At 45.4% G+C, this 57671-nt stretch carries 50 protein-coding genes and 6 tRNA genes (1 of these 56 cut by a window edge); 19 read left to right on the forward strand and 37 right to left on the reverse strand.

The features are described from left to right. Positions 1-75 precede the first annotated feature (75 nt). The 12 genes from VRK_RS11910 to kdgR form a co-directional block, all read right to left on the reverse strand. Positions 76-152, reverse strand: a tRNA-Arg gene (locus tag VRK_RS11910). 41 nt (positions 153-193) lie between these two features. Continuing rightward, positions 194-270 (reverse strand) — tRNA-Arg (locus VRK_RS11915). Between the two features lie 59 nt (positions 271-329). Continuing rightward, positions 330-422, reverse strand: a tRNA-Ser gene (locus VRK_RS11920). 17 nt (positions 423-439) lie between these two features. Further along, positions 440-516, reverse strand: a tRNA-Arg gene (locus VRK_RS11925). Positions 517-543: 27 nt separating this feature from the next. Further along, a tRNA-Ser gene (locus VRK_RS11930) sits at positions 544-636 on the reverse strand. Positions 637-916: 280 nt separating this feature from the next. Then, positions 917-1117, reverse strand: a complete 201-nt coding sequence (csrA, locus tag VRK_RS11935) for a carbon storage regulator CsrA (RefSeq protein WP_059121574.1) — start codon at positions 1115-1117, stop codon at positions 917-919. An 88-nt stretch (positions 1118-1205) separates the two neighbouring features. Continuing rightward, positions 1206-2393, reverse strand: a complete 1188-nt coding sequence (locus tag VRK_RS11940; RefSeq protein ID WP_059121575.1) for an aspartate kinase — start codon at positions 2391-2393, stop codon at positions 1206-1208. Positions 2394-2625: 232 nt separating this feature from the next. Next, the gene (gene alaS / locus VRK_RS11945; protein WP_059121576.1) at positions 2626-5208 is read right to left on the reverse strand and encodes an alanine--tRNA ligase; all 2583 of its coding nucleotides are present in this window, start codon (positions 5206-5208) and stop codon (positions 2626-2628) included. A gap of 184 nt (positions 5209-5392) precedes the next feature. After that, positions 5393-5857: a recombination regulator RecX gene (gene recX / locus VRK_RS11950; RefSeq protein WP_059121577.1), complete on the reverse strand. Its 465-nt coding sequence runs from the start codon at positions 5855-5857 to the stop codon at positions 5393-5395. A gap of 85 nt (positions 5858-5942) precedes the next feature. After that, positions 5943-6992, reverse strand: coding sequence for a recombinase RecA (gene recA, locus VRK_RS11955; RefSeq protein ID WP_059121578.1), 1050 nt, complete (start codon positions 6990-6992; stop codon positions 5943-5945). 228 nt (positions 6993-7220) lie between these two features. Then, positions 7221-7724 carry a nicotinamide-nucleotide amidase gene (gene pncC / locus VRK_RS11960; protein ID WP_059121579.1) on the reverse strand — a complete coding sequence of 168 codons (504 nt, stop codon included), beginning with the start codon at positions 7722-7724 and terminating at the stop codon, positions 7221-7223. Positions 7725-7910: 186 nt separating this feature from the next. Further along, positions 7911-8693 carry a DNA-binding transcriptional regulator KdgR gene (kdgR, locus tag VRK_RS11965; RefSeq protein WP_059121580.1) on the reverse strand — a complete coding sequence of 261 codons (783 nt, stop codon included), beginning with the start codon at positions 8691-8693 and terminating at the stop codon, positions 7911-7913. Between the two features lie 257 nt (positions 8694-8950). Between kdgR and kduD the strand changes: the two genes are divergently transcribed. The 5 genes from kduD to VRK_RS11990 all read left to right on the forward strand — a co-directional run bounded on the left by kduD (position 8951) and on the right by VRK_RS11990 (position 12683). Continuing rightward, entirely contained in the window at positions 8951-9712 is a 762-nt protein-coding gene (gene kduD / locus VRK_RS11970; RefSeq protein WP_059121581.1) for a 2-dehydro-3-deoxy-D-gluconate 5-dehydrogenase KduD, read from the forward strand. Between the two features lie 91 nt (positions 9713-9803). Then, positions 9804-10130, forward strand: coding sequence for a cupin domain-containing protein (locus tag VRK_RS11975; protein ID WP_059121582.1), 327 nt, complete (start codon positions 9804-9806; stop codon positions 10128-10130). A 36-nt stretch (positions 10131-10166) separates the two neighbouring features. Next, a complete protein-coding gene (locus VRK_RS11980; protein WP_038183105.1) occupies positions 10167-10808 on the forward strand; it encodes an RpiB/LacA/LacB family sugar-phosphate isomerase in 642 nt (213 codons plus the stop codon). Between the two features lie 250 nt (positions 10809-11058). After that, entirely contained in the window at positions 11059-12015 is a 957-nt protein-coding gene (locus VRK_RS11985; RefSeq protein ID WP_157371904.1) for a 2-dehydro-3-deoxygluconokinase, read from the forward strand. 44 nt (positions 12016-12059) lie between these two features. Further along, complete coding sequence (locus VRK_RS11990; protein WP_059121583.1) at positions 12060-12683, forward strand: bifunctional 4-hydroxy-2-oxoglutarate aldolase/2-dehydro-3-deoxy-phosphogluconate aldolase; 624 nt, start codon at positions 12060-12062, stop codon at positions 12681-12683. A gap of 156 nt (positions 12684-12839) precedes the next feature. On the opposite strand, the gene VRK_RS11995 is transcribed toward VRK_RS11990, so the two are convergent. The 6 genes from VRK_RS11995 to VRK_RS12020 form a co-directional block, all read right to left on the reverse strand. Further along, positions 12840-14267, reverse strand: coding sequence for an EmmdR/YeeO family multidrug/toxin efflux MATE transporter (locus VRK_RS11995; protein ID WP_082671373.1), 1428 nt, complete (start codon positions 14265-14267; stop codon positions 12840-12842). Beyond that, positions 14268-15938 carry a pectate lyase gene (locus VRK_RS12000; protein WP_059121584.1) on the reverse strand — a complete coding sequence of 557 codons (1671 nt, stop codon included), beginning with the start codon at positions 15936-15938 and terminating at the stop codon, positions 14268-14270. It lies immediately after the preceding gene. Positions 15939-16046: 108 nt separating this feature from the next. Further along, positions 16047-17327 carry an ABC transporter substrate-binding protein gene (locus VRK_RS12005; RefSeq protein ID WP_059121585.1) on the reverse strand — a complete coding sequence of 427 codons (1281 nt, stop codon included), beginning with the start codon at positions 17325-17327 and terminating at the stop codon, positions 16047-16049. Positions 17328-17365: 38 nt separating this feature from the next. Continuing rightward, the gene (locus VRK_RS12010) at positions 17366-18511 is read right to left on the reverse strand and encodes an ABC transporter ATP-binding protein (protein WP_059121586.1); all 1146 of its coding nucleotides are present in this window, start codon (positions 18509-18511) and stop codon (positions 17366-17368) included. Between the two features lie 19 nt (positions 18512-18530). Then, complete coding sequence (locus VRK_RS12015; RefSeq protein WP_197413097.1) at positions 18531-19451, reverse strand: carbohydrate ABC transporter permease; 921 nt, start codon at positions 19449-19451, stop codon at positions 18531-18533. 2 nt (positions 19452-19453) lie between these two features. Continuing rightward, positions 19454-20338, reverse strand: a complete 885-nt coding sequence (locus tag VRK_RS12020; protein ID WP_059121587.1) for a carbohydrate ABC transporter permease — start codon at positions 20336-20338, stop codon at positions 19454-19456. A 598-nt stretch (positions 20339-20936) separates the two neighbouring features. Here VRK_RS12020 and VRK_RS12025 point away from each other — a divergent pair. From VRK_RS12025 to mutS, 5 genes are all read left to right on the forward strand, one after another. Beyond that, on the forward strand, positions 20937-21650 hold the full coding sequence (locus VRK_RS12025) for an oligogalacturonate-specific porin KdgM family protein (protein ID WP_059121588.1): 714 nt from the start codon (positions 20937-20939) through the stop codon (positions 21648-21650). Positions 21651-21958: 308 nt separating this feature from the next. Then, the gene (locus tag VRK_RS12030; protein WP_059121589.1) at positions 21959-24187 is read left to right on the forward strand and encodes a right-handed parallel beta-helix repeat-containing protein; all 2229 of its coding nucleotides are present in this window, start codon (positions 21959-21961) and stop codon (positions 24185-24187) included. A gap of 362 nt (positions 24188-24549) precedes the next feature. After that, on the forward strand, positions 24550-26319 hold the full coding sequence (locus VRK_RS12035; RefSeq protein WP_059121590.1) for a sodium:solute symporter family protein: 1770 nt from the start codon (positions 24550-24552) through the stop codon (positions 26317-26319). 83 nt (positions 26320-26402) lie between these two features. Then, entirely contained in the window at positions 26403-27566 is a 1164-nt protein-coding gene (locus VRK_RS12040) for an oligogalacturonate lyase family protein (protein WP_059121591.1), read from the forward strand. Between the two features lie 260 nt (positions 27567-27826). Continuing rightward, on the forward strand, positions 27827-30418 hold the full coding sequence (gene mutS / locus VRK_RS12045; RefSeq protein WP_059121592.1) for a DNA mismatch repair protein MutS: 2592 nt from the start codon (positions 27827-27829) through the stop codon (positions 30416-30418). 58 nt (positions 30419-30476) lie between these two features. Here the strand turns inward: mutS and VRK_RS12050 are convergent, their stop codons facing one another. Continuing rightward, positions 30477-32039 (reverse strand): HD domain-containing phosphohydrolase, encoded by a 1563-nt coding sequence (locus VRK_RS12050; protein ID WP_059121593.1) that lies wholly within the window; start codon positions 32037-32039, stop codon positions 30477-30479. A gap of 179 nt (positions 32040-32218) precedes the next feature. Between VRK_RS12050 and VRK_RS12055 the strand changes: the two genes are divergently transcribed. Next, on the forward strand, positions 32219-34276 hold the full coding sequence (locus VRK_RS12055) for a sensor histidine kinase (RefSeq protein ID WP_059121594.1): 2058 nt from the start codon (positions 32219-32221) through the stop codon (positions 34274-34276). Positions 34277-34402: 126 nt separating this feature from the next. Here the strand turns inward: VRK_RS12055 and hpxO are convergent, their stop codons facing one another. Then, the gene (gene hpxO, locus VRK_RS12060) at positions 34403-35557 is read right to left on the reverse strand and encodes an FAD-dependent urate hydroxylase HpxO (protein WP_059121595.1); all 1155 of its coding nucleotides are present in this window, start codon (positions 35555-35557) and stop codon (positions 34403-34405) included. A 484-nt stretch (positions 35558-36041) separates the two neighbouring features. On the opposite strand from hpxO, the gene VRK_RS12065 reads away from it, so the two are divergent. Then, a complete protein-coding gene (locus VRK_RS12065) occupies positions 36042-37088 on the forward strand; it encodes a pectate lyase (RefSeq protein WP_059121596.1) in 1047 nt (348 codons plus the stop codon). 84 nt (positions 37089-37172) lie between these two features. Here the strand turns inward: VRK_RS12065 and rpoS are convergent, their stop codons facing one another. The 11 genes from rpoS to folB form a co-directional block, all read right to left on the reverse strand. After that, positions 37173-38159, reverse strand: coding sequence for an RNA polymerase sigma factor RpoS (gene rpoS, locus VRK_RS12070; protein ID WP_059121597.1), 987 nt, complete (start codon positions 38157-38159; stop codon positions 37173-37175). Positions 38160-38240: 81 nt separating this feature from the next. Continuing rightward, a complete protein-coding gene (locus VRK_RS12075; RefSeq protein WP_059121598.1) occupies positions 38241-39149 on the reverse strand; it encodes a peptidoglycan DD-metalloendopeptidase family protein in 909 nt (302 codons plus the stop codon). A 2-nt stretch (positions 39150-39151) separates the two neighbouring features. Then, a complete protein-coding gene (locus VRK_RS12080) occupies positions 39152-39778 on the reverse strand; it encodes a protein-L-isoaspartate(D-aspartate) O-methyltransferase (RefSeq protein WP_059121599.1) in 627 nt (208 codons plus the stop codon). 5 nt (positions 39779-39783) lie between these two features. Next, positions 39784-40524: a 5'/3'-nucleotidase SurE gene (gene surE, locus VRK_RS21295; RefSeq protein ID WP_059121600.1), complete on the reverse strand. Its 741-nt coding sequence runs from the start codon at positions 40522-40524 to the stop codon at positions 39784-39786. A gap of 3 nt (positions 40525-40527) precedes the next feature. Beyond that, the gene (truD, locus tag VRK_RS21300; protein ID WP_059121601.1) at positions 40528-41574 is read right to left on the reverse strand and encodes a tRNA pseudouridine(13) synthase TruD; all 1047 of its coding nucleotides are present in this window, start codon (positions 41572-41574) and stop codon (positions 40528-40530) included. A 79-nt stretch (positions 41575-41653) separates the two neighbouring features. Next, positions 41654-42127, reverse strand: a complete 474-nt coding sequence (ispF, locus tag VRK_RS12095) for a 2-C-methyl-D-erythritol 2,4-cyclodiphosphate synthase (protein ID WP_059121602.1) — start codon at positions 42125-42127, stop codon at positions 41654-41656. Between the two features lie 40 nt (positions 42128-42167). After that, positions 42168-42869, reverse strand: a complete 702-nt coding sequence (ispD, locus tag VRK_RS12100) for a 2-C-methyl-D-erythritol 4-phosphate cytidylyltransferase (protein WP_059121603.1) — start codon at positions 42867-42869, stop codon at positions 42168-42170. Next, positions 42870-43151, reverse strand: a complete 282-nt coding sequence (gene ftsB, locus VRK_RS12105) for a cell division protein FtsB (protein WP_059121604.1) — start codon at positions 43149-43151, stop codon at positions 42870-42872. 138 nt (positions 43152-43289) lie between these two features. Next, positions 43290-44057, reverse strand: a complete 768-nt coding sequence (locus VRK_RS12110) for an undecaprenyl-diphosphate phosphatase (RefSeq protein WP_059121605.1) — start codon at positions 44055-44057, stop codon at positions 43290-43292. Next, the gene (gene folK, locus VRK_RS12115; RefSeq protein ID WP_059121606.1) at positions 44057-44572 is read right to left on the reverse strand and encodes a 2-amino-4-hydroxy-6-hydroxymethyldihydropteridine diphosphokinase; all 516 of its coding nucleotides are present in this window, start codon (positions 44570-44572) and stop codon (positions 44057-44059) included. Before folK ends, VRK_RS12110 begins: the two co-directional genes overlap by 1 nt. After that, a complete protein-coding gene (gene folB / locus VRK_RS12120; RefSeq protein WP_059121607.1) occupies positions 44569-44922 on the reverse strand; it encodes a bifunctional dihydroneopterin aldolase/7,8-dihydroneopterin epimerase in 354 nt (117 codons plus the stop codon). Before folB ends, folK begins: the two co-directional genes overlap by 4 nt. A 299-nt stretch (positions 44923-45221) precedes the next feature. Between folB and plsY the strand changes: the two genes are divergently transcribed. Beyond that, positions 45222-45812, forward strand: a complete 591-nt coding sequence (gene plsY / locus VRK_RS12125; RefSeq protein WP_059121608.1) for a glycerol-3-phosphate 1-O-acyltransferase PlsY — start codon at positions 45222-45224, stop codon at positions 45810-45812. A gap of 64 nt (positions 45813-45876) precedes the next feature. Here plsY and VRK_RS12130 read toward each other — a convergent pair whose 3' ends face one another. Beyond that, the gene (locus VRK_RS12130; RefSeq protein ID WP_059121609.1) at positions 45877-46698 is read right to left on the reverse strand and encodes an alpha/beta fold hydrolase; all 822 of its coding nucleotides are present in this window, start codon (positions 46696-46698) and stop codon (positions 45877-45879) included. A gap of 198 nt (positions 46699-46896) precedes the next feature. Beyond that, a complete protein-coding gene (gene tsaD, locus VRK_RS12135) occupies positions 46897-47916 on the reverse strand; it encodes a tRNA (adenosine(37)-N6)-threonylcarbamoyltransferase complex transferase subunit TsaD (protein ID WP_059122754.1) in 1020 nt (339 codons plus the stop codon). Between the two features lie 223 nt (positions 47917-48139). Here tsaD and rpsU point away from each other — a divergent pair, with 223 nt between their 5' ends. The 5 genes from rpsU (at position 48140) to VRK_RS12160 (ending at position 52914) form a co-directional block, all read left to right on the forward strand. Further along, positions 48140-48355 carry a 30S ribosomal protein S21 gene (gene rpsU / locus VRK_RS12140; RefSeq protein WP_001145625.1) on the forward strand — a complete coding sequence of 72 codons (216 nt, stop codon included), beginning with the start codon at positions 48140-48142 and terminating at the stop codon, positions 48353-48355. A 25-nt stretch (positions 48356-48380) separates the two neighbouring features. Next, a complete protein-coding gene (locus VRK_RS12145) occupies positions 48381-48824 on the forward strand; it encodes a GatB/YqeY domain-containing protein (RefSeq protein ID WP_059121610.1) in 444 nt (147 codons plus the stop codon). Positions 48825-48931: 107 nt separating this feature from the next. Next, on the forward strand, positions 48932-50698 hold the full coding sequence (gene dnaG, locus VRK_RS12150; RefSeq protein WP_059121611.1) for a DNA primase: 1767 nt from the start codon (positions 48932-48934) through the stop codon (positions 50696-50698). Between the two features lie 98 nt (positions 50699-50796). After that, entirely contained in the window at positions 50797-52692 is a 1896-nt protein-coding gene (rpoD, locus tag VRK_RS12155; RefSeq protein WP_059121612.1) for an RNA polymerase sigma factor RpoD, read from the forward strand. A gap of 145 nt (positions 52693-52837) precedes the next feature. Next, positions 52838-52914, forward strand: a tRNA-Ile gene (locus tag VRK_RS12160). 552 nt (positions 52915-53466) lie between these two features. Here the strand turns inward: VRK_RS12160 and VRK_RS12165 are convergent. From VRK_RS12165 to VRK_RS12175, 4 genes are all read right to left on the reverse strand, one after another. Next, on the reverse strand, positions 53467-54084 hold the full coding sequence (locus VRK_RS12165) for a LysE family translocator (RefSeq protein ID WP_059121613.1): 618 nt from the start codon (positions 54082-54084) through the stop codon (positions 53467-53469). Positions 54085-54302: 218 nt separating this feature from the next. Then, positions 54303-54602, reverse strand: a complete 300-nt coding sequence (locus VRK_RS21430; protein WP_231735763.1) for a hypothetical protein — start codon at positions 54600-54602, stop codon at positions 54303-54305. 8 nt (positions 54603-54610) lie between these two features. After that, positions 54611-55558, reverse strand: a complete 948-nt coding sequence (locus VRK_RS12170) for a replication endonuclease (protein ID WP_231735764.1) — start codon at positions 55556-55558, stop codon at positions 54611-54613. Beyond that, complete coding sequence (locus VRK_RS12175; protein ID WP_231735765.1) at positions 55555-55818, reverse strand: hypothetical protein; 264 nt, start codon at positions 55816-55818, stop codon at positions 55555-55557. The genes VRK_RS12170 and VRK_RS12175 overlap by 4 nt, the downstream gene beginning before the upstream one ends. Before the next feature lie 512 nt (positions 55819-56330). On the opposite strand from VRK_RS12175, the gene VRK_RS12180 reads away from it, so the two are divergent. Next, positions 56331-57671, forward strand: partial view of a hypothetical protein gene (locus VRK_RS12180; RefSeq protein ID WP_157371905.1) — the 5' portion only. The gene runs 9 nt beyond the window's last position; the window shows 1341 of its 1350 coding nt (coding positions 1-1341); its start codon is at positions 56331-56333; its stop codon lies off the right edge, out of view.

The following is a 57671-nucleotide window of genomic DNA, read 5'->3' on the forward strand; positions in this document are numbered from 1 at the left end:
CGTAGCCAGGTACTCTATCCAGCTGAGCTACGAGCGCGCTGATGAAATGCATCATTGATCAAATAATCGAAGTAATGGCGCGCTCGGAAGGATTCGAACCTTCGACCGCCTGGTTCGTAGCCAGGTACTCTATCCAGCTGAGCTACGAGCGCACTGTTAAATCAATTTTCTGATATTGCCGTCAACATTAAAGTGGCGCGCTCGGAAGGATTCGAACCTTCGACCGCCTGGTTCGTAGCCAGGTACTCTATCCAGCTGAGCTACGAGCGCGCAATACTTCAATATTCACTGACACTGTGTTGTTCCAACTCACGAATCATCCGTGTTTATGGCGGTGAGGGAGGGATTCGAACCCTCGATACGGCTATAAACCGTATACTCCCTTAGCAGGGGAGCGCCTTCAGCCTCTCGGCCACCTCACCACAACACAACCATAAAGTGGCGCGCTCGGAAGGATTCGAACCTTCGACCGCCTGGTTCGTAGCCAGGTACTCTATCCAGCTGAGCTACGAGCGCGCAATACTTCATGAATCAAGCAAGACATGGCGGTGAGGGAGGGATTCGAACCCTCGATACGGCTATAAACCGTATACTCCCTTAGCAGGGGAGCGCCTTCAGCCTCTCGGCCACCTCACCGTCTTGCGGAGGCACATATTACGATTTACCAAAAATATGTCAAACATTTTCTTGGAAAAAACAGGAAAAAAACGCATCAAGCGTTGGCTATTTAATCAATGTGAAATAAATTGCCTCTTTTATCGCCAGCCGAGACATCGCTCACACTAAGTCATCAATCAATCGATTTGTGACTCGAATCATCAACACGATAAAAAGCAGGAAGATAGAGAGAATCATCGCCATCCGGTTGGAATAAAAAAGGCTGACAAAAAATTGATTGCCAGCCTTTCATCGAGGATTAATAGCTCGGTGTACCTGAGCTGTTATTCCCCCCTTTTTCTGCCTGAATACGCATGTATATTTCTTCACGGTGAACAGATACTTCTTTGGGAGCATTGACACCAATTCTCACTTGGTTGCCTTTCACACCGAGTACAGTTACTGTGACTTCATCACCTATCATGAGCGTTTCGCCTACGCGGCGAGTCAAAATTAGCATTCTTTGGCTCCTTGAGTCATCTCTGTTTTGCCTTAACTACATTATTATCTATTAAAAAACCTATAGGGGTAAACTGTCTCATACAAAATCAGCCCATAAAACGCTGTTTGGGCTCATGATCAACAAATGAACCGGAAATGACATAAGCTTCATGAATGACATTCGCTGCACTATCTATTTGTTCAGGCGCGATCACCAAACTATGAGATAAGTTATCAGAATAACCACTATCTATCAGAATATTGGCAGAACAAAGCAACTGATATGTTGAATCGATCAAATCATTCGCTTTCTTGCCGACAATCGTCAGTAAGCTAACTGGCTTACTATTACGGATTTTATCTTCAAACACCAGTCCCAACTTAGCACTAGCATCCTGTTTAATCAGTAAAGCTGTGAATTCTGCATCACCGATCACATTCCATACATCAATTCCTAACAAATGGCATTGTTTCAGAATGGAATCAACGTGATGAGGTTCGAAACTCAGCTTGATCATCTCTTTTTGGACCGCAATACCACATACATCATACGGTGAATTTTCCCCACGAATGAGGGTTCCTTCATTATGTTCAAATGTCGATAAAACCCGCAACGGAACCTGATGTTGCCACGCATATTGGACGCACGGCAAATGGAGCACTTTCGCGCCTTTCCGAGACATCTCTTCCATTGAGGGAAAATCGATAACATCGAGTTTTCGGGCATTTCCGACAATTCTGGGATCCGTGCTGTAAATGCCATCGACATCGGTAAATATCTGACATTCATCCGCTGCCAGCATTCCGGCAAGCGTCACTGCGGTCGTATCAGAACCGCCACGTCCCAGCGTCGTGATATCACCATTCTCACTCACGCCCTGAAAACCAGCAACAATCACGATCGTATCTTCATTCAATAACTGCTGAATTTTCGCTGTATCAGCTTGTAGAATCGTCGCATCGTTATGCTGATTTGTCGTCACAATACCAAGCTGGGAACCTGTGAATGAACGCGCTGAATACCCCATTTTATGCAGCGTCATTGCCAGTAGAGCCATCGATACTTGCTCTCCTGCGGATAAAATCACATCCAGTTCCCTAGCATTTGGAACCCGATCAACCTGATGGGCTAAATCTAATAATCGATTAGTTTCACCAGACATAGCCGACACCACGACCACCACCTGCTGACCACGTGCTTTCGCATCGATTACATGTTGTGCTACCGTATGGATTCTTTCAATCGAACCCATCGATGTCCCACCAAATTTTTGAACTATAAGGGGAGTTTTCACCAGTCGTCACCTTCCTAAGACAAAGTCTCTCTCAGAAATCAACCCAGACAGTCTGTTTGGGTATCATTCGGTACATGGCGATGTCATCTCAGATTCAAGAACATCACCGTAAAAAATGTGATAAAAACAAAACCAAGCGGCTTATCAGCTTAGTTTACAGACGCTAATTAAACCACTTGGTCAGGGATAAATAATTATTTTGAATCAATCTAAAGTTACATGTAACTTTAGATTACAGCTGGGATTCAATCCATGCTTCCGCAGATGCCAAAGCTTGAGGCAGTGCATTCACATCGCTACCGCCGGCCTGAGCCATATCCGGGCGCCCCCCTCCCTTACCGCCGACTTGCTGAGCAACCAGATTGACAAGCTCACCGGCTTTCACCTGACTGGTCAAATCTTTCGTTACCCCGGCAATGAGGCCGACTTTTCCGTCATTAACATTGCCCAACAGAATCACTCCGCTGCCCATCTGATTTTTCAACTCATCAACCATACCGCGAAGTGCTTTATTATCCGCACCTTGTAATTGAGCAACCAAGACTTTAACACCAGCAATCTCTTTCACTTGCTGAAGCAGATTTGAACTGGCCTGAGATGCCAGCTTATCTTTTATCTGCTGGATTTCTTTTTCCAACTGTCTTGCTTTCTGAGCCGCCTCAGCCAGCTTATTTTCATAAGTTGTTTGCTGCTCATCAATCAAATCCAGCGCAGCTTCACCGGTCACGGCTTCAATTCGACGAACCCCGGCAGCGATACCACTTTCGGAAATAATCTTAAATAACCCGATATCACCGGTACTGCTCGCATGGACACCGCCACACAATTCAGTCGAAAAATCGCCCATCGATAAGACACGGACGTTGGTATCGTACTTTTCACCAAATAAAGCCATCGCGCCTTTGGCTTTGGCTTCATCAAGCCCCATAATATTCGTTTCAACCGTATGGTTATGCCGGATATGTCGGTTTACCATCCGTTCAACTTCTTTCAGCTCTTCGGCAGTCATGGCCTCCATGTGAGAGAAGTCAAATCTCAGATTTTCTGCTCGAACCAATGAACCTTTCTGAGTCACGTGTTCACCCAAAACGCGGCGCAAGGCTTCATGCAACAAATGTGTCGCAGAATGGTTCAACGACGTTGCAGATCTTCTTTTGGCATCAACCTGAGCCTCAGCCGTTTCGCCTTGATTCAGAACCCCTTCAACCAATGAGCCATAATGAATGATTGCATTGCCCTGTTTTTGAGTGTCTACAACCTGAAACACACCACTATCGGTACGAATCACACCGGCATCGCCACACTGGCCACCTGATTCCGCATAAAATGGCGTTTCATCCAATACCAGCATTGCGAGATCACCGGATGAAAGTGTCTCAACCGATTCACCATGAACAAACAGAGCAACGATCTTGCCTTGTCCTTCCGTGCCTTCATAACCACAGAACTGGCTTGAAGCGTCAACTTTAATCATGGTGTTGTAATCCGTGCCGAACTGTCCGGCTTCACGCGCACGTTGACGTTGTGCTTCCATTGCCTGTTCAAATCCGGCTTCATCAATATTGAGACCATGTTCTCGCACAACATCATTGGTCAAATCCGCAGGGAAACCATAGGTGTCATAAAGTTTGAAGACGGTTTCTCCGTCGAGAACTTTTCCATCCAGATTTTCCAGCGCTTCATTCAGAATAGATATGCCGCGTTCCAGTGTTCGTCCGAAGTTTTCTTCTTCGATACGAAGCACTTTTTCAACCACCGCCTGCTGTTTTTTCAACTCTTTACCGGCACTGCCCATAATTTCGGCCAACGGACCAACCAATTTATGGAAGAATACGCCCTGAGCACCCAACTTATTACCGTGACGTACGGCACGACGAATGATGCGTCGCAGGACATAACCACGACCTTCGTTAGACGGCACCACTCCATCTACAATTAAGAATGAACAAGAGCGAATATGATCCGCAACTACGCGGAGCGACTGATTTGAAAGATCATCACATCCAATCACTTGCGCAGCTTCTTTAATCAGAGTCTGGAAGACGTCGATTTCATAATTCGAGTGCACACTTTGCATGATTGCTGAAATACGCTCAATCCCCATTCCTGTATCGACAGACGGTTTTGGCAGAGGTTCCATCGTGCCATCAGCATGACGGTTATACTGCATAAAAACGTTATTCCAGATTTCAATGAATCGGTCACCGTCTTCTTCCGGTGATCCCGGAGGACCGCCCCAAATGCTCTCACCATGATCATAAAAAATTTCAGAACACGGACCACAAGGGCCGGTATCACCCATTTGCCAGAAGTTATCTGACTCATAAGGCTTGCCACCCTCTTTATCACCAATACGGATAATCCGATCAGCAGGCAGACCGATCTGCTTGTGCCAGATATCGAACGCTTCATCATCTGTCTGATAAACGGTGACTAACAAACGCTCTTGAGGTAACTTGAGGACTTCAGTCAGAAACTCCCACGCATACTGGATGGCGTCTTGCTTAAAATAATCACCGAAACTGAAGTTACCCAGCATTTCAAAAAATGTATGGTGTCGCGCAGTAAAGCCGACATTTTCCAAATCATTATGCTTACCACCAGCCCGAACACAGCGTTGCGCGGTAACAGCTCGTGTATAATCGCGCTTTTCTAAACCAAGAAAACAGTCTTTAAACTGGTTCATCCCCGCATTCGTGAATAGCAGTGTTGGATCATTGGCAGGGACCAAAGATGAACTGTCTACGATTTGGTGTCCTTTTGTTTCAAAGAACGAGAGGAACGCCTGGCGAACCTCGTCAGTGCTCATGTACATGTGCTATTCCTGAAATATTCAAAGATTCAACTAAAATTTTGCGCCCTATTGTAAAGCATGGATAAGTGTTCGCCTAGTTTTGTTTTGAAGAGTAAATACAGATAAACAAAGTCGCTCATCGACTATAATAAGGCAGGTCAGCGAAGCTAATCTTTACGGAGTTTCCCAAGCATGGGGGAGCACATTATCTGTGGTTGGGATTCAATGCATATTGAATCTGTTCAAAATTGAACCCCCGATATTGCAAAAAACGGACTTGTTTCGCATACACCTTGGGATCTTTTTCCGGCTCTTCCAGGCTGATACCAAACTTTCTCTCTGCCGTTGATTTGGCTAATTCAAACCAATTCATATCCAATGCAGCCAACTGCTCAGCGATGATTGATTCATCGACTTGCTTTTGTTTCAACGATTGATAGATTCTCTGTTCACCGTGACCTTTGGCAATATGATGTCGAATCATGCCTTGCGTATAGCGCATATCATCCAAGTAGCCATACTGTTCACAAGCCTGTACAGCCTGATCGGCTTCATTGTCGTCAAAGCCTTTTGCCATCAACTTACGGTATAACTCAATACAGCCATGATCCCGGCGGCTTAATAGCTGGATCGCGGTTTCCAAACAGGTTCTCGAATGTGATTTATGCATCTGAAATCCCCTTTAAAAAAGCCCTGCATCTGCAGGGCTGTTTCACGATCTTATCGCTTATCGCGTCATCTGAGCACGTCGCGAATTAATTTTCTTCTTGCTGAAGTGCTGTCTCAACCCCTTCCTGATCGTCTTCAGGAATCGGGTCATTACTCAGCAACATTTCACGAATTTTATGATCAATGACTTTGGCAACTTCAGGGTTTTCACGCAGGTATTTACAAGCATTCGCTTTCCCCTGACCAATTTTATCCCCGTTATAGCTGTACCAAGCACCCGCTTTTTCAACCAGTTTATGCTTCACGCCTAAATCAACCAGCTCACCTTCACGGTTAAATCCTTGACCATACATAATTTGCGTATTTGCTTCTTTAAACGGTGCAGCAATTTTGTTTTTCACCACTTTGATACGCGTTTCATTACCAACCACCTCGTCGCCTTCTTTAATTGATCCGGTACGACGAATATCAAGCCGAACAGAAGCGTAGAATTTTAAGGCATTACCACCGGTTGTTGTTTCAGGGTTACCGAACATCACCCCAATTTTCATCCGGATTTGGTTGATAAAAATACACATACAGTTCGATTGCTTCAGATTTCCGGTCAACTTACGCATTGCCTGAGATAACATACGTGCCTGTAGCCCCATATGGCTATCACCCATCTCACCTTCAATCTCTGCTTTCGGTGTCAATGCTGCAACCGAGTCAACGACCATGACATCAATAGCACCGGAGCGCGCCAATGCATCACAAATTTCCAGCGCTTGTTCACCTGTATCTGGCTGAGAGACAAGCAGTTCATCAATATCAACCCCAAGCTTCTTCGCATAAACCGGATCCAATGCATGTTCAGCATCGATAAATGCACAGGTTTTACCTTCACGTTGTGCTGCAGCGATGACTTCCAGAGTCAGTGTGGTCTTCCCTGAAGATTCCGGGCCGTAGATTTCAACAATCCGTCCCATTGGTAAACCGCCGGCACCTAAAGCGATATCCAGTGAAAGAGACCCTGTAGAGATCGTTTCAACGTCCATGGTACGGTTATCACCAAGACGCATGATTGACCCTTTACCAAACTGCTTTTCAATTTGTCCCAGTGCCGCGGCCAGTGCTTTTTGTTTGTTCTCGTCCATTACGTTCTCCAGACAGTCACTTTCAGATATTAAGTCTATGGGTTGTTTCCCCAAAATATGTTGAATGATTATACTGTAAATTCATACAGTGTCCAGACCTGTCGATGAATTTTCCTAACAGGGTTGAATCCTTGGGATCATATCACTTTCAGGCCATGTTTTGATACGGTATGCCACTCATTCAACGCCATGAACAGCAAAGGTGAACAGATCAAACAATGGTTGCTTTCATGACTGTGAGACACGCTCATGGGTCAGATAATCATGAATCGTCTGCAAAGCATGGTAAACCGCTTGAGAGCGAACTTGCGTGCGACTTCCTGAAAAATGAACAGTTTCAACCTTCTCCCACCCCGAACGTGTTTGCCAGGCAAAACAAACGGTTCCCACGGGTTTCTCGATACTGCCACCACCGGGGCCGGCAATACCACTCACGGAGACCGCCAGCGATGCCTGAGAATGAAATAAAGCCCCTGCGGCCATTTCTAAAACCGTCTGCTCACTGACTGCCCCCCACTGTGACAGCGTTTCCTGTCGGACGCCCAGCATTTGCATTTTGGCTTCATTACTATAAGTAACAAACGCACGATCAAACCAAGCGGAGCTCCCGGCAATCTCTGTAATAGCAGTTGCAATACCGCCACCGGTACAGGATTCGGCCGTCACCAGAATACCCCCACATGCCAAAAGTAATTCTCCGATACGTTGACTTAAAGTTTCATGTAATTCCATCGATGTTCCCTCCGTGTTGCGATTGCTCAGTTTGCCTCAATTCGCACATCCTAAGCGCTCATCAAGTCAAATAAAAGCAGTTGCCCTGAAACCAGCCCACCGTCATCGGCAAACCGTATTTACGGTTATCGCACCCATAAAAAATGGCAGCCTTTGCTGCCATTGACAAACCAATCCGACAATTGGCTAGACGGGATATTGATGATATCCGAGTTGCTCAGAAATATTTTTGCCAGCCTGCTGAAGTAACCCGACATAATAAGACATCCGTTTCTCATCGAAACGAATGGTTGGAAACGAGATCGACAATCCAGCAATAATATTCCCAAATCGGTCATATACGGGAGCGGCAAGACAACGCAGACCGGATTCCTGCTCTTCATTATCTTCGGCAAAATGTCGTTCTCTGACATACGCCAGTTCCGCTAATAACTGATCAACATTCTCTAATGTTTTATCGGTATGCTTGACGAATTCGACCGGCTCAAGAACCTGACGGACAAAGGACTCATCTCGCTCAGACAGTAAAACTTTACCAATCGCGGTACTGTAGAGCGGATTCCGTCGCCCGATACGGGACTGCATCCTTAAGTTGTAGCCGGAATCGATTTTATGGATATAGATAATTGCACCGTCATCCAAAGCGCCCAAATGCACCGCTTCGTTGGTCTTTTCAGAGATACAGTGCATCTCTTTATCCGCAAGAGAAACAAGATCAACGTACTCAAGTGATTTTGCACCAAGTTCGAACAGTTTCAGGGTCAGAGAATATTTATCGGCCTCACCTTCCTGAGAGATATATCCTAGAGACTTCATCGTCTGCAAAAAGCGGTAGGTTGTCGCCTTAGACATCATTAATCGTTGAGATAATTCAGACACTCCGATTTCTTTTTGTTCGCCTAATGCCTGAAGAATACTAAATACTTTCAACACCGAAGAAACGGCTTCTGGCTGGGTAGATTTCTGCATGAATAATCTATTCCTACAAGTTTGTCTTTTTCTCATTATAACGAAGAGAAGTCAGAGAGCCAGTAATTTAAAAAAGCCATTTCAAAAATTTAGAACCAGAACCGGGCAAGCACAAAATAAATACATGAATCATATTTTATGAAAAAGCGTTTCAAAAAAAATTGCAAGCCGTGTTTTTTTTGTGTAATGTAAATCATACAAAACGTGAACGATCATGATTCATTCGCGCTGCATGTTACCACTAGAGGAAGCAGAATATGATTCTCGATTCATTTAACCTGCAAGGAAAGGTTGCAATTGTCACCGGATGTGACACAGGATTAGGTCAGGGAATGGCATTAGGTTTAGCAGGTGCTGGCTGTGATATTGTCGGAGTCAATATTGCTCACCCCACAGAAACCATTGAAAAGGTTCAAGCGCTCGGTCGCAAGTTCGTGGCGATTCAAGCCAACCTGATGATGCTGGACGATATTCCCAATATTATTGATCGTGCGATCACCGAGCTCGGTCGCATTGATATTCTAGTCAATAATGCGGGCATTATTCGCCGCAATGATGCTATCGAATTTTCAGAAAAAGACTGGGATGATGTCATGGACATCAATGTGAAATCCGTTTTCTTTATGTCTCAGGCAGTTGCCAAACAATTCATGGCGCAAGGCACCGGAGGCAAAATCATTAACATTGCTTCCATGCTTTCTTTTCAAGGTGGTATTCGTGTTCCTTCGTATACTGCATCAAAAAGTGGTGTGATGGGCATTACACGTCTCATGGCCAATGAATGGGCGCAACATCAGATTAATGTCAACGCGATTGCACCCGGTTATATGGCCACCAATAACACGGCTGCTCTTCGGGCTGATGAATCACGCAACCAAGAGATTGTCGAGCGGATTCCGGCAGCACGTTGGGGGCTTCCTGAAGATTTAGCCGGTCCTTGTGTGTTCTTGGCATCATCAGCATCAGACTACATCAATGGCTATACGATTGCCGTTGACGGTGGTTGGCTGGCTCGTTAATTCGGGCAAATAGAGAAAAACAATCCACCAAATCGGGAATCGAATCAGATTTCCGATTGATTGTCCTTCAGTCAAATTAAAGAGGGAAAACATGTTCATTTATAACCGAGAGGTTGCGCTGGAAGATCTTGGGAGTGGCGTATCACGGAAAATCCTCGCCTACAGCGATAACATTATGAGCGTTGAAGTTCACTTTGAAAAAGGTGCTGTTGGTCCGATGCACAACCACCCCCACGAACAACTCACTTATGTATTGTCCGGTGAATTTGAGTTTACGATTGGTGATGAAACCAAGATCGTCAAAGCGGGGGATGTTCTTTATAAAGAACCCAATGTTATGCACGGATGTGTCTGTCTCGAACCCGGTGTGTTACTCGATAATTTCACGCCGATGCGGCAAGATTTCCTCAAATCATAAATCTATATTGCGGTATTTGACCGCAGGAGCATAAACATGAAAATCGCATTAATGATGGAAAACAGTCAAGCGGCTAAAAACGCTGTGGTACTGAATGAGTTGACCCAAGTCGTCACACCACAAGGTGACTCAGTCTACAACGTGGGTATGAGTGACGAAAATGATCACCACCTCACCTATATTCACCTTGGCATCATGGCAAGCCTGCTTTTGAATTCAGAAGCCGTAGATTTTGTCGTCGCCGGATGTGGTACAGGTCAGGGGGCGATGATGTCACTCAACATTCATCCCGGTGTTGTGTGCGGGTACTGTCTGGAACCATCCGATGCATTTCTGTTCAACCAAATCAACAACGGTAATGCACTCTCATTGGCCTTTGCTAAAGGTTATGGCTGGGGAGCAGAACTAAACATTCGTTATATTTTTGAAAAAGCATTCACCACGGGCGAACGTGGACAGGGTTACCCGCTGGAACGTGCCGCGCCACAAAAACAAAATGCCGGGATCCTCAATCAGGTCAAATCAGCTGTCGTCAAAGATAACTATCTCGATACGTTAAAAGCGATTGATCAAGAACTGGTCAAAACAGCGGTGTCAGGACCTCGTTTTCAGGAATGTTTCTTCGACAATTGCAAGAAGCCCGACATTGCAGCATACGTGCGTGACTTGCTGAAATAGTTTCACTGATCTGATCTACCTACCTAACAAAGATTAAGAATCAGTTACTTGTCAGCCTGTTATAGGCTGACTTTTTTCTTGTGCCGACTCCCGAAATCAGACATGGCGTGTAAGTTTTGGTGATGTTTCGTGCCAAGCAACCAATAATCAGTCAAAGATCTTAATCACATAAAAATAAAACGTTATTTCATTTTTAATCAATAATAAATAAAATAGCCTTTTTACCCGGTTGTTATTCTCAGGAGCTTTTATGTTGCCAATAACTCAAGTCGCCATTATTGGTGAGTGTATGGTTGAATTGCGGCGAGCCAATCATCAGGTTGAACAAGGGTTTGGCGGGGATACACTCAACACCGCAATCTATCTGTCAAGATTAACTCACTCACAGGGGATCACCACCGCTTATGTGACAGGATTGGGAAGAGATCCATTCAGTCAAGATATGCTCAACGCATGGCAGCAGGAAGGTATTGATACCAATATGGTTGCTATTTCACCTGACAAGTTACCCGGCATTTATGCCATAGAAACCGCAGCAGATGGTGAACGCAGTTTTTACTATTGGCGTAATGACTCAGCAGCAAAATACTGGTTACGGCAACAGACACCAACCGAACTTGCAGCGCGCTTAGCGCAATATGGTTTAATTTACTTAAGTGGTATCAGTCTGGCAATTCTGCCCGTAGACTGTCGCGAAATTTTACTTGAGTCGCTTCGCCTCTGTCATCAAGATGGTATTGCCATTGCGTTTGATAATAATTATCGGCCGACCTTGTGGGAGAATGCCGCAGAAGCCCGACATTGGTATACCCAAGTATTATCCATAACCGATTATGCATTCCTGACCTTTGATGATGAAACCGCGCTTTGGGGCGATACACAAACGTCTCAGACACTTGCGCGAACTCAGGGGCTCGGGGTCAAAGAAATCGTCATCAAACAGGGAGGAGATGCCTGCATTGTGACTTGTGATACAGCTCAATGGTCAGTCGCACCAGCCCCCGTCAGACAGATTGTTGATACAACGGCTGCCGGTGACTCTTTCAGTGCCGGATATCTCGCCGCTCGTCTTCTAGGTAAATCCTGCGAGTTATCGGCTCAATCAGCCCACCGGCTTGCCGGGCTAGTCATTCAACATCGTGGTGCGATTATTCCCAAACAAAATATGCCTGAAATTGAGACGCCCGTTGATGTGGAAACAAGATAAACACAATTGATCGAATATTCAGTATCGGATAATGAGGAAAAAAGATGAAAACACTCGAACAACAGTTAGAAGCCATCGGCGTCATTCCGGTCATCGCGCTGGACGATGCCCAAAAGGCAGTCAAACTGGCACAGGTTCTCATTGAAAATGGCCTGCCTTGTGCTGAAGTCACGTTCAGGACCGCACAAGCAGCACAAGCGATTGCCAGTATGCGCGAAGCATATCCAGAGATATTAATCGGGGCAGGAACAGTGCTTACTCCCGCTCAGGTTGACGCAGCAATAGATGCGGGTGCAGATTTTATTGTCAGTCCGGGATTTAACCCAACAACCGTCAAATATTGTCAGCAACGACAAATCACCATCATTCCGGGTATCAACACGCCCAGTCTGGTTGAGCAAGCGATGGAAATGGGGTTGAAAACACTTAAGTTCTTCCCTGCCGAGCCATCAGGTGGTACCGCGATGCTCAAAGCGATGTCAGCGGTCTATCCGGTACGCTTTATGCCGACGGGAGGCATTAATCCTCAGAATATAAAAAGTTATCTGGGCATTCCAAGCGTACTGGCTTGCGGTGGCACATGGATGGTTCCCAATCAACTGATTGAGGAAGAAAAGTGGGATGAGCTGGCAGCTCTCGTCAAGGAAGTTGCGACCATCATTCGCTAAACCGGCAGTAACATAGCCATACGAACGGCTCTCGCAGAAATCATACCGGAGTAAATCAATCCGGTGTCTTTGGGTGAGAGCTTTTTCTTTAAGCGATGTTCGATAATAATTTTCGATCAAAAGTGATCATAAATTAAGTGGCCATAAATAGAGAGGCTACGATAGTATTTTTCTACGATAGACGGTTAACCAGCCCTGAGTCACCATGCGGTAGAAATAGATAACACCACGAATCCACCAATCTGCATACATCCCGAGCCAGACACCATAGATATTCATTTCCAGCGTGATCCCGAGAATATACCCCAGCATCATTCGTCCGCCCCACATACTGACAATCGCTACCCACATACAGAAAGTTACATCCTTCGCCCCTTTAAATGCAGCGGGTAAGACAAAAGAAGCGCCCCAAACAGGCGTCATCAGAGCATTGATCAACAACAGATTGGTCACAACGCCGACTACATCATCATCCGAGAGATAAAAACGGGCAACCGTCTCCGCCATTGGCACAATCAGTACCGCAAACAGCGTCAGTAATCCGGTTGCAAGCCAGAAGATCAACTTCATTTCTTGGTACGCCACATTCGGTTTATGTTGTCCCAAACGTTTACCAATTAACACTGTCGATGTCATTGCCAGTGTATTTCCCGGAATATTTAACAAGAGTAATACCGAGAAGGTCACAACATTACCTGCCATCGCGACCGTTCCCATCCCTGCAACCATGATCTGCGTGATCAGCTTCCCCAGATTAAACATCAACGACTCAATACTGGAAGGAATACCGATGGCCAGAATCTCCACCAGCGTTTCCCGCTGGAAAGGGCGGAAATATCGCTGTAACTGAATTTTTAAAGTTGTATTGCGGATCAGACAAATCACGATAAGCACAGCGCCGACCCAACGGGCGGCAATAATCCCGATACCAGAGCCAACCAACCCCAAACCGCTCCAGCTGCCGGGAAAAAGTTCATCAACCCCATAGATCAACGGATAACTGAATGCAACATTCAGCAGGTTCATCATGATATTACTCAACGCAGGCAAACGAGAGTTTCCGACGGCTCGCAACACCCCGCTGCCAGCCAATGTAATCGCTAAGGCCGGGTAACTGAAAACAATAAGCTGAAGATAAAGCTCGCTCAAATCAATCACCTGAACCGTTGCTCCATAGGCGACCACAGACAAAATCGGTGCCACCAAGTAATAGATGAGCAGTAAGGCGAACAGGCTCATCAAGACACTCAATGACATCACCTGACTCGCGCAGGCCTGTGCTTTTTCCCGATCCGAACGCCCAAAAGCTTGTGCGATCACCACCGAGCCACCCAGCGCAATCGCAGACAGCAATGAGATAACAACCCAAGTGATACTATCCGTAATACCAACCGCAGCCGTCTCTTGCGCACCAAGTCGGCTCACCAGAATCGTACTGATGATGCCCATCATGACCACACAAGTCAGTTCAATAAAAATCGGCCAGGCAAATGGCCAAATATCATGTTGGAATAATACGCGATGCCGCTGACGTAACCCAAAGCGCCTGCCGAGAGTCGTATTGATCACAGAGAAAGGTTTCATTCACTCAGCCGGTCCCGTTGACATCGCCATCTCAGGATAAGGCTGCTCATAAATGATATCGCGGTCGTACACCACTTTGATCTCTCCGGCAATACGCTGTTCACCGTGTAAATACCCACCAGTGGAAAATAATGGCGGGAGCTGCGCATAACACTGTTGGTATGCAGCTTCTATCGCCACTAAAGCATAAGGAAGCGGGTCATCGAGTCGCGCATTTTCCTGTTGAGGATGGGCAATAAACAATCCACTCTCCGCGTGATAATGGCGTGCCAATAAATTCTCCGCCACGACATCTGCCAAACGCAACACTTCAGGTTCGGGATGATATTGATTCAGCTCTAACAACGCAAAAATCAGATAAGCCGATGTACATGAGGTTGTTTGGGCGAGACGGATGGGAACCAGCGTTACGGGATCAAGCGCTCCTAATTTGAATCGCGCAAACATGCGACTCACCAGTTGGCATAATTCATGATCCCCCGTCAACAATGCAGCTTTCATCAACGGGAATAAATATGCAGGATCAGCGGGTTGTCGCGACAACGTAGTGCCTTTATCACCATAGTAGCCATCCCGGACAAAGGTATACCCTGTCATATCTTGTCCGCTATTCCACATCGGGATCATTTGGTTGTCTTGTTCATCCCAGGCATAGTGAAAATAAGCTTTTAGCCCGTCGGCTATCCACTCAAGCCATTGCCGGTCACCGACTTGCTCCGCACAAGCCATCATCGCCAGCGGATTATCCATGATTAACGGCCAACAGTCCCGAAACAGTACATTGGCTTCACGGGCGATCGCACCAAACTCAGGGCCAAACTGACGAGCCGCCCGATCTCCAAACCAAGAGTAAGTTAAACGGTCATCGTCCGGGACAGGTTCACGCTGTCGCGGAGAAGAAAACTGGTAAACCGGCATTCCCGTCTCTGGGTGACGTGCCAAAACAAACTGATGATATAAATGTTTCGCCCAGTTTAAAGCATCTTGATCACCGGTATAACGATAGTAATGGACAGCCGCATAGATCAAATCGGTTGACGCATTAACAAAGGTTAAACCAACTGTTTCCGGCAGTTGTGGCCATTGGCGCGGATCCACCACCGGCTCAGGGGAGTACTGTTGAAAGATATTTGCAAGAAACGGTTGTCCATACTCACCATGCCGGGTGAGATCCAGTTTTTGCCAATCGGTCACATGAGCAGCCCAGAATCCTCGCAGATAACACTCCGTCACCTCGGGGCGAATTTGGTGTAGCAGATCATAATAAGGAAAATGATGCTTCAGCTCATGCACCCGAGCTTTACTCTCCGGCCCTTCCGGATGACCTGAATTGAGATCAACAAACAGATGTCCGCCCCAGTAAAATAATCCACTGCGCTGATCAACATAATGTTCCAGAAAATAGGCCGTCGTCTCTTGTGCCTGACGCAAAAAAGCGCCGTCTCCTGTCACAATACTAATTGCCGTCAATCCACGCATCAGGTTTTGCTGGCTGGCAAAGTTACTCATGGCAACGCGCCGGCCATCCGGATAAGTCCAGCAAACCGGCTCCCCGGATGTCACACAAAGACCATCAGCCAACAGTGGAGAAATATCAGCATGCGCCAATTTTAGCGCCTGTCGATAAAAACGAGTCACGATAGCCAGCCGCGAGTACCGAGATGCAGACATGCAAACCCTCCAATGCAAAATAGATATAGCCCCGAGACCGGGGCTTTTATCGAATGGCCAGAAAAAGTAAAAAGCACGGTAATCAATCAGGTAAACAGAATGATGAGGTTAATCAGCAATCCGTTTTAACACTCGGTTGCCACGACGCAAAAAGTTTTTGGCAGCGCCTTCTACATCAGTCTGACCATAATCCAGTTGCTGCATTGACTCTGCAAATAACTCCAGCAATTGTGCATTATCCGTATAAGGCGTCGGAATAATGTGCTTCGGCAATTGCTGTGCTAAACGATAGCCTTGATAAGACAAGCTCTTATCATCAATCTGACCATCATCCTGTAAGGTTTTAAATCCAGCCAAACTGATCGGCATTCCTCGTGCCAACCCCATGGCTTTCACCCCAGCCGGCTCATTGAGCAAGAAATCAACTAACAAAGCAGCTTCTTTCGGGTGTTTGGTATTGCGCCCGATAGAAAACATCATCGAAGGTCTTGCCAACAATCCCGAGTCCGTCGCCCCATCGAGCATCGGATAGGGTCCAAGCTCCAGAGTCATTGGTGGCGCTAAATTAGCCGCATATTTACCAATCGCGGTATCCCACATATACAACCCGCCAAAACGACCATCGATCCACGGACGCATTTCGTACATGTTCCCTTTTCCGTAAGAAGCAAACTCTTTGGTTGACGGGAAAAGATGACTTTTTACCTGATCGACGTAAAGCTGGAAGAACTGTGCCATTTCTTCTTGGTTAAAATTGATCAGATTGGTGTCATGATTGATGATATCTTTGCCATACTTCTGGATAAAATAAGAGCGGTTCATGGCAAAAACATCACGCGCTTCAATCACCAACGGATAATAATCATCACCGAGCTTTTCTTTGAAAACCGGTCCGACTTTCATCAGTTCATCCCATGAGCGCGGATAACCGACGCCAGCTTTCATCCATATATTTCGATTATAAAAGAACACGCGGGAGGTCATACTGACCGGCAACCCATTCAGTTTACCGTCAATTGTCGTCAAACCGAGCGCACCGGGAAAATTAAATAAATGTAACGTCTCAGCTTGGGCATTCATGTCATAAAAACCCTGACCATCCCGGGAAAAAATCGGCATCCAGTTCCAGTTGGTCTGCATAACATCCGGTTCAGTATTGCCCGCAATTTGTGTAGTCAGACGGGACAAATGCCCATCCCAGCCGGTATATTCGCCTTTGACTTTAATATCAGGATATTTTTCCTGAAATTTTTCCAACGCTTGCAGTGTGGCTTGGTGACGGTTATTCCCCCCCCACCATGACATTCGCAGTTCTGTTTGAGCCTGTACAGCCACAGAAGCGGTTGTAATCACAGCAGAAATCAGTGTAGTCAGTACCTTTCTATTCATGGATTAGTCTCCAAATAAGTTTATTGTTGTTCTCCAATTTATTTATTGTTTTGTATTGAGATATTCTTTTCTGTCTCCTTGTCGAAGATGTGTGCTTTATTCATATCCACAACAAACATCACCTCTTTCCTTAATTCCATGTTGAGCTTATCGCGGACATCATCGATCGGAATTCTGGCAATAAAATCATACTGCCCGACTCGGAAATGGACATAGACTTCATGCCCCATATTCTCCATACGAATCACATCCCCGATGATGGTTTGTTGCCCGACATCCGGCTCCGTCAGCGCAAGTGTGATGCTATCAGGACGAATCCCCAACACGGTTTTTTGATACCCGTGACTGCGGATTGTGGCCGCCTTATGCGGGGGCAGCTGTAAAATTTGATCACCTAACAGGGCGGCCATACCACCGTCCTGTTCAGAAAGAATGACATCGCACATATTCATCTCCGGTGCACCGATAAATCCGGCCACGAACATATTGACCGGGTTGTTATACAGTTCATCCGGTGTATCAACTTGCATGATCTCCCCCTGCTTCATGACGCAAATGCGATCACCCATCGTCATCGCTTCAGTTTGATCGTGAGTAACATACACCGCTGTTGCCGGATGATTTTCACGCTTCAGATGGCGATGCAGGTCAGTGATCCGAACCCGCATCGATGCACGTAGCTTGGCATCCAGGTTCGATAGGGGTTCATCGAACAGAAAAACCTCGGGTTTTTTGACAATCGCCCGTCCGACAGCAACCCGTTGTGCCTGCCCACCGGACAACTGTCTTGGCAAACGATCAAGTAGTTCCTCGATCTCAAGAATATTTGCAGCTTCTTCAACACGCTGGTCAATTTCATGCTTGGGTAGTTTTTGCAGTTTCAGACCAAACCCCAGATTTTCCCGCACCGTCATATGCGGATACAACGCATAATTCTGGAAGACCATCGCAATCCCCCGATCTTTCGGGGCCAGATTATTGACGACTTGTCCCCCAATCACGATTTCGCCACCGCTCACATTTTCCAAACCGGCAAGCATACGTAATGTGGTCGATTTGGCACAGCCAGAGGGACCGACAATCACCATAAACTCACCGTCATGAATGGTTAAATCAACACCATGGACTGCTTTAAAACCGTTCGAGTAGACTTTCTCTAATTTGTTAAACTTCACTTCCGCCATTGTGATTACTCCTCAGAATTTAACCTTTAATACCGCTGCTGGTGACGCCTTCGACAAAATATTTCTGTGACATAAAGAACACCAGAATTGAAGGAATGATAGCGATTGAAGCCATTGCCAGAATTTCGTTCCACCTCGCACCTTCCGTGACATCAATGGACATTTTCAACGCTAGGGCGATGGGGTACTTTTCAACGCTGGAGATGTAAATGAGCGGACCAAGGAAATCGTTTACCGACCACATAAACTGGAACAGTGCCACGGAGATAATTGCAGGACGAATGACCGGCACAACCACATGCCAGAGCACCTGAAAAGAGTTACACCCATCAATCATGGCGGCCTCTTCCATATCGGTCGGAACCCCGCGCAAAAACTGGATCAGCATGAAGACAAAGAATCCTTGTGTTGCAAATGCGAAAGGCAGATAGAGCGGTAAATAAGAGTCAAGCAATCCCATCTCACGAAACATCAAATATTGAGGGATCAACAGGACCGATTGAGGCAGCAAAATAGTGGCGATCAGGGTTGCAAACCAAAACTTTTTCCATGGGATATCAAACCGGGCAAAGCCATAAGCGACAATCGTTGATGACACCACCGTGACGAAAACCTTCGGCAGCACATAGGCAAAGGTATTCAGGATATAATGACCGAACGTATATTCCGTCCCGGTCTTCCACCCATTGATAAACCCATCCAGACTCCATTCACTCGGAATCAGATTCATCGACGAAAAGATTTCATGGTTTGGTTTCATTGCGGCAGAAAACATCCACAGCAACGGATAGAGCATCATCACGCCGACAATGATCAGAATCGTATAACGAATCGCCGCATTGATTTTTTCACGACGAATGGTGCGATCATTCTCCACATAGCTATGATGTGCTTGATTACTTTGTTTCTGTTCGGCAGAAACACTCGCGACAGAAGCCATAATTATTTACCCCCCTTATCACCTGAATAGAACACCCAGTACTTCGAAGAACGGAATGTGATGGATGTAAATATGGCTACGACAATAAACAGCGCCCATGCCAATGCACTCCCATACCCCATATCAAAAAACTTAAACGCGGTTTCGTAGATGTAGAGCGAGATCAGATAGGTTGACTTCATCGGCCCGCCACCGGTAATCACATACGGTGCGGTAAACTCCTGAAAAGCCTGAGTGGTTTGCATAATAAAGTTGAAGAAAATAACGGGTGTAATGAGCGGTACCGTGACCTTGATAAACATCTGCCATTTGCTGGCACCATCAATCAATGCCGCTTCATACTGAGACTGAGGGACATTTTGCAATGCCGCCAAAAAAATCACCATCGCTGACCCGAACTGCCAAGCACGCAATAATGTGATTGAAAACAGTGCAAAAGACGGCTCACCAAGCCAGTTCACAGCATCAATACCAACGAGGGCTAACATACCGTTTAATACCCCGTCGATGGCAAACAATGCCCGCCATAAAACCGCAATGGCAATACTACTGCCAAGGATTGAAGGGATATAATATGCCGTTCTGAAAAATCGAATCCCCCGTAACTTAAAGTTCAAGATAAAGGCAATGAATAAGGCAAACGCCAACTTCACTGGAATGGTCAGGAACACATACAAGAATGTGACACTCATTGACTTCCAGAACAGGTCATCTTCCGTCAGCATATACCGATAGTTTTCAATACCGACGTACTCTGGTGACGTCATCAGATCGTAATCGGTGAAACTCATCAGAAATGACGATACAAAGGGAAATGCAGTAAAAACCAATAGCCCGATAATATAAGGCGACAAGTAAGCAAGTCCCAGCTTACGACTTTCATACATATTGCTCTCGTCCTCTGAAAAAAAAAATCAACAGTGGCCGAATGGTCGATTCGGGTGAACGTCTCATTCGGAATCGTTATTTCTATTAAACTGAATCCCACCTGAACTACCAGCGAATAACCTCATATTTGTGATCTTGAATGTCATTTTTATATTAAAAAATAAAAAATATGAAATATAGTTTCATTTTTATATTTTAAAAATAAACACTAGATTAATCTTCTCCTGCAGTATACATATGCTGCGCATTGGATATTAAATCAAGCCAATATGAATTAAAAAACACGCATAGACGACGATTGAAATCAAATAGATCCTCAATACATCTCCAATATCACACATCAGTTCAAAAGCAATAAAAATAAATATTATCAATCATATAAAATCATCAATATTAAAAATCATGTCATCCCATCTTTTCATGAACACGAAGTCACAAAGAAGAATCCCACAAACACTAAAGAGATCACGTTTATTGATACATTTATATTAAAACATCGCTTCACAGATCACGTTATTCATACCAAACAGTTCAAAGAGTTCAAAATCAGATCTAAATTGAACCACGAGAATACAAATAACAAAACGGTGTTTCAATATGAAAAATAAATTAATTACCTCTGCTCTACTCCTTGGTTTAACCGCTGGCGCTGCTCATGCGACTTCACTTAACGTTCGCCATGAATTTATTCCTGAGGAGGGTAACAGTGCAGCACGTCATCGCGATCGACTAGTGATTTCACATCTGTTTGATAATGGCATTGGTATCAGCGAAGAAGTGAAATGGGGCTACGAAAAAGACAGTGTCAATTTCGGTGAGATGAAGAGTGCCGGCCACGAAACAAAGATCGGTTACAACTACACCATCAATGCGGACTTTAAAATTCAACCTGCCTATGCACTCGACTCATCTTCAAGTGCGATCGTACATAAGTTTGATCTGAAAGGGGTCTATAAAATCAGTGACAGCTGGAATGCCTCCCTGCGCTATCGTTACGGGATGAAAGTACCGTCCAACGACTCACCGAATTCACATTACAGTCAGGTCAACTTTGTAACGGCATATAAATTCGAGCAATACCAAGTGGGGATCGACTTCGAAGGTAAGTTCGAACAATCGGCCTCCAGTGGCTATGACGGTGATAACAATTACCTGAATCTGGTCAACTTGTTCGCTGAATATCAAGGCTGGGACAATGGCTGGCGTCCGTTTGCCGAATTCGGACTGACATCTCAAGATACAAACAAGAGCACGACAGGCAAAGATCAATACGTTCCACGCTACCGTGTGGGTTTGAAATACAATTTCTAACTTGCTGATTTTGATCATTGGTCATTCAGGCAGATATCGAATCACCACTGCACTAGGGATGCGACCGCCCAACGACAGGGACCTCGCCGCATTTGATCGATATCTGCCCCCAAAAGTGGCTCTTCGGCATCGTGACACAGCCCCGATCGCTTCAAAACACATAGTTTCAAAGCACATAGTTTTTCAAAACAATAGTCTCAAAACAATAGCTCCAGAACTCATGAATCGGACTGTTATATGGGGACATGTGAAGATGTCACACGGCTTCGAATTCAGCCTTTTTCTTTTTCAATACGAGGTTCACCATAATGAAACTGCACAGAACGACATTACTGATGACGTCGATTTTGTCTTTATCTGCCTGCTCACAATACAGCGCCCTCCCCGCGCCTCAGGATTTAACCTGGCAGGCGATCACCTTCGGCCAGTCAACCGATCTGAATTTTGCTTCGACGATTTTACCGGAAAAAGTCGGACTCAATGCTGTCACCTTCAATGGTCAGCCGGTGCAACCGGGGGCGCTGCTCAACACCTTTACCATAGAAAGTCGTGGCGGCAAACTGGCGAATTCACATGAAGGCGTGACGTACTACTACACCAAGCTCCCTGCCAATGCGAACTTCACCTTATCAGCCGACATGACACTCAACCAACTGGGTCCGGAAACAGGCTCAACCCCGAATCGTCAGGAAGGCGCAGGCATCATGGTCCGTGATATTCTGGGCTCTCCGCGTTTAGATCCTCAGCCTCCCGGTGCAGAAGAATTCCCCGCAGCATCCAATATGGTGATGCATGTGCTGCGCGCTAATAAAAAGAAAAATAACGGGCTGATCAATGTGAACGCTACCTACCGGGAAGGAGTTTACCAACCTTGGGGAACCAAGGGCAATCGCATTGTCCGGGATGAATTTATCAAGGGTGTTCCCTATGGAAACAACATCACTTACCAGATGTCACTGAGCCGGACCGACGCAGGCTATAGCGTGACCTATCATTATGGTGATATCAGCGAAAGCCATCCCATCAAAGGCGCCAATACCAATATCATCGCCATGCAGGATCCCAAGTATCAATATGTGGGTTTCTTTGCTTCGCGTAATGCCAAAGTTACCATCAGCAATGCGCACCTGACTGTTGAATCCGGTACGCTGACCAATGCTCCGACCTATCACCCTCAACCTACATCACTGGTACTACAGCCAGCATCTCCCGAGCAATCTGCCACAGCTGATTATCTGTTTCAGTCACGCGCCAGTAACACCGGTGCATTTACCCTCTATCAAGACGGTAAGTTACTGGTTAAAAATCAACAAGTTTCTGCGGGTCAACTGTTCAGCGTAAAAACCCATCTAGAAACCCCAAAAACGCTATTTTCGCTCCACTTTACACCGACAGAAGGTGCTGACCGATCTCCCAGACAGTACCAGCAAACCGTCACCCAAGTTGCGCTCAAAGATCCAATGCATTTACGTGTCAATCCTAACGGTGATCATGGCCGACTCACCCTCAAAAATGCCATTCGACTGCTCCCTCCGGGTGGGACCATCACGCTAGAAGATGGCGAATATGGTGCACTGCTCATTCCACTGACAGCCAGTGGGCAAGCGAACCAGGTCAAAACCCTGAAAGCCGGGGGAGATCATGTTCGTTTTACGGGTGACATCACCCATCAAGCAAACTACTGGTATGTTTCTCATCTTGAAGTCGCAGGGGCGCGTTATATTGTCCATGGCAGTCACAACACATTTGAGCGCATCATCACGCATGATGCATCAGATACCGGTTTTCAAATTACCTCACCGGCCAAATCTCCTCGCGCATTTTGGGCAAGTCATAACCTTGTGCGGGATAGTCAGAGCTATAACAACATGGATCCATCCCAGATCAATGCTGACGGTTTCGCTGCGAAGATGCGCATCGGAGATGGCAATACCTTTATCCGCTGTATCTCTCACCACAACATCGATGATGGCTGGGATCTGTTCAATAAAGTGGAAGATGGCCCCAATGGCGTCGTGACCATTATCGATTCCATTTCTTATAAAAATGGTCAGACTCTACAGGTCAAAGCCAGAGGCGGGAGCCGAGGGAATGGGTTTAAACTTGGCGGAGAAGGGCTGCCTGTCGCACATATCATTAAGAATAACCTCGCTTATCAAAACAATATGGACGGCTTTACCGATAATTTTAATCCGGGTCGCCTAACCCTTGAAAACAATGTCGCCATTGATAACAAGCGCTTCAACTTCCTGATCAGAAAGAGCCCTTACACGGATACTCAGAAGCAAGGCACATTCATCGGTAATCGGTCTTATCGCTTCTATTCTGCCAGCCCATACGATGATGTCGTCAATGCAGAAACGCGTCGGGACAATACGCTGATTGTTGAGGGGCAATCTACTGATGCTCAGGGAGAACATCCTTCTGCTGAGACGTTAACTAAACTGAAACAGGCTGCCAAAATTTCATCGCAGGCACCAATCCCCGGTCAAACGGCCGTACAAAACATCCGAGTATGGTTAAATCAGCACCCCTAACCACCTCTTGCCCACTTTGATGTGACTTGTCAGGTTTCACCCAGAAACCTGACATTCCTCGCAAATAAGTTAATATAAACATCTGATTTATATGGATTCCAATTCCATCCCCGCCAAGGTGATCTACACTCATTCAATCATGACTCATGAGCAAGCGCTTTGCCTCTCCGGTGATTAATCTCTTCTCCAGTTGTGCAATCTTGCTGACTCAATGCTCGTCAGCAAGATCGTTCTTAATCACGACACACATCACACTTAATTATAAAAAAACAAAAATGAACCGTCGTTTTGATATTAATCACACACCTTTTTATTTTTTTGTTTAAAAATAGACTTATCAAATACTCATAAAGGAATAAGCAATGCAATATGATTATCTTGTGATTGCAGGTTACTTCATACTGATGATCGCGATCAGTCTACTATTTAAAAAAATGGCGAGCGCCAGTACCAGTGACTACTTCAGAGGTGGCGGTAAAATGCTGTGGTGGATGGTGGGTGCAACTGCATTTATGACTCAGTTTTCTGCTTGGACGTTTACCGGCGCTGCCGGTAAGGCATTTAACGATGGGTTCGCAGTGCTTGCTGTTTTCATCGGTAACATGGTCGCTTATGTTTTTGCCCACTTCTATTTTGCCCGCCGTTTTCGCCAAATGCGTGTTGATACACCAACCGAAGGCATCAGACGCCGTTTCGGTAATGGGAACGAGCAGTTCTTTACGTGGGTGATTATTCCGTTAAGTGTCATTAATGCCGGGGTGTGGTTGAACGGACTTGGCGTTTTCGCATCAGCGGTCTTTAATGCCGATATTATTACCACAATTTATGTCACTGGCGCTGCGGTTCTGATCATTTCACTGCTGAGTGGTGCCTGGGGGGTAGTCGCATCAGACTTTATTCAGACACTGGTCGTTGCCGTGGTTTCTGTGGCCTGTGCCGCAGTTGCCCTGTACTTCGTCGGTGGTCCGGGAGAAATTATCCGCGAATTCCCCGGCGGGTTTGTTTCTGGCCCGGATATGAATTATCCGCTACTGTTGGTTTGTACTTTTATCTTCTTCATCGTTAAACAGCTACAAAGTATCAATAACATGCAGGAGTCATATCGTTTCCTCAATGCCAAAGATTCACGGAATGCGAGTAAAGCCGCATTAATGGCGTTAATCATGATGATGGTCGGTGCTGTGATTTGGTTTATTCCCCCTTGGGCATCAGCCATTCTTTATCCTGATGCAGCCAAAGCCTATCCAGAACTTGGTGCCAAAGCCAGAGACGCCGTATATTTAGTCTTTGCCAGAGAAACCATGCCGTTAGGTACCGTCGGACTGCTCATGGCCGGTCTTTTCGCTGCCACCATGTCATCGATGGATTCCGCACTGAACCGAAACTCAGGGATCTTCGTCCGTAGTTTCTACTCCAACATTGTCCGTCGTGGTCAAGCGAATGACAAAGAGCTGCTACGCGTCGGTCAACTGGCCTGTCTGGTCAATGGTATTCTGGTTATTCTAATGGCTCAATTCTTTAACTCACTGAAAAGCTTGAGCCTGTTTGACCTGATGATGCAGGTTGCGACCTTATTGCAATCCCCGATTCTGGTGCCATTATTCCTTGGTATCTTAATTCGTAAAACACCGAAATGGGCGCCTTGGGCAACGGTTGTGGTCGGTATGTTGGTGTCTTTACTGGTTGTGAAGGTACTCACGCCACAATTTGTCGCGGGTTGGTTTGGTATTGAGACGCTGACAGGAAGAGAAGCCAGTGAAATGCGGACCATGATTACTATCGCTGCGCATCTGTTCTTAACGGCTGGGTTCTTCTGTCTGACCACTCTCTTTTACCAAGAGTCTCATGACATCTATAAAGTCGAAACAGACAAATTCTTTGTTGATGTGGAAAGAGAATGTGTGGTCACCGATAAAGATCAGGATCAATTTGACCGGATGCAGCGTGCCAAACTAGGAACATTAGTCATCTATATGGCTTGTGGTCTGACGCTGATGATTCTTATCCCGAACCCACTTTGGGGACGACTGATGTTTCTTGCCTGTGCCGCAGTCATTTTCATCATCGGTTTTGCATTGAAAAAAAGTGCCCGGGTAGAAGAGCTTCAGGGAAAAGCAGTTCCCATTCGTTAACTCAAGCTCGTGAGCTCAGGCTCGTTCAATCAATATGATAAGGGCTGCCGACAGTGGCAGCCTGACATAACAGGAGAACATTCATGGCCAAAGGTGATGTAATCAACCTTGATTTTGGAAGCTTCATCGATTCAGATACTCAAGTCAAGGTGACACGACTGACACCCAAGAATGTGATATGCCATCGCAACTATTTTTATCAGAAATGCTTTACCCAAGACGGACAAAAATTGTTATTTGCCGGAGATTTCGACACCAATAGAAATTACTATTTACTCGACCTCACCACACAGCAGGCAACACAATTGACGGAGGGCCGCGGAGATAACACGTTTGGCGGGTTTATTTCATCCGATGACCAGAGTTTCTTCTATGTCAAAAATGAACGCAACTTGATGAAGGTTGATTTCAAGACTCTAGAAGAAACTCAGATTTACACCGTCGATGAGGCGTGGAAAGGTTACGGCACCTGGGTTGCCAACTCATCCTGTACCAAACTGGTCGGGATTGAAATCCACAAAGATAGCTGGCAACCGCTTACATCATGGGAGAAGTTTGCTGAGTTTTATCATACCAACCCAACCTGCCGACTCATTCAAGTCGATATTGCGACTGGCGATGTCAAAGTTATTCATCAAGAAGATGCTTGGCTGGGCCACCCGATTTATCGTCCATTTGATGATCAGACCATCGGATTCTGTCATGAAGGGCCTCATGATCTCGTCGATGCCAGAATGTGGCTGGTCGATGGGGATGGCAATCACGTTCGCAAAGTCAAATCCCATGCTCCGGGAGAATCCTGTACTCATGAATTCTGGATTCCGGACGGGAGTGCCATGGCGTACGTTTCTTACCTGAAAGGACAAACCGAACGGGTCATCTGTCGTGTCGATCCTCAAACATTAACAAATGAAGTGGTGATGGAAATGCCACCGTGTTCCCATTTGATGAGTAACTTTGATGGCTCGCTGATGGTCGGTGACGGATGTGACACGCCACCTGATGTCAACGACACCGATAGCTACAACATCGAGAATGATCCATTTCTCTATATTCTCAATACACACAAGAAAACGTTTGCCCGGTTAGCAAAACACAGTACATCCTGGCAAGTGCTCGATGGTGATCGCCAAATCACTCATCCCCATCCTTCATTTACACCCAATGATCAGGGGGTGTTATTTACCAGTGACTTTGAAGGTGTACCGGCAGTGTATATTGCTGATCTCCCCAACGAACTAAAGTAGTACTTGTTTTTCAGAGAGGCGCAACGCCTCTCTTACCATCATACGCACAGAGCGCTCAAACGCTTCAACTTCCCCCAATTCGAAGCGTTTGTTGCGCTCTTCATTGCAGGTTTGCTATTCTTTTCACCCACAGCTCAGCACTCGCATGTAATTATTCCGGGCGCAAAGCATTCATCATCCGGACCACCAGCGCATTCAACATAATCGCGCCTTTCGGTGAGCCGTTTTATCACGACCTAATTGGCATTGAAATATAAAAAATGATCGATAATCCCACCTCAAATAAAGCACCAGAAAGTAAACATACGCCCATGATGCAACAGTATCTGAAGCTCAAGGCCGAAAATCCTGATATTTTGCTGTTTTATCGGATGGGGGACTTTTACGAACTATTTTATGATGATGCGAAACGCGCCTCTCAGTTGCTTGATATTTCACTGACCAAACGTGGTGCATCTGCCGGAGAACCGATTCCGATGGCTGGTGTTCCTTTCCATGCCGTCGAAGGCTATTTAGCCAAGCTGGTTCAGCTTGGTGAGTCGGTTGCCATTTGTGAGCAAATCGGAGACCCCGCCACCAGTAAAGGGCCGGTAGAGCGAAAAGTTGTCCGCATCGTCACCCCGGGGACAATTACCGACGAAGCCCTGTTGCCGGAAAGACTCGATAACCTGATTGCTGCCATTTACCAACAAGGCCAACAGTTCGGCTATGCCACGCTTGATATGACTTCGGGGCGTTTTCAGCTCTGTGAACTAGACAGTGAAGAAGCAATGGCAGCCGAATTACAGCGCACTGCACCAAAAGAACTACTCTTTCCTGAAGACTTTCAGGCTGTTCACCTTATGGGAAACCGTAAAGGAAACCGTCGTCGCCCGGTGTGGGAGTTTGAACTGGAAACAGCCAGACAACAGTTAAACCAACAGTTCGGCACCAAAGATTTAGTCGGCTTCGGGGTCGAGACAGCCGAGAAAGGACTGTGTGCCGCCGGCTGTCTGATTCAATATGCCAAAGATACCCAAAGAACCGCGCTCCCTCATATTCGTTCTCTGATCTATGATCGTCAAGACACCACTGTGATTATGGATGCCGCCACCCGACGAAATCTGGAACTGACCCAAAACCTTTCCGGGGGAACGGAACACACGCTGGCTGAAATTCTCGATTACTGTGCGACACCGATGGGAAGCCGAATGCTCAAACGTTGGTTACATCAACCGATGCGTCAGATTGAGACACTTAATCATCGGCTTGATGCCATCGGTGAACTCAAAGATCAGGGTGTTTTCAGCGATGTGCAACCGGTCTTGAAACAGATTGGTGATATCGAGCGAATTCTGGCTCGTTTAGCTATCCGTTCTGCCCGCCCACGGGATCTGGCCCGTTTGCGTCACGCCCTGCATCAATTACCGGCGTTACAGACAAGCCTCTCATCACTGACGCATCCGCACTTGCAGCAGTTGGCTCAAGATTGTCAACCGATTGAGCCGATCACAGCCTTGCTAGAACAAGCAATCGTGGAAAACCCTCCGGTGGTAATTCGCGATGGTGGCGTCATCGCAACCGGCTATCATGCCGAACTGGATGAATGGCGCAATTTGGCTGATGGAGCAACCGAGTATTTAGAACAGCTGGAACATGACGAGCGGGAACGTCATGGCATTGATACGCTGAAAGTCGGTTATAACAATGTCCATGGTTTTTATATTCAGGTGAGCCGGGGGCAAAGTCATCTGGTGCCACCTTACTATGTACGTCGTCAGACGCTGAAAAATGCGGAACGCTACATCATTCCGGAGCTCAAAGAGCATGAAGATAAAGTGCTGAACTCAAAATCAAAAGCACTGGCGCTGGAGAAACAACTCTGGGAAGCATTATTCGATCAATTACTGCCTTATCTGGCACAGCTTCAAGAACTCTCCGCGGCGGTATCACAACTTGATGTCCTGCAAAATCTGGCGGAACGGGCGGATACACTCGATTACTGTCGTCCGGAACTCACCACGGAAGTTGGGATTCATATTCAGTCAGGGCGTCATCCGGTTGTCGAGCAGGTAATGCAAGCCCCCTTTATTGCCAATCCGGTGGCGCTGCACCCTCAACGGAAGATGTTGATTATTACCGGTCCGAATATGGGCGGTAAATCTACCTATATGCGCCAAACGGCGCTGATTGCATTGATGGCACATATTGGCTGTTATGTCCCAGCGGAGTCGGCCAAGATCGGCCTCATGGATCGCATCTTCACTCGTATCGGAGCATCTGATGATCTGGCTTCGGGACGTTCAACCTTTATGGTTGAGATGACGGAAACAGCCAATATTTTACACAATGCCACCCAATATAGTTTGGTATTGATGGATGAAATCGGGCGCGGTACCAGTACCTACGATGGTCTGTCTCTGGCTTGGGCAAGTGCCGAATGGCTGGCGACAGAAATTGGTGCGCTGACACTATTTGCCACCCATTATTTCGAATTGACCGAACTGCCTGATTTGCTGCCGCATCTCGCCAATGTCCACCTTGACGCGGTCGAACATGGCGATAGCATTGCATTCATGCATGCGGTACAAGAAGGAGCAGCCAGTAAATCTTACGGATTAGCCGTCGCCGGACTGGCTGGCGTGCCGAAAGCTGTGATCAAAAATGCTCGGATGAAACTATCCCAGCTAGAACAAAGTCACCAGCTGGATGGAAAACGGACCGGGCAATCGCCCACGGTTGATATCGCCAATCAACTGAGTCTGATGCCGGAACCGTCTGAAGTCGAACGACGACTCGCGGAGCTCGATCCGGATAGTCTTACGCCAAGACAAGCACTCGAACAGCTCTATCAATTAAAACGCTATCTCTAAATCGACCGAAGCGCAGCCATTAGGCTGCGCATTTCAATCTTGTATCCTCATCAATCCGTTATACCGAAGACAGATACGACTGACTATCATCATATTCTTGAAGAATTCGGAAAAAATCCGCTTGTCTGCGCTCAAAGATTTCTACCAATTGTGGATCAAACTTCACGCCAGACTGTTCATGGATATAAGTAACAATCTCTTTTTCACCCCATGGTTCTTTATAACAGCGCTTATTTGCCAACGCATCAAAGACATCAGCCAACGCGACAATACGGCCATAAATATGAATGTCCGTGCCGGACAGTCCTCGTGGATACCCGTCGCCATTCCAGTCCTCATGATGCTGACTGGCAATAATTGCCCCGGCTTGCATCACGGGTTGGTGGGAACATTTCAAACAGTTCTCTCCCATGATGGTATGCTTTTTCATCAGCGCCCATTCTTCATCGTTCAATTTGTCCGGCTTATTCAAAATGTAGTCCGGGACGCTAATTTTGCCGATATCATGGAGTGGTGCTGCATAGAAAATCTCTTCACACTGCGTCGGACTCAACCCAATCTCTTCAGCCATTAACCGGGAATAATAAGCAACGCGCCGAACATGGTTACCCGTTTCTTTCGAGCGACTTTCAGCCAAGCCACAAATTGCATAAACAATCTCTTTCTGAGTATTCCGCAAGCTATCATTGAGCCGTAAATTATCCAAAGCTATCGCCATGTTATTACAGAACATTTCAATAAGATGCATATCAACATCTTTAAACTGATGCTTGCCGGAAATATTCAAGATAGTCTCAACACCGTTAATGTTGGAAATATGGCAAATATTGTCGTCTTGATAATGAAGCTCTTGGTCGCTGCCTCTGGCCACATCGAGCTCTTCCTGAGAGATTGACGCTTTGAACGCTTGCTCGGAAAGATCCCCAACCTGAGCCAGAACATGCACATTATCGATATTTTTTTCCGCCAATACCCCTTCGATTTCAGACAGCATCGTGCCATCTTTCATGTACAGCAATGACGAGACTTGCTCTAACACACCTTGAGCAAAACTTTCCATTGATTTTTGTTTGAGGATATTGGCTGTCGCAGCGATGACTTTTTCCAGACCAATCTTGTGATTTTCTAATGCCAACATGTCACGGTAGGAACGGAGTGCCGTATAAACCGTCGAATGAAGTTTACGTTTGGTCAGTTCGGTTTTTTCTCGATAATCATTAATATCATACTGTTCTATAATGTCTTTTTCCGGAATTGTTCCCGGTTGGCCAGTACGCAAAATAATCCGAATCAGATGATTGTCCAGCACATCACGAATGTATTCAGCCACCTCCAGACCCGCTTCTTCCGTTTCCATCACCACATCCAATAAAACCACGGCGATATCATTTTCAGATGACAGAATTTCTTTTGCCTGAGCCACATTGTATGCGCTGAGGAATATAAGTCCTTTCCCGGCGAATTCGGTCCGATTCAAAGCCAGCTTGGTGATTGTGTGAACCCCGTCTTCATCATCAACAATCAGAATTTTCCACCTTGAAGGCTGCTCTTTACATTCGTTCATTTGAGCTGATTGACTGAGATTACCTGACTCATCAAATAGCATATCCTGCTCTGACATTTGCTCTACCCTCTCTGCTCCCAGCCGAATCTGACCATTTTTATTCGTCCATTCACGATATGGGACTTGATTTTTACTGCTTTGTTAATCAATTTTAGTATATGAATAAACTTTTACATATACGAATAAAAAGCAATTCAATTCTTATTATTCTCAGTTGCGATCACTGGAGATAGCGCATGTCTATCTATTACCGAATCACCATTTTTTGCTTACTTCTGGTTTTCTTATGCATGGGAGCATTTGGCTACATATCAAATCAAGCGGGGGCAAACCTGCTGAATCAATCGGTTGACAAGCTCTTAAATACGGTCGCAACAAACCAACAAGACCGACTCTATAGTCTCCTTCATGCCTGGAAAGATCGGGTAGCTTTGATCGCCAGCAGAACGCAGCTACGCTTAAGTTTCAACGATTATTTACGCAATCCAAATCAGCAATCATTAAAAAAAATGGACAGTATCATCCAAGATGCCATCAACTCCGTCTCAAAAGTGAAGTCGATTCAACTGAAAAAAGTCAGTGGTGAAATCGTGACCCAGACAGCACCGAATCAAGCCAACAAGGTTGCGGCGACACTTGAGCTGACCGACAACAGCCAAAACGATATTGTATTAAAGACCATGACTCGTGACTTAAATGGGGGACTGTATATTCACATCGAATCTCCCATGATCCTTCAAGGTGAACAAATCGGTGTGATGGTAGTGACGTTAGCAGCCGATGAGCTACTGAGCAGTACTCAAAATGATACTGGCATGGGCATATCAGGAGAGACCATCCTCTTCACCGAAAACCGAGCCGGGAAGTTAGTCTATATCACCCCACTACGTTACCCGCAACATTTGACAAAACCAGCAGATAAGGCTTCTTTCGCGCTAGCAGACGATGGTTCACTCATTCAAGCCATTGAATATCATACCCAAGACATTATTCGGTCGAATGACTATCGAAATACGGATGTGATAGCGGTGGCACGTTATTTGAGAGAACTGAACTGGATCATTATCGTGAAAGTCGATCAACATGAAATCATGCAGCCGATGAAACACTATCAATATTTGCTGGTACTTGCAGCATGTGTGCTAGGAATCATCGCGATCATCATTGGTCAGGCTCTCGGACAGGCCATTTCAGCTCCGATTGTCAAACTTGCCGCTGATAGTCGCAGAATTCGTCTCGGAGAACATCAGTTGAGAGCAAAGGTCAGTCCGACTCAAGCAAAGGAACTCAATGAACTCGCACGCAGTTTCAATAACCTTGCTGAAAACTTACTCACCACCAATAACGAACTGGAAGATAAAGTTGCCGAAAGAACCGTAGAACTGCAAGAACTGAATGAAACGCTGGAACAGAGAGTCACAGCCAGAACGATTGCTCTACAACGGGCCAATCAAGAAATACAAGAGACCCTTGAAAATCTCAAAAGAACCCAGCGTGAGCTCGTGGAGTCAGAAAAAATGGCTGCACTGGGTGGATTGGTTGCGGGGGTTGCACATGAAATTAACACACCATTAGGAATTGCCATCACCGGAACCACTCACCTCCATGAGGAGGTACAGGAAATTCATACCAAAGTGCTATCAGGTAAACTGACCCGGGATGAACTAGAAGGTTTTGTCGAAGACGCCAATCAAGCCACTGACTTAATGTGTTCACAACTAAAACAAGCTTCAAAGCTCATCTCTAATTTTAAAGAAATTGCCGTTGATCAATCGAGTCCGGACTATCGGACCATTTCAGTGCAAGAGTACCTATCGAAGATCGTAGCTACCATGCAACCCAACTTTAAGAAAACGCCTCACCATCTCTCTATCGATATTGAGCAAGATCTTCACCTGATCACCTGCCCGGGCGCACTCGCACAAGTGCTAACCATTCTAATCACCAACAGCCTCACGCACGCATTTTGTCCGCCTGATAGTGCTCAGTCCAGTGCGATCAACGGACAAGTAACGATTTCAGCCCAAAAAGTGCAAGGAAAAAACTTAATCCTCGTCACCGATAACGGAACAGGCATTCCCCCTCAAGATGTACCCAAACTTTTTGAACCTTTTTTTACCACCAAACGAGGTCATGGCGGCAGTGGTTTAGGGCTCAGTATTGCGCATAATATCGTGAAAGATATTCTGCATGGAAAGATACACTGTGAAAGTCAATTCGGTCAGGGGAGCACATTTATTATCACACTACCGGATCAGCCGATGTCATCCCACTCTGTCGAGCGATCCGCATAGTTCCGTATAGTCGAACAGCTTCCGTAGTCGAACAGGGCTGCACAAAGCGCTAACCTTACCCATAACAAGTCCCATCGGGATGACTCACTGTTGTATCCGTCATTCAGATCGACATATCAACCGCTTTTATCCCAGCGGGCCCGCAACAATGGTTTCTCTGAGCCCTTCAATAATATGCTGTCCCGTTTCGGTTTTTAATGACTTATACCAAGCCAAGGTCTGCTCCATCTGTTTTCCATGGGTAATATCGCACCGCTTTCTCGCTTTCAAAACCAGAGATTTCACCCGCTCTAATCGTTCGTTTTGATAATCAAGCAACGCAGTTTTAATATCATGATGTCGTGAAAAGGATTGTCCCAAAACTACTGCATCTTCCATCGCTGCACACCCACCTTGGCCAATATCCGGGGTGGTACTGTGTCCGGCATCTCCCAGTAAAGCGATCCGGCCATTAACCAACTGCTCAAAAGGATCAATATCGTGGATCTCGATTCGGTTGGTTGTTTCAGGATTAATTTGCTCAATCAATGTCTGAACATTAGGAGCCCAATCGCGAAAATAACGCCGGAGATCAGCTTTCAAAGTTGTCCGATCTTCCGCGAGTCCTTTCGGCAAAGGGACATCGAAAAAGAAATAAAATCGGTTGTCAGCAATCGGCATCACCGAAACTCGCTTGCCTTCTGCGACAAAAGTCGTCCATTGATCCGCTGGTGCAATCGCTGTATCGATCTCAACCAATCCATTCCAGTTGACATACCCCGCATATCTTCGTTCGACTGAATGACCTAAAACATCCGCACGAACTACCGAATGTGTGCCGTCCGCGGCAATCATAAAGTCACCTTCGGCAACAGATCCATCACTGAACCAAGCCATCACCCCTTCCTCGGTTTGTTCGACCCGCTCAACCCGCTTACCGAAATGAATTTGCTCACGCCCCCACCAATCCAGCATACTGGCTTGTAAATCAGCACGAGAAACCGGGCAAGGTCTTGTTCCGACCACTTCAACTAATGGCATCAGACTGAAACGAGTCATAGTGGTACCGGAGAAGCCATCCTGATAAGACATATAGTGCATCGCACCACCCAACTCATCGATGATATGGCCCATACCGAGATGATGCATACATTTCACCCCATTCGACCATACGGAAATAGCTGCCCCTACCGGTTTAATCTCTCTGACCGCTTCATAGATTTCACATGTGATTCCGTTTCTTTTCAGTGCAGCAGCGGCAGACATACCACCGATTCCTGCCCCGATAATGAGCGCTTTCATCACTTCACCTTATCCCTATTATTGTGCTGAATAATAAACGGCAAGCATAATTTATTCCACGGCAAGCTTGATGCTAAGAACATATAATCAATTGTTTTTTCAACATAAAAATAATAGTTTATTTGTCGTAATTCTCACCTTGGTTCAAATCTGTGCACACGGAAGAATAAACGTTTTAGTTTGGTGCGACATCACTCGCAATGCGTTGCTCGCCCACGGACCATATCTCAAACCGCGACATAATCAGCGCGGCTATTTATTTTATATATAGATAAATCCTACGACACGCCTCAATATTGCAAGTAACAAAAATGAGAATTTCAAAATAAGATGATCGACAATTCAATAAAACAAATAAATGAAACAATGTTTTGGATTTTTTATATAACAAATGGTAATAATATAAATGAGCGTTTTATTTGCTCAAATTATTTATGATAAGAATCGATATCCTATCCATATAAAAGCGAGAAGGGAACATATTATGATTCATCGAGCAACGGTGGTTCTACTTTCATTTCTGTCATGTCAGTTTGCAGTGGCGAGTGATTTGACACTCATGCTATACCAACAAGATGCACAGACCATCCTGAGTTGGTCATCTGATCAGGATAGTATTGTTCGTCAAGAAGTTTACCGAAAATCCACATTGTCAGACGAAGGAGAAAGAATTGCAGTTCTGACCCCAGATGAAAGAACGTTTGAAGATACAACAGCAGATGGCTACAACGATTATTACTACCAGATCAAAGCAGTAGACGATCAGGATCACATTTTTACCTCAAATAATACCAGTACAAACCCCAGCGAAGAAAATTATTTAACCACCAGTTTAGCGGCTGCCAGTTCATCTGAGTGCTACGCTGGTGCTGTGATTAAGAACAAAACGGTTGACTGCCAAGGCAAGACGATCGGATTAAGTTGTAACGGGGATAAAGAGGGTCAAAAAGCCGTCCTGACCTTACATAACGCAACTGTTAAAAATGTCCGTATTTCTAAGAATGGCGGTGCAGATGGTATTCATTGTGAATCCGGTAACTGCACCTTACAAAACGTCATTTGGGAAGATATCTGTGAAGATGCAGCCACCAATAACGGCAAGAAAATGACCATTATCGGTGGGGTTGCCTACAATAGTGCCAATGGCCCGGGCGGCAAGCCTGATAAAGTCTTCCAACACAACTCTAAAAATAGCACCACAGAAATCCGCGGTAACTTTACCCTCACAGGCGAACACGGAAAAATGTATCGTTCTTGCGGAAATTGTACCAACAATGGCGGGCCTAGATATCTTTCAATCAATGGTGTTAAAGTGGATGCTAAAATCGGTTCAATTGCCGGCATCAACGGCAACTATCGAGATTCGGCCACCATCAGAAACCTGAAAATCAAAAATTATAAAACCGGAAAACCAAAAGTCTGTGTCGAGTATGTCGGCATTCAGAAAGGTCAGGGTGAGTCGAGAAAAATAGGCGAAAAGTGGAATACCAGTGCCTGTAATGTCTCTCAATCAGATGTTAGAAAGCTGTAATCCTTGTTCTAAGAGATAAAAACAGAAACCCCGTATAAACGGGGTTTCGCTTAAAATGATCGGTTACTAATTTTTTATGATGTCTTATTCTTCACTCTCTACATCGAACAAAGACTCCATGTTCAAGCCTTGTTTCAGTAGAATTTCTCTCAAACGACGTAGTCCCTCGACTTGGATTTGACGAACCCGCTCACGCGTTAAATTAATCTCTTTGCCAACCTCTTCTAAAGTGGATGGTTCATATCCGAGCAAACCAAAACGTCTTGCCAACACTTCTTTTTGTTTAGGATTCAGTTCATCTAACCAATGTAGGAGTGAAGATTTGATATCATCATCTTCTGTCGAATATTCCGGGTCATAGTGTTTCGCATCAGGAATGATATCTAACAATGCTTTATCACCATCACCACCAATAGGTGTATCAACAGAACTAATACGTTCGTTCAAACGGAGCATCTTACTGACATCATCAACCGATTTATCCAGCTCAAACGCAATGTCTTCCGCTGTTGGTTCATGGTCTAACTTCTGTGACAGCTCACGTGCTGTACGTAAATAAATATTAAGTTCTTTGACAACGTGAATAGGTAAACGAATCGTTCTGGTTTGATTCATCAACGCCCGTTCAATCGTTTGTCGGATCCACCAGGTTGCATACGTAGAAAAACGAAATCCTCTTTCAGGATCAAACTTTTCAACGGCCCGAATCAACCCGAGATTACCTTCTTCGATTAGATCCAGCAAAGCCAGACCACGGTTACTATATCGGCGAGATATTTTGACGACGAGACGTAGGTTACTCTCAATCATTCGTTTACGAGCGGCCTCATCACCTCGGAGAGCCCGACGTGCGTACAAGATTTCTTCCTCTGCGGTTAACAAAGGAGAAAAACCGATTTCGCCTAAATAGAGTTGAGTCGCATCTAAACTCTTGGAAGTTACTTCATAATCTTCTCGAGTTTCGACGGTTGCAGCGTCAGAACTGACCTCATTGTCCAATGTATTGAGATCAAACGCTTCTGAATCAAAATCAAATTGATCGACCTTAGTTACTGAATTGCTTTTACTCATGATGCCTCCCCCTGGCGAGCTAGCAAGACACTACTACTTTTAATGTCGCTATATGGTGCTTACGCTTATCAATTCAAATACTTATGGTAAGTAGCGTTTTGGATTCACTGGCTTACCCTGATAGCGAATTTCAAAATGTAAACGAACACTGCTGGTACCGGAACTCCCCATCGTTGCGATTTTCTGGCCAGCTTTTACACTTTGTCCCTCACTCACTAGCAACCGATCATTGTGCGCGTATGCGCTAAGATATTTATCATTATGCTTAATAATCACAAGATTTCCGTAACCTCTTAAAGCATTCCCCGAATAAACCACGGTTCCTGCTGCGGAAGATACGACGGACTGACCTCGCTGCCCTGCAATATCAATCCCTTTATTTCCTTGATCAATAGCTGAAAACTGTCGGACAACCCTCCCCTTTGTTGGCCATAACCACCTATCAATTTTTGTGGCATGTGCTAAATTAGTAGTTAGTAAATTAGAATTAACATTTTCTTTACCTGCGGATTCACCATACCCCTTTGATTGTGAAGATTCAATACTTTTACCTGACGGTTTTTTAACTTTGTCATATTTATTCTCTAAATTGTTAGAGATTTGCTTATTCTTAGAATCTTTTAATGAGACATTAGTTAACACTTCACCAGAACCTTTGATCCCTATCCCATTTTTACTCGCAACAGCAGACTGAGACTTCCCATAAGAAGGCGGAGTATAAGCAGGTTTCCACAAGTGTAGTTTTTGACCGGGATAGATTGTATAAGGGGGAGACAGGCGGTTGTAACTGATCAAATCTTCTACATTTTTATCGGTAAGGTAAGCAATAAAGTAAAGTGTATCTCCTTTCTTAACTTGATAGTAACTCCCTCGGTAACTTCCCCGAGAAGCCTTCTTTACGTCAGACACCGGAGCGGGTGATGTCGCGACACATCCCATCAGATATATTGATAAAACTGCCAAAATTAAAAGTCTGATGCTGCTTCTCATCGTTAGGCTAAATCACCTGCAACTAAAGGAACGAACCGGACCATTTCAATGATTTCTGAATGAAATGACTCATCATTCCGGGTTATTCTCAGTAGCTGTTGCTCATCGCTACCAACAGGGATCACCAATCGTCCCCCGTCAGCCAACTGATCCAACAGCGCTTGAGGTATTTCAGAAGCAGCAGCTGTGACAATAATGGCATCAAAAGGTGCCTTGGTGCGCCATCCCTGCCAACCATCGCCATGTTTCATGGATACGTTGTAAATATCCAGTTGTCTTAGACGACGCTTTGCTTCCCATTGCAATGTTTTAATTCGCTCAATTGAACACACATGCTCCACTAAACGTGCCAATACCGCGGTTTGATACCCGGAGCCGGTGCCTACTTCCAGTACCCGACTTGTCTGTGTCAGTGCTAACAGCTGGGTCATCTTGGCAACGATATAAGGCTGGGAAATCGTCTGCCCCAACCCTATCGGTAATGCATTATTTTCATACGCCTGATGGACCATGGCCTGTGAAACGAAATTCTCTCTCGGTAACTCACGCATAATGTCCAGAACACGTAAATCTTCAATGCCGTTTCTGACAAGAAAGTCGATCAACTTATCAGCGAGTGAATTTGACATATCAGTTACCTTTCTAACCAATCTGTCATCGCGTTGATCGACTCATGAGCGGTCAAGTCCACTTGCAATGGTGAGATCGAGACAACCCCATGATCAACGGTGTAAAAATCAGTGCCTTCCCCCGCATCCTGTTCTTTCCCCGGAGGTCCCAACCAGTAAATATCATGTCCTCGCGGATCTTTTTGCCGAATCATACTTTCCGCATGATGGCGAGCTCCCAGGCGAGTCACTTTCATACCGTGAATTTGGTCCAACGGTAGATCAGGAATATTGACATTCAGCAATCGATTGGTAGGGATCGGAGAATGCAGATGCTGTTTTACAATCTGGCGGGCAATATGAGCGGCGGTGTCAAAATGTGTCTCACCCACCAAAGAGAATGCGATTGATTGTACGCCTAAAAAATGCCCTTCCATCGCTGCGGCAACGGTTCCCGAATAAAAAACATCATCGCCTAAATTCGCGCCGTGATTAATACCGCTCAAGACCAGATCGGGTAAAGCATCTTTCATCAATTCATTCAAAGCATAGTGAACACAGTCCGTTGGCGTCCCTTGAACAGAGTAAACCGCCGATGCGATTTGCTGAATACGGAGGGGTTGCTCCAGTGTCAGAGAGTTGGAAGCCCCGGAACGATTTCGATCCGGAGCCACAATCACGACTTCAGCCAAATCAGACAATGCTTCAGCTAAAGTATTAATTCCCCGAGCATAGACACCATCATCATTGCTCAACAAAATTTTCATCAATTAGAACTCCCTTTCCACAGGTATTTCTTCGATTAGCTCTCGTAATAAAGAAGTCGCAAAGCATCCCGCATCAAGCGAAAAATTCAATATAACCTCATTTTTTCCCAGCTTCCAATCCAGTTGCTGAGGTTTGAGAGCAATATTCCGCCTTTCATGCTTCATGCGGTTTCCGCGAATCAATGTCATTAAGTCAGGTTCATCATCGACAAATCGCTGTTCTAAAGCGAGTGCCTCACCGCTACTCGGCAATGCATTATCTCCAGCCAGCGCGGCTGAAATGCCGGCCTGATGCTGCGCAACGGACGATTGCCACAGGGTCAGCATATCGTCACCTTCAATGCGGAGCTGTTCATCCCCTTGCAGTACGATGTCGCCATCAATCAAATGATGAAAACAATCCCTTGAAATCCGTTCTGAGACGATCTGGTTAAAGATCCAAGAGCGAGCTGTAGAAAGGTAGAGACTGCGCTGATTCTGGTTGCGAGAGCGGACATTCTCACGCCCCCATCGCCGGGCCTCATTCAAGTTATTTCCCTGATGACCGAAACGTTGCGCACCAAAATAGTTCGGTACAGCTTGCTCACGAATCATGTTCAACCGCTGTTCGACATCCGCGATATCCGAAACTTCTGTTAACGTAATCTGAAAATGATTTCCGCGCAGATCTCCCGGCCTTAATTTGCGCCGATGGCGGGTAGTTTCAAGGATCTCAATGTGGGGATAACGCGTCAGAAAGGCAGAAAAGTCCGGTGTTTCTCCTTTCGGTAAGTGAACACTCAACCATTGCTCGGTGACAGCATGGCGATCTTTTAACCCCGCCCAGCTCACATCTTTTGACTTCACACCACATGCTTTGGCTAACTCATTGGCGACAAAGCTGGTATTTTCTCCGGCCTTACGAATGCGCACCATCAGGTGCTCGCCCACGCCATCCAGTGGAAATCCGAGATCTTCCGTGACGATAAAATGTTCAGGTTTTACTTTAATTTTCGCCTTCGCAACTGGTTTCCCATACAAATAGGCCAGATTGGCTAAAACATCATCCATTCGGATATCCTCGCTATGATGGTCAAGCCATCCCCCTGACGGGGTTATTTACAACTGAATTCATGACAAAATGCGTGAATTACTTCATCAATAACACAACAGCTTCACAGGCGATCCCTTCCTTACGTCCGGTAAATCCCAATCGTTCGGTTGTCGTCGCTTTCACATTGACATGACTGATATCTGTCGCCAAATCATCAGCAATCAAAGCTCGCATTTGGTCAATATAAGGCGCCATTTTCGGTACCTGAGCAATAATCGTAATGTCTGCATTGCCCAATCGATAGCCATGTGCAATGACTTTTTGATAGACACTCCGCAACAGCTCGCGACTATCCGCACCCTGCCACTGTTCATCCGTATCCGGGAAATGACGTCCGATATCCCCGGCAGCAATGGCGCCCAGTAATGCATCGGTTAATGCGTGCAAAGCAACGTCTCCATCGGAATGAGCCAGCAGCCCTTGTTCATAAGGGATCGACACTCCGCCAATCATGATTGGCCCTTCGCCTCCAAACTTATGAACATCAAACCCATGACCAATTCTAAACATAACGGTTCCTTACTGCTTTATTCTCTAGGATATACATTTTTTAGGCCGATAATTCTCGGCTGAGATAAAACTCAGCCAGAGCTAAATCTTCGGGTTGTGTAATCTTAATATTATCGGCATAGCCCGACACAATACGAGGTTTGTCACCATGCCATTCCATGACCGACGCTTCATCAGTTACGGCTATATGCTGAGCAATCACCCGGGATAAAGCCCGATGTAACTCAACTGTCCGGAACATTTGAGGAGTCAATGCGTGCCAAAGGTTCTCTCTCTCTACGGTGCCGACAATATCTTGGGTGTGATTCGAACGCTTCATCGTATCCCGGACCGGTGCTGCCAAAATCCCCCCCACATCATGTGGCATAACTGCTTCAATCAAGCGATCAATATCACTCAAACGAACACATGGACGCGCAGCATCATGCACCATCACCCAAGTTGTCGGTATAGACTTCACCACATAATCGAGCGCGGCAAAGACCGAATCTGAACGTTCCTGCCCGCCGGAAACCCGAATGATATCAGGATCAGAAGCGAGAGATAATTGACTGAAATAAGGGTCATCATCACTGACGGCAATCACAACCTTGCCAACCTGCGGGTGGGCACGCAACTTTTCGACTGTATGCTCCAGAATCGTTTTGCCGTGAATCGTCAAATATTGTTTCGGTTTATCGGTTAACATCCGCCGACCGACACCGGCAGCCGGAATCACCACTGAAATAAGTTCCTGTCTCATCTAGGGGTGATCCTCATTGATAACACGGTAAAACGTTTCACCCTCTTTCACCATACCAAGCTCATGCCTTGCTCTTTCTTCAATTGCATCCAGCCCCTGACGTAAATCATCTATTTCTGCATACATTTCTTTATTTCGTTTTTGTAAATGAATATTGACAGAACGCTGGATCTCTATTTCATCAGAGACACGATGAAAATCAGCAACGCCATTTTTGCCAAACCACAATGAATACTGGAGCAGCATTAAAAATAGAGTCAGTGTTAAAGCAAATACTCGCATGACGCTCACTTGTGATTTCAAATAGGATTATCGGGAAGTCTATCAAAACTGACCGAAAAGAACTTCCCTCTTATACCATAAGTCCGTTAAAGGACAACTTACTGACCGCAGGCCTTGCGACACGACGGTTCACCACAATTAATAAGCCCAGTACAGTAAAATACCACCGAAAACGATGCGGTAAATACCAAACGCATTGAATGTAAAGCGGTTCAGAAAAGCGAGGAAAACTTTCATCACAACCCAAGCGGCGATATAAGAAGTGATAAAACCAACAATCAGAGGTAATGCGCTTTCACCTTGAAAACTTTGATGATGTTTCAATAAGTCCAAGCCACTCGCAGCAAGCATGACTGGCAAAGCCAACAGAAATGAAAATTCAGCACTCGCTTTACGACTGACGCCTACGAGTAAAGCACCAACAATCGTTGACCCGGCCCGACTGGTTCCCGGCACTAAAGCAAACACCTGAGCAATCCCAATCCAAATCGCTTGCCGATAGGTGATCTGATCCAATGTTTCAGCCGTCGGAGCATGATTTTTCAAAAAGCGTTCCACCATCAGAAAAATAATTCCCCCGATAATGAACATGATCGGGACAACCTGAATGGTAAACAGGACTTTCACTTGATTTTGAAACAGAAAACCGATGGCTGCGATGGGTAAAAACGCGATGACAACTTTCATCCATAACGTAAGATATCGGGGATGGAAGCGCTCTTTATAATTGGTCAGTACAGCCAAAATAGCAGAAAGCTGAATAATGACTTCAAAAGCTTTATTACTCTCAGTTTGGGGTAAACCAAGCCAATCACTGACAATAATTAAATGTCCGGTTGATGAAATTGGTAAAAATTCGGTAATACCTTCAACCAATCCAAGTATAACACTATGAATTAAATCCATTATTTACTCTTTATGTTGGAAAAATAAGTTTCAGTGAACCAGAATTCTACAGGCTTCAAAACTTCCAGATTGTCAGCCTTAAGCCAAATTTGCCGAACACTTCGTCCGTCACCCGGCAATAGAAGATCAGGACACAGTTCAAACAGTGGCTGAATCACAAACGGATATTGGTAAATATCTTGACGGGGTAACTGCGGGGCTTCAGAGCGGACAACATCACCAAATAAGATGATATCCAGATCCAATGTCCGATCCTGATATTTTTGGGCATCGGGCTGTCGCCCCCAGCTTAGCTCGATATCCTTGAGCATTCCGACCAAAGCAGTCAATGAAAGATCGGTACGCATTTCAATCACTAAATTGAAAAATGCCCCACCCTGAAACCCTTGTGACGGTGATTCATAAATCGTTGAAAGACGAAGTTGATCTCCCAACTTTTTCAGTTCACTGACCGCGACCTCGACATGCTTATGTCGGTCGATATTGGAACCGACACCGACATAAACCAACGTCATAACAGGCCCCTTTCAATCACGACACCAACACCAACAGCCTGAGCAACGGCTCCCGGTTTCGTCAGACGGATCCTGAGCCAAGGCACCGCAAAAGTTGTCATGATCAAATCGGCGACCTCTTCAGCGACACGTTCTATGAGTAAAAATCTTCCATTTTCAACATATTGGATGACTTGTTGGCTCACCTGAGCATAATCCAACGCATCAGTGACATCATCACTCTTACCAGCCGGGCGATTGTCATGCGCCATTTCAATATCGAAAACGAGCTTCTGCTTAATCTGCTGTTCCCAATCGTAAACACCGATCGTTGTAACAACAACTAACTGTTCTATAAATACTTTATCCATCAATTATCTCACTACATTTCTATCCCAAATATTGAATTGAGATAAAAAATAATCGTCCTGTATTATCTATCACCAGACATGACCTCAAAGATGCCCGGAAAGCGAGCATCATCAGATGCACAACAAAGATTTCGGTCTAAAACCGCATTTTAAGATCATTTTGGCATATACCCAAGCCTCATTGGGATGACTTAGGTATAGTGATTATCATATACTTAAACGATTTCAATATGCGAAATTAATATAGATTTTTATCGATATAGCCATACACCTAAACTTGCACGCAACTCAGGGCCCAAATGACGCCATTGATACTTCTGATCATTATCTCAGCTTACCTGCTTGGCTCGATTTCAAGTGCAGTGCTCGTGTGTCGTCTGTTCCGGCTTCCCGATCCCAGAGAGTCCGGTTCTCATAATCCGGGCGCAACAAACGTTCTCAGAGTCGGAGGGAAAAAAGCAGCCGTAATCGTTCTGCTATGCGATATGCTGAAAGGCACAATCCCGGTCTGGGGAAGCTACTTTCTGGGGGTAACGCCATTTCTGCTCGGCGTTATCGCGATTGCCGCCTGTTTAGGGCATATCTATCCTATTTTCTTCCATTTCAGAGGAGGAAAGGGCGTCGCGACAGCATTAGGCGCAATCGCACCGATCGGAATGGACTTAACCGGGGTTGTGATGGCGACATGGCTGATAACGCTTCTTGTTTCCCGATACTCCTCGCTGGCAGCATTGGTCACCGTATTACTCGCGCCACTCTACACTTGGATGATCAAACCCAATTACACCCTGCCTGTCGCCATGCTGTGTTGTCTGATTGTTTTCCGACATCAAGAGAATATAAAACGCCTGCTCACTGGCACAGAACCCAAAGTCGGTGAAAAAAGCTGATCATACAATCAAGGCCAAAGCACACCGACAATAGCCTTGATTGGATAGGTAAGGTTTATGAGATTTAACGTGTCAGTGTTCCGAGGAAATCTTGCAACGCTTGGGTGACGAACTCGGGTTGCTCCAGATTACTGATATGACCCGCCTGAGGAATCACAATCAATTGACTCCCCGCGATTGCATCTTGCATCAGATGTGACTCTAACACCGGCCGAGGCTTATCTTGCTCACCCACCATGATCAATACTGGCAGATTCAGATCACCGATTTCATCTATCAGATCCCGGCGACCAAACACGAGCTTGCCGATTCGACCCATCTCAGCAACCTGCGGACCCGATGTTTCCATCAAAAACATTCGAAACGCAGTGACAAAATCGGGTTCTGGCGTTTGCTGTAAAGCATGCTCGGAGAAAAACATCGGCACAACTTGTGGAATCAACGGTTCAGGAAAAGACTGCGTTGCAATTGCCGCATCAAGCATCGCAAAATATTTGGCGTGCATCACTTCAGGCTCAAGCCCGATAAAGGTATCCATCAAAACCAACGCCTTTACTCGCTCTGGTGCGATCAATGCCAGCTCACTCCCCCACATGCCACCGACAGACAACCCAATCACCGAAAATGATCCAATGGCAAGATGATCCATGAGTGCCAACATATGCCCGGCGTAATCTTTCAGCGAATGCATCGTGTCAGGGGCAGCATCAGATTGACCGTGCGACCACAAATCAGGAACGATACATCGATAATTCCGGCTCAACACTGCAACTTGTGGTTGCCACATCTGGCTATTCCAAAGGTAACTATGACCGAACAGCAACACCTCGCCAGTTCCGACATCCTGATAACGCATGGTTTTGCCGTTCACTGTAAATGATTTCATTCGTTTGATAACCTTCTATGGTGATTCGTACTATTTTTTTATTGGTAACGATTATTTATTAGCAACGATCATTATTGGTAACGCTCACTGATTTTGAATAATCACTGACAGAAAAACAGCCCTAGCTATCATCTAATCTAGCTAAAAAGCACGGGTTGGACATCACACTTGGGCTGCCATTATTTAGAATTAAAGTTCTCAGGCATGGACTGCCTGAAGCTGATCAATTGGCCAGCGGGGCGTCGCCTGAACGGCGAGACCGGATGCTTCACCATTTTTGAAGCGTTGCATACCGGCATAAGCAATCATTGCCCCGTTATCAGTACAAAATTCAGTTCGCGGATAATAAACCGCACCACCGACTTTCTGTGCTAACTGGGCTAGATCGGCTCTCAATCGTTGATTGGCACTCACTCCGCCAGCAATCACGATCCGCTTCAATCCGGTTTGTTCCAGTGCCCGACGGCATTTGATCACCAACGTATCACATACGGCTTCCTGAAAAGCGTAAGCGATATCTGCCCGGGTCTGCTCATCATCGCCATGAGCGGCAATCGTATTGGCAGCAAAAGTTTTCAATCCGGAGAAACTCATGTCCAGCCCCGGCCGGTCTGTCATCGGGCGAGGAAAACGAAATCGTCCCTGAGTGCCCTTTTCAGCCAGACGAGCCAATAACGGCCCTCCCGGATAATCCAGTCCCATTAATTTTGCCGTTTTATCGAAGGCTTCTCCGGCCGCATCATCGATTGATTCACCGAGAATCCGATACGCACCAATCCCGTTAACTTCAACGATCATGGTATGCCCACCCGAAACCAACACGGCAACAAAAGGAAACTCAGGCGGATTTTCCTCCAGCATCGGTGCCAGCAAATGCCCTTCCATATGATGAACCGGTACTGCCGGCACATTCCAGGCATAAGCGAGACTACGTCCGATCGTGGCACCGACCAGCAAAGCACCGACTAACCCCGGTCCGGCGGTATAAGCCACACCATCAATATCTTCCGGACGACAATTAGCCTCGGCCATCGCAGCCTGAATCAGAGGAATTGTTTTTTTAACGTGATCCCTTGAAGCAAGCTCAGGGACAACGCCACCATAATCAGCATGAAGTTTTATCTGACTATATAATTGATGAGCCAGTAAGCCTTGTTCATCATCGTAAATCGCAATCCCCGTCTCATCACAAGAGGTTTCAATACCTAATACACGCATAATTTTCCGGAAAACTTCCATCTCGACATCAAAATTGACGCCATGTTACCTTGCCTTCAGATGACAGACAAATTTTGCACAGAGATTCATCCATAAAATACTTTACAAAGCCTTTCCATTCGGATTAAAATTCCGCACCATTTTTGATTGTGCTGGTAAGTACCGGAAACATTCCGACTAAGCAAGACCAGCGTTAACGAATATCCCCTGAGGTGAAAGGCATATGCCAGTAGTTAAAGTACGTGAAAACGAACCGTTCGACGTCGCTCTGCGTCGTTTCAAGCGCTCTTGTGAAAAAGCAGGTATTCTTTCTGAAGTGCGTCGTCGTGAGCACTATGAGAAACCAACCACTGTTCGCAAACGCGCTAAAGCAGCAGCTCAAAAGCGTCATGCTAAGAAGCTAGCTCGCGAAAACGCTCGTCGCGTTCGCCTGTACTAATAACTCCTTCGGAAAGGAATGAGTTATGGCTCTGATTGACAAGCTCAAAGAAGAGCAAAAACTTGCGATGAAAGCCAAGGATAAAATTCGCCTTGGCACTATTCGTTTAGCCATGTCAGCAATCAAACAACGTGAAGTCGATGAGCGAATTACGCTAACCGACGATGATATCGTTGCCGTTCTGACAAAAATGGTCAAACAACGTCGCGATTCTGTCGCACAATATGAATCTGCGGGACGACAAGACCTAGCAGATGCGGAAAGCAACGAAATCACAGTACTTGAGGAATTTATGCCTCAGCCATTCACTGATGATGAAGTGCTGCAACTCATTGGTGACGCAATTACCGCTTCCGGTGCTCAAAGCATGCAGGATATGGGTAACGTCATGGCTGTATTGAGACCGCAAATTCAAGGGCGTGCAGATATGGGAAAAGTCAGCGGCTTAGTGAAAAGCAGACTCACTTAACCCACTCCTCTAAACATCAAGCCGTGCTATTCTATATGGCACGGCTTGTTTGTATACACGCTAACATGTAAATTAGCTATCTACAGTAACATTAGCTATCAGGTCTTATGGCTGGGTATATTCCTCGAAACTTCATCAATGATTTACTCGCTCGACTGGATATCGTCGATGTTATCGACGCTCGCGTCAAACTTAAAAAAAAGGGTAAAAACTACAGCGCCTGCTGCCCTTTTCATAATGAAAAAACCCCGTCCTTTAGTGTCAGTCAAGACAAACAGTTTTATCACTGCTTCGGCTGTGGTGTGCATGGGAATGCCATCGACTTCATGATGGAGTACGAACGTTTAGAGTTCGTCGAAGCCATTGAGGAGTTAGCCGGCTTACTTGGATTAGAAGTACCGAGAGAAAAAAGCGCAACACCATTCGATGCCCAAAAATCACAGGCGCGCAAAGAACAAAAGCGCACCTTGTATGATTTAATGGAACAGATTGCACAGTTTTACCGCCACCAACTCAGACATTCCAGCAGTAAAGTGGCTATCGATTATTTAAAAAATCGTGGACTATCTAAGGAGATCGTCCAAAAATTCGGGATCGGCTATGTCGCTGATGAATGGGATCTGGTTCATAAAAATTTTTCCCGTTCGCCAGAATCAGAGCAGATGCTTACCGCAGCGGGAATGCTGGTTGAGAATGACAACAGGCGTCGCTATGACCGTTTTCGAGGCCGAGTCATGTTTCCCATCAGGGATCGCCGCGGCCGTGTAATTGGCTTCGGGGGCCGAGTCCTCGGGGACGGGACACCCAAGTATCTCAACTCACCGGAAACCGATATTTTCCATAAAGGGAAAGAGTTATACGGTTTATACGAAGTCCTTCAGGCGCATCGTGAACCGCCACAAATTCTGGTGACTGAAGGTTACATGGATGTCGTTGCTCTGGCTCAGTATGGCGTTGATTATGCGGTCGCGTCTTTGGGAACATCGACAACCAACGACCATTTGCAGGTTCTTTTCCGACAAACTAACGCTGTCGTTTGTTGCTATGATGGTGATAATGCCGGACGGCAAGCCGCATGGCGTGCATTAGAGAATGCGATCTCACTACTCAGTGGTAATAAAACCCTGAAATTTATGTTCTTACCGGACAAAGAAGATCCTGACTCATACATCCGTCAACACGGTACAGAAGCATTCGAACAACAAGTTCAGCAATCGATGCCTTTCTCTGATTTCCTGTTTCAGGGACTTATGGCACGCGTGGTTGACAACAGCAGCCGGGAAGGTCGTTTTCGAGTCGTCCACCTGGCAGAACCTTTAATTAATCAGGTTCAAGATGAGGCGCTGAAAATTTATCTGTGGGAAGAATTGTCATTACGCACCGGCCTCGGCGCCAATGCTATTCAGGCGGCATTGAATAAAAAGCAAATTTCGGAACAAACGCCGGCTATCCGTCCACAGACGGAAATGAAGCGCACGCCAATGAGAGAAGTTATCGCTTTGCTTCTACAAAATCCGAACTATGCTGATAGAATACCGGATCTTTCAAGTATCGCGACACTTGATATTCCCGGTTTGAGCTTATTTATTGAGGTCCTTGAAAAATGTCGAGATTACCCCAATGTAACAACAGGCCAGCTACTTGAAAACTGGCGAGGCCATCGAAATGAACCTCTTCTATCACGTCTTGCCAGCTGGGATATCCCACTCGTAGAAGACAATCAAGAAGAAATATTTTTAGACTCACTGGATAAAATTATTACCCAGTGTGTTGAAAAACAAATTGAAAATCTGCAGGCAAAAGAGAGAAGCGTTGGTTTATCAGCTGACGAGAAAAGGGAACTGCTAGCGTTAATGCTAGATTTGAAAGCGTAATCCCTTATTTATAGCCAACAAATGATTAATTTGTTAGAATACGTGGTTTGCATTCCGCATACTAATTCCGTCACTAGAAATGAAGTTGGATACCGTCTATGGATCAAAATCCGCAGTCACAGCTTAAATCACTTGTCCTTAAGGGCAAAGAACAAGGCTATCTGACCTACGCTGAAGTCAATGACCACCTCCCTGCAGAAATTGTAGATTCTGAACAGGTAGAAGACATTATTCAGATGATTAACGACATGGGTATCAAAGTAGTGGAAACTGCTCCTGATGCTGATGATCTGGCACTGAATGATGATACGAACATTACGGATGAAGATGTTGCAGAAGCAGCCGCAGCAGCTCTCTCCAGTGTTGAAAGTGAAATTGGCCGTACGACAGATCCGGTCCGCATGTACATGCGTGAAATGGGAACTGTCGAGCTTCTCACTCGTGAAGGTGAAATCGATATTGCAAAGCGCATTGAAGAAGGGATTAACCAAGTTCAAAGCGCTGTTGCAGAATATCCGGGAACAATTCCTTATATCCTTGAACAATTCGACAAAGTTGAAACTGAAGAGTTAAGACTGACCGATTTGATTTCAGGCTTTGTCGATCCAGATGCTGATGAAACAACATCACCAACTGCAACCCATATCGGTTCAGAACTGACTGGCGCGGATCTGGACGATGAAGATATGCCTCTGTCATCGAAGAATAAAGATGATGAGGAGGAAGATGACGAAGATGAAGAGAGTGATAGCAATGACGATGATGATAGTGACGATGATGTCGGTATCGATCCTGAGCTAGCACAAGAGAAGTTCAATAATCTTCGTAATAAATATCGTGATTACCAGTTAGCGTTGAATGAATTTGGTGAGTCGAATGAACAAACGTCACAAGCATCCGATCTGGTTCTGGATGCCTTCCGTGAGTTCCGTCTGACACCGAAACAATTTGATAATCTGGTTGACACACTTCGTGGTTCGATGGATCGGGTCAAAACGCAAGAACGCTTAATCATGAAGCATGTGGTTGAACATGCCAAAATGCCGAAAAAAGCGTTTATTACTGCATTTACCGGCCATGAGTCTGACGAAAACTGGTTAGATACCCTTCTTGCATCTGACAAGCCTTATGTTGACAAAATTCGTAAGAGCGAAGAAGACATCCGTCGTTCGATCCAGAAACTCAGAGCGATTGAAGAAGAAACTTCTTTAAGCGTTGTTCGGATCAAAGATATCAGCCGCCGCATGTCTATCGGTGAAGCGAAAGCGCGTCGAGCCAAGAAAGAAATGGTTGAAGCGAACTTACGTCTGGTAATTTCAATTGCGAAAAAATACACCAACCGAGGCCTGCAATTCCTTGATTTAATTCAGGAAGGGAATATCGGTCTGATGAAAGCTGTTGATAAGTTTGAATACCGTCGTGGTTACAAGTTCTCTACTTACGCAACTTGGTGGATTCGTCAGGCAATTACCCGCTCGATTGCGGATCAGGCTCGGACGATTCGTATTCCGGTACATATGATCGAAACCATCAACAAACTGAACCGTATTTCTCGTCAAATGCTTCAGGAAATGGGTCGAGAGCCGCTGCCGGAAGAACTGGCAGAGCGGATGCAAATGCCGGAAGACAAAATCCGCAAAGTGCTGAAAATTGCCAAAGAGCCTATCTCAATGGAGACACCAATCGGTGACGACGAAGATTCGCATCTGGGTGATTTCATTGAAGATACCACGCTGGATCTGCCAATTGACTCAGCCACTGCGACCAGCTTAAAGGCTGCGACGCGTGATGTTCTGGCAGGTCTGACACCTCGCGAAGCAAAAGTGCTTCGGATGCGCTTCGGTATCGACATGAACACAGACCACACTCTTGAAGAAGTTGGCAAACAGTTTGATGTCACCCGTGAACGGATTCGTCAAATCGAAGCCAAAGCACTGCGTAAATTACGACACCCAAGTCGCTCAGAAACACTTCGCAGTTTCTTAGATGAGTAAGCCTGATTTAATGTAATGAACAAAAGGTGAGCAAATGCTCACCTTTTTTATTGACTGTGATTTAAGTGAATAAATTATAAGCATATTTAGTCATCATTGAGGCTAGACAGCATCAGGCGTATCCCCTATAATCGTCCGTCTTAAGGGGCCTTTAGCTCAGTTGGTTAGAGCATCCGACTCATAATCGGCAGGTCCTGGGTTCAAGTCCCGGAAGGCCCACCATATTTATCAAAGACTTAAGTGTGATTTTCACCTTAAGTCTTTTTTATTTCTAGCTTCTGTGTAGCAGATATGTAGCAAATTTTCTAAGAATTTTGTGCTGTGTAGCTGTGTAGCTGTGTAGCTGTGTAGCTGTGTAGCTGTGTAGCTGTGTAGCTGTGTAGCTGTGTAGCTGTGTAGCTGTGTAGCTGTGTAGCTGTGTAGCATAGCCTCCCCTCCTATTTTCATACTTGCAACCCTTTTAAAGAAACTGGTTTAATATTCTCAATGAAATAGAGGCTCATGGAGTTCTATCAGGTAGGCCTATCACTAGAAAACTTTAGAGGCAGTTCCACAGATGAAAATATCCGAATTTTGGGTAACTGGTGATAAAAGGCAAGACAGCGATGAAAAGTGGCTTAACTGTTTGCTGCATAAAAATGGATAAAACGATTCTGGACAAATCTGAGCTAGCCTGATCAACTGGCTCAGTGTTAGACACCTATTAGTTACAAAAAACGCTTAGCGGTAATACTGGACTCTCTCAAGCGCGAAAACGTGATTTAAATAGCCTAGTTATGCTTTATTGCTCGACAACAGTGAGATACCAAAGCCAATAAATATTGTACCCGCAGCCCTGTTAATTAAGCTGCTTAGATGACTTCTGGAGAACAAACTTGCAAATTTAGATGTAACAAGAGCATAAGAACAAAGGGCCGAGAAAGAAAAACAAGCAAACGTCAGCGAAAGCGCAAAAAACTGCGGCATAATTGGTTGTTCTACGTTTAAAAACTGAGGAAATAAAGCTGTGTAAAATGCGATGGCTTTAGGATTAGTTACTCCTACGAGGTAGGACTCTAAAAATAAGCGAAGATTGCTTTTACAAGTAGTATAACTTTCCTCGGTAATAACTTTACTTTTGTCCGAAATCCAATACTGAATTCCAAGATAAATAAGATACGAACCACCTAATATTTTTATAGCCAAATACAGATATTCTGAAGTGAGAATCACCGTACTCAACCCCGCAGCCGATAACGCAGCCATACTCAACATAGCCAACACGTTACCAAGCATACCCGAAAGTGCCTTTTTTAATCCGTAGATAGCGGTATTCTTTACAGCGAGAAAGATAGCAGGGCCGGGTGTAAACGTGGCTACAATGCATATCAACAAAAATAACAAATAGTCCATGATTTAATCTCCATAAATCTAAACAAACCGGTTGGATTGTAACCATCATGCACCGTTTCTTTAGTCACTTCAATTTGTAGTCAGAGTGTTAGTGAGTAGCGGTGCTTACCATGGATTAGCTAAATTTACGCAAAACAGCCTTACTCCCAGATTAAGGAGACATCTTCGTTAACGCGGAATGGGGCAATTTCGAGTTACACATTTAATCAAAAATACACTTATTCACAGAACTCCAAGTGAAAAGAAGGTGCCAGCTCGGACTCTATCCGCCATGCGAAGACGCGGGTGATCAATTCACGTCCGGCAGTGATGACGCCTTTCAAAACCCTGACCAATTCGTTATCACAATATTGACTACTTTTCACCGCTCCGGTGTCCTTGTCGATGGAAAGCTCATAGTAAGGTTTGAATATCTGTGCTTTGCGTTCACAAAACACACCGCCCATTTGCAGCGTGTAAGTCTTCCAGTCGCCTTTGTCTGCGGCTTCGATGATTGTGGCTCTTTCCGGTAAATCCATGATGTCCTTTAATCTGCGCAATTCACGCCAGACCGTGACCGAACAACCGCCAAGTTGTTGAAACTGACGAATGCCCCAACAGGCCGCCCATGCATCCACTCTGGCCGCTGCTTCCACTGTTTATTGAGATACGCCTGACCATCTAACGGGGTCAATCCTTCCCACTTGGGATTGATAGCACCTGATTTGGAATAACTACGGTGATACTTTGACGGGCAGGTGATGGTTAAAAAGGTCGCTTCATGCCCTAAGTCTTGCACCAACTCTTCAAAGCCTCTGGCTCTGACCATCAGCTCGCCTTTTCTGATTTTCGGGTCTGATACCCCTTTTTGTGACAATTCCAGTAATGAGAAGCGCTGGCCTTGCTCATTGACAGCAAAGGTATTCGATAAGTATTTATGTTGATAGGCTTTTTGTCTGATACGGGCTTTCAGCGTCAGACGAGAGCAATACAAACTGGTTTTCTTGTTCACCTGATTGAGATGATGCAGCACCGTTTCAATATTGCGTCTGAGCGATTTTCTCAGTTTACGTAACCACCACTTTGCATCACCGTAGCGGCCCATTTCACCATTGAGGGAATAGGTTTCTGTGGGAGTAATCCCTTGCTGACGGATAAAGCCGCGGACGGTCTCAAGGGCGAGTTCATCATTGAGAAATTGACGACGCAAAGCAAACACGGATTGAGCCAGATACTTGGCTTTCTCGCGTAAGTCATCCTCACTGAGATTCAATTCCAGTTGACGAACGGACAGCTTAGCCGCAATTTGTTCGGTGGTCGTTCTTAAATAGGTATTGCGCTCAAACTTGGTTGACTTGCTGAGATACGCTTTCAGCAGTAGTTTTTGTATTTCTACCGGAAAGCAAAAAAGCCTTTGCTGAACAAAGGCTCTGTCATCCCACGCGATTGATGAAAGGTCAATCTCGGTCTGAATCATGGTATCTGTTTTTGTCATTGGCTGGCTTTCCCTTTTGGCGTCAGGAAAAACTCATCCCAACGCTGACCAAAGAAATTGACCGGAGTGAAACGAATCAGTCCGGCCTGATAGAGCTTTTCAACCGTGCCTTGAAAGACTCGTACAGGTAACCGGGTTTTCGGTTGAATGTCGCCTTTCATCGGCCCATAGTCCGAGCAGACTTTAAACGTCCGCCCGCTCTTCATCCATTTGAGTAAAGTGTGTTGCTCTTGAGTCAGTTGAGGGATTGATTCAGACACGACACCTCCCTTCCTGAGCCAGATGCTCAGCTTGGTGTGATTGTCCAGCCACCGGTCTAAATCTTCTTTAAGGTAACGAACCGAACGTCCGATTTTAATAAACGGCAGGCCCTGACTTTAATCCCAAAAAGGCAAATTTTATCAAATACTTATCATTATATTTAATGCTAAGCCTTTCTTGTTTCTATCGGCTGTGTAGCAAATAGAAAGAATCCCCACGGGTAGCTCTGGTAGTCATCTTTTCCTTCATTAGAATCCCAGCTCAACTAATCGCTCGACTTCGTAACTCATTAAATTAATTGAGATAAAACAGAATATCAGATAGTTCCTGATGATCTGCATCAGTACAGATACCCTAAAACTTCATCAGATATTCACGCGCTTTCTGCGTAAGATACAATTCAAGCGGAATTTCCTTTTTTTATCCGAATTGTTCCACTATTTCACCAATAATAACGTGCTGGGGGTAAGTAGACTGCTGAATACGGTACTCATCTCAGAAGGATAGGATTTTGAAAAAGAAAGTGACTGGTCGCAGGATAGTCCTGTTGGCTAATAGTCGAACCTGTGACAACAGTATTATTCTGTATGGTTACCTAAGAGCGTGGATTGAAAATGATCCCGCTCTGGCTGGTGTTCAACTGCTGTATTTTGATTATCTTACGGCTCGGTTATATACAGGTTTTAATGATAACTTGATGGAATTAATAGGTTTAAATACTAGTATAGCCGATGCCAACCCCAACTATCTTCAGAATATCGCACGAATAACTGAATGTTATAGCGGATTAACGACAAATGCTCAAAGACATAAATTCTTGCGGGCCTGGTGTCGAACCGTCGAGACAGTTGATGGTAAGGTACTGACTGCATTAAGACGAGGCTTAATCGAAAAAATTCAGAACAATGCTAATAGTGTACTCGATTGTTTAATGAAAGAAGATAAACACGAGTATGTACCCACCTGCTTTGTCATTGCCCCAAATGGTCGAAATATGCCTCTTGAGTTTCTCGGCTTTGGTCATAAAGTCAGTGTTGCGACAGATGATTCATTTCAAATTGTCGACAAAACAGGGCAGCAACGAGTACCTGCAGAATTAACACTTAATTTCGCTGTCAATGATACGATTAGCATTCTGTTCGAACTTTTTCTATGTAAGGCGATTATCGCTAATGACAGGGCACGCTATTTAGGCAATTGCTATGGCTCTCAGATCATGTGGTATGCCATTGGAGGGTCGTTATTCACCACTCAAAAATATGCCGATGAAAACTTCTCAACCACAAATAACTACGTCGCAATGGAATTTAACGGTGGTGTTCTCAATGTTAGCGATGCCGATGGTTTTACTCTGGATGCATTAGATTTGGCGCCGAACTATGCTTACCATGAAATGACCCGAGAGAAATATTATAATTTCTTTGATTTTAGAAAACGCGAAGAGCCTTTTTATGGCCAGCATATCAATATCGATTACAATCACTCATTCATGATGAAAACCAATTCAATTATTGATGAGATGTTTTGTCGACAGCAATTGACCTATGTCGAAGATGAACTGGCCGAAGCTGTTGCCGAGCAAACCAATGATAATCGTCAGGCGGTCAATCCGCTTAATTCGGTCACTCGGCTCAATAAGCATGCCAGCGGACATAAAGGTTCGTCATGGATAGGGGAATATTGTCTGGAAAAGAGGATCTATGGCTTTCAAGGTCATCCACTTTACCATATTCATCAATTTACCCCCAGTGATAGTTGGAATAACCGTGCCTGGGATTTCGAATATATTGAAGACCAAACCAAAGAAAATCCTCATTTCCAAATCAATAGAGCCGTTATGTTAAAATGCTTG

This window comes from Vibrio sp. MEBiC08052, assembly GCF_001506075.1.
Taxonomy (GTDB): domain Bacteria; phylum Pseudomonadota; class Gammaproteobacteria; order Enterobacterales; family Vibrionaceae; genus Vibrio.

What these genes read in the sequence shown, in the direction of transcription:
- hpxO (WP_059121595.1), bottom strand. Translation starts at nt 35,557, where the DNA reads ATGAAAGCGCTCATTATCGGGGCAGGAATCGGTGGTATGTCTGCCGCT.
- VRK_RS21430 (WP_231735763.1), bottom strand. Translation starts at nt 54,602, where the DNA reads ATGGATTTACCGGAAAGAGCCACAATCATCGAAGCCGCAGACAAAGGC.
- rpsU (WP_001145625.1), top strand. Translation starts at nt 48,140, where the DNA reads ATGCCAGTAGTTAAAGTACGTGAAAACGAACCGTTCGACGTCGCTCTG.
- folB (WP_059121607.1), bottom strand. Translation starts at nt 44,922, where the DNA reads ATGGATAAAGTATTTATAGAACAGTTAGTTGTTGTTACAACGATCGGT.
- kduD (WP_059121581.1), top strand. Translation starts at nt 8,951, where the DNA reads ATGATTCTCGATTCATTTAACCTGCAAGGAAAGGTTGCAATTGTCACC.
- VRK_RS12130 (WP_059121609.1), bottom strand. Translation starts at nt 46,698, where the DNA reads ATGAAATCATTTACAGTGAACGGCAAAACCATGCGTTATCAGGATGTC.
- VRK_RS12030 (WP_059121589.1), top strand. Translation starts at nt 21,959, where the DNA reads ATGAAACTGCACAGAACGACATTACTGATGACGTCGATTTTGTCTTTA.
- VRK_RS12010 (WP_059121586.1), bottom strand. Translation starts at nt 18,511, where the DNA reads ATGGCGGAAGTGAAGTTTAACAAATTAGAGAAAGTCTACTCGAACGGT.
- ftsB (WP_059121604.1), bottom strand. Translation starts at nt 43,151, where the DNA reads ATGCGAGTATTTGCTTTAACACTGACTCTATTTTTAATGCTGCTCCAG.
- VRK_RS12020 (WP_059121587.1), bottom strand. Translation starts at nt 20,338, where the DNA reads ATGTATGAAAGTCGTAAGCTGGGACTTGCTTACTTGTCGCCTTATATT.
- recA (WP_059121578.1), bottom strand. Translation starts at nt 6,992, where the DNA reads ATGGACGAGAACAAACAAAAAGCACTGGCCGCGGCACTGGGACAAATT.
- VRK_RS12110 (WP_059121605.1), bottom strand. Translation starts at nt 44,057, where the DNA reads ATGGATTTAATTCATAGTGTTATACTTGGATTGGTTGAAGGTATTACC.
- VRK_RS12080 (WP_059121599.1), bottom strand. Translation starts at nt 39,778, where the DNA reads ATGTCAAATTCACTCGCTGATAAGTTGATCGACTTTCTTGTCAGAAAC.
- plsY (WP_059121608.1), top strand. Translation starts at nt 45,222, where the DNA reads ATGACGCCATTGATACTTCTGATCATTATCTCAGCTTACCTGCTTGGC.
- ispF (WP_059121602.1), bottom strand. Translation starts at nt 42,127, where the DNA reads ATGTTTAGAATTGGTCATGGGTTTGATGTTCATAAGTTTGGAGGCGAA.
- mutS (WP_059121592.1), top strand. Translation starts at nt 27,827, where the DNA reads ATGATCGATAATCCCACCTCAAATAAAGCACCAGAAAGTAAACATACG.
- VRK_RS12000 (WP_059121584.1), bottom strand. Translation starts at nt 15,938, where the DNA reads ATGTCTGCATCTCGGTACTCGCGGCTGGCTATCGTGACTCGTTTTTAT.
- VRK_RS12015 (WP_197413097.1), bottom strand. Translation starts at nt 19,451, where the DNA reads ATGGCTTCTGTCGCGAGTGTTTCTGCCGAACAGAAACAAAGTAATCAA.
- VRK_RS12145 (WP_059121610.1), top strand. Translation starts at nt 48,381, where the DNA reads ATGGCTCTGATTGACAAGCTCAAAGAAGAGCAAAAACTTGCGATGAAA.
- VRK_RS12025 (WP_059121588.1), top strand. Translation starts at nt 20,937, where the DNA reads ATGAAAAATAAATTAATTACCTCTGCTCTACTCCTTGGTTTAACCGCT.
- kdgR (WP_059121580.1), bottom strand. Translation starts at nt 8,693, where the DNA reads ATGCAGAAATCTACCCAGCCAGAAGCCGTTTCTTCGGTGTTGAAAGTA.
- surE (WP_059121600.1), bottom strand. Translation starts at nt 40,524, where the DNA reads ATGAAAATTTTGTTGAGCAATGATGATGGTGTCTATGCTCGGGGAATT.
- VRK_RS12165 (WP_059121613.1), bottom strand. Translation starts at nt 54,084, where the DNA reads ATGGACTATTTGTTATTTTTGTTGATATGCATTGTAGCCACGTTTACA.
- VRK_RS12075 (WP_059121598.1), bottom strand. Translation starts at nt 39,149, where the DNA reads ATGAGAAGCAGCATCAGACTTTTAATTTTGGCAGTTTTATCAATATAT.
- VRK_RS11975 (WP_059121582.1), top strand. Translation starts at nt 9,804, where the DNA reads ATGTTCATTTATAACCGAGAGGTTGCGCTGGAAGATCTTGGGAGTGGC.
- VRK_RS12050 (WP_059121593.1), bottom strand. Translation starts at nt 32,039, where the DNA reads ATGTCAGAGCAGGATATGCTATTTGATGAGTCAGGTAATCTCAGTCAA.
- truD (WP_059121601.1), bottom strand. Translation starts at nt 41,574, where the DNA reads ATGGATGATGTTTTAGCCAATCTGGCCTATTTGTATGGGAAACCAGTT.
- VRK_RS12035 (WP_059121590.1), top strand. Translation starts at nt 24,550, where the DNA reads ATGCAATATGATTATCTTGTGATTGCAGGTTACTTCATACTGATGATC.
- rpoS (WP_059121597.1), bottom strand. Translation starts at nt 38,159, where the DNA reads ATGAGTAAAAGCAATTCAGTAACTAAGGTCGATCAATTTGATTTTGAT.
- csrA (WP_059121574.1), bottom strand. Translation starts at nt 1,117, where the DNA reads ATGCTAATTTTGACTCGCCGCGTAGGCGAAACGCTCATGATAGGTGAT.
- VRK_RS12005 (WP_059121585.1), bottom strand. Translation starts at nt 17,327, where the DNA reads ATGAATAGAAAGGTACTGACTACACTGATTTCTGCTGTGATTACAACC.
- tsaD (WP_059122754.1), bottom strand. Translation starts at nt 47,916, where the DNA reads ATGCGTGTATTAGGTATTGAAACCTCTTGTGATGAGACGGGGATTGCG.
- recX (WP_059121577.1), bottom strand. Translation starts at nt 5,857, where the DNA reads ATGCATAAATCACATTCGAGAACCTGTTTGGAAACCGCGATCCAGCTA.
- alaS (WP_059121576.1), bottom strand. Translation starts at nt 5,208, where the DNA reads ATGTACATGAGCACTGACGAGGTTCGCCAGGCGTTCCTCTCGTTCTTT.
- VRK_RS11995 (WP_082671373.1), bottom strand. Translation starts at nt 14,267, where the DNA reads ATGAAACCTTTCTCTGTGATCAATACGACTCTCGGCAGGCGCTTTGGG.
- folK (WP_059121606.1), bottom strand. Translation starts at nt 44,572, where the DNA reads ATGACGTTGGTTTATGTCGGTGTCGGTTCCAATATCGACCGACATAAG.
- VRK_RS12170 (WP_231735764.1), bottom strand. Translation starts at nt 55,558, where the DNA reads ATGACAAAAACAGATACCATGATTCAGACCGAGATTGACCTTTCATCA.
- VRK_RS11990 (WP_059121583.1), top strand. Translation starts at nt 12,060, where the DNA reads ATGAAAACACTCGAACAACAGTTAGAAGCCATCGGCGTCATTCCGGTC.
- VRK_RS12065 (WP_059121596.1), top strand. Translation starts at nt 36,042, where the DNA reads ATGATTCATCGAGCAACGGTGGTTCTACTTTCATTTCTGTCATGTCAG.
- VRK_RS11985 (WP_157371904.1), top strand. Translation starts at nt 11,059, where the DNA reads ATGTTGCCAATAACTCAAGTCGCCATTATTGGTGAGTGTATGGTTGAA.
- dnaG (WP_059121611.1), top strand. Translation starts at nt 48,932, where the DNA reads ATGGCTGGGTATATTCCTCGAAACTTCATCAATGATTTACTCGCTCGA.
- ispD (WP_059121603.1), bottom strand. Translation starts at nt 42,869, where the DNA reads ATGAGACAGGAACTTATTTCAGTGGTGATTCCGGCTGCCGGTGTCGGT.
- VRK_RS11980 (WP_038183105.1), top strand. Translation starts at nt 10,167, where the DNA reads ATGAAAATCGCATTAATGATGGAAAACAGTCAAGCGGCTAAAAACGCT.
- pncC (WP_059121579.1), bottom strand. Translation starts at nt 7,724, where the DNA reads ATGGAATTACATGAAACTTTAAGTCAACGTATCGGAGAATTACTTTTG.
- rpoD (WP_059121612.1), top strand. Translation starts at nt 50,797, where the DNA reads ATGGATCAAAATCCGCAGTCACAGCTTAAATCACTTGTCCTTAAGGGC.
- VRK_RS12040 (WP_059121591.1), top strand. Translation starts at nt 26,403, where the DNA reads ATGGCCAAAGGTGATGTAATCAACCTTGATTTTGGAAGCTTCATCGAT.
- VRK_RS12055 (WP_059121594.1), top strand. Translation starts at nt 32,219, where the DNA reads ATGTCTATCTATTACCGAATCACCATTTTTTGCTTACTTCTGGTTTTC.